The organism is uncultured Polaribacter sp., assembly GCF_947503855.1.
In the GTDB taxonomy this organism is placed as follows: domain Bacteria; phylum Bacteroidota; class Bacteroidia; order Flavobacteriales; family Flavobacteriaceae; genus Polaribacter.
This window is the reverse complement of sequence record NZ_CANNFF010000001.1, coordinates 230,687-288,357: the sequence shown is the minus strand read 5'-3', so window position 1 is coordinate 288,357 and position 57,671 is coordinate 230,687. Positions and strand designations below refer to the sequence as shown.

At 30.6% G+C, this 57,671-nt stretch carries 36 protein-coding genes (1 of these 36 cut by a window edge); 14 read left to right on the top strand and 22 right to left on the bottom strand.

Features of this window, described 5'->3' with window-relative positions; translation table 11 throughout:
• From Q0662_RS01090 to Q0662_RS01070, 5 genes are all read left to right on the top strand, one after another.
• A protein-coding gene (locus Q0662_RS01090) for a T9SS type A sorting domain-containing protein (RefSeq protein ID WP_298946202.1) crosses the window boundary here: on the top strand, positions 1–942 show its 3' portion. 1,581 nt of this gene lie to the left of the window's left edge; the window shows 942 of its 2,523 coding nt (coding positions 1,582–2,523); its start codon lies off the left edge, out of view; its stop codon occupies positions 940–942.
• 61 nt (positions 943–1,003) lie between these two features.
• Positions 1,004–1,177: a hypothetical protein gene (locus tag Q0662_RS01085; protein ID WP_298946199.1), complete on the top strand. Its 174-nt coding sequence runs from the start codon at positions 1,004–1,006 to the stop codon at positions 1,175–1,177.
• An 82-nt stretch (positions 1,178–1,259) separates the two neighbouring features.
• Positions 1,260–1,622: a hypothetical protein gene (locus Q0662_RS01080; RefSeq protein ID WP_298946197.1), complete on the top strand. Its 363-nt coding sequence runs from the start codon at positions 1,260–1,262 to the stop codon at positions 1,620–1,622.
• Positions 1,623–1,814: 192 nt separating this feature from the next.
• Complete coding sequence (locus Q0662_RS01075; protein WP_298946195.1) at positions 1,815–5,714, top strand: T9SS type A sorting domain-containing protein; 3,900 nt, start codon at positions 1,815–1,817, stop codon at positions 5,712–5,714.
• A gap of 16 nt (positions 5,715–5,730) precedes the next feature.
• Complete coding sequence (locus tag Q0662_RS01070) at positions 5,731–5,898, top strand: hypothetical protein (protein WP_298946193.1); 168 nt, start codon at positions 5,731–5,733, stop codon at positions 5,896–5,898.
• 109 nt (positions 5,899–6,007) lie between these two features.
• On the opposite strand, the gene Q0662_RS01065 is transcribed toward Q0662_RS01070, so the two are convergent.
• Positions 6,008–7,456, bottom strand: coding sequence for a T9SS type A sorting domain-containing protein (locus tag Q0662_RS01065; RefSeq protein WP_298946191.1), 1,449 nt, complete (start codon positions 7,454–7,456; stop codon positions 6,008–6,010).
• Positions 7,457–7,794: 338 nt separating this feature from the next.
• On the opposite strand from Q0662_RS01065, the gene Q0662_RS01060 reads away from it, so the two are divergent.
• Together Q0662_RS01060 and Q0662_RS01055 are read left to right on the top strand one after the other, a co-directional pair.
• On the top strand, positions 7,795–8,562 hold the full coding sequence (locus Q0662_RS01060; protein ID WP_298946189.1) for a T9SS type A sorting domain-containing protein: 768 nt from the start codon (positions 7,795–7,797) through the stop codon (positions 8,560–8,562).
• Between the two features lie 180 nt (positions 8,563–8,742).
• Complete coding sequence (locus Q0662_RS01055; protein ID WP_298946187.1) at positions 8,743–10,656, top strand: sulfatase; 1,914 nt, start codon at positions 8,743–8,745, stop codon at positions 10,654–10,656.
• Between the two features lie 305 nt (positions 10,657–10,961).
• Here Q0662_RS01055 and Q0662_RS01050 read toward each other — a convergent pair whose 3' ends face one another.
• The 17 genes from Q0662_RS01050 to Q0662_RS00970 all read right to left on the bottom strand — a co-directional run bounded on the left by Q0662_RS01050 (position 10,962) and on the right by Q0662_RS00970 (position 39,777).
• A complete protein-coding gene (locus Q0662_RS01050) occupies positions 10,962–13,532 on the bottom strand; it encodes a sulfatase-like hydrolase/transferase (protein WP_298946185.1) in 2,571 nt (856 codons plus the stop codon).
• 265 nt (positions 13,533–13,797) lie between these two features.
• Positions 13,798–15,663 (bottom strand): sulfatase, encoded by a 1,866-nt coding sequence (locus tag Q0662_RS01045; RefSeq protein ID WP_298946182.1) that lies wholly within the window; start codon positions 15,661–15,663, stop codon positions 13,798–13,800.
• Between the two features lie 73 nt (positions 15,664–15,736).
• Positions 15,737–17,314 (bottom strand): sulfatase, encoded by a 1,578-nt coding sequence (locus Q0662_RS01040; protein WP_298946180.1) that lies wholly within the window; start codon positions 17,312–17,314, stop codon positions 15,737–15,739.
• Positions 17,315–17,363: 49 nt separating this feature from the next.
• Positions 17,364–18,824, bottom strand: a complete 1,461-nt coding sequence (locus tag Q0662_RS01035) for a T9SS type A sorting domain-containing protein (protein ID WP_298946179.1) — start codon at positions 18,822–18,824, stop codon at positions 17,364–17,366.
• 234 nt (positions 18,825–19,058) lie between these two features.
• Positions 19,059–19,889, bottom strand: a complete 831-nt coding sequence (locus tag Q0662_RS01030; RefSeq protein ID WP_298946177.1) for a histidine phosphatase family protein — start codon at positions 19,887–19,889, stop codon at positions 19,059–19,061.
• 4 nt (positions 19,890–19,893) lie between these two features.
• A complete protein-coding gene (locus Q0662_RS01025) occupies positions 19,894–21,429 on the bottom strand; it encodes a sulfatase-like hydrolase/transferase (protein WP_298946175.1) in 1,536 nt (511 codons plus the stop codon).
• Between the two features lie 7 nt (positions 21,430–21,436).
• A complete protein-coding gene (locus Q0662_RS01020; RefSeq protein WP_298946171.1) occupies positions 21,437–23,815 on the bottom strand; it encodes a glycoside hydrolase family 95-like protein in 2,379 nt (792 codons plus the stop codon).
• Between the two features lie 38 nt (positions 23,816–23,853).
• Positions 23,854–25,398 carry an arylsulfatase gene (locus Q0662_RS01015; RefSeq protein ID WP_298946169.1) on the bottom strand — a complete coding sequence of 515 codons (1,545 nt, stop codon included), beginning with the start codon at positions 25,396–25,398 and terminating at the stop codon, positions 23,854–23,856.
• A gap of 146 nt (positions 25,399–25,544) precedes the next feature.
• The gene (locus Q0662_RS01010) at positions 25,545–26,636 is read right to left on the bottom strand and encodes an alpha/beta hydrolase (RefSeq protein ID WP_298946350.1); all 1,092 of its coding nucleotides are present in this window, start codon (positions 26,634–26,636) and stop codon (positions 25,545–25,547) included.
• Between the two features lie 48 nt (positions 26,637–26,684).
• Positions 26,685–28,118 (bottom strand): sulfatase-like hydrolase/transferase, encoded by a 1,434-nt coding sequence (locus Q0662_RS01005; RefSeq protein WP_298946167.1) that lies wholly within the window; start codon positions 28,116–28,118, stop codon positions 26,685–26,687.
• A 7-nt stretch (positions 28,119–28,125) separates the two neighbouring features.
• Complete coding sequence (locus Q0662_RS01000; protein WP_298946165.1) at positions 28,126–29,733, bottom strand: arylsulfatase; 1,608 nt, start codon at positions 29,731–29,733, stop codon at positions 28,126–28,128.
• Between the two features lie 7 nt (positions 29,734–29,740).
• On the bottom strand, positions 29,741–31,594 hold the full coding sequence (locus Q0662_RS00995) for an alpha-L-fucosidase (protein ID WP_298946164.1): 1,854 nt from the start codon (positions 31,592–31,594) through the stop codon (positions 29,741–29,743).
• 13 nt (positions 31,595–31,607) lie between these two features.
• On the bottom strand, positions 31,608–33,086 hold the full coding sequence (locus Q0662_RS00990) for an arylsulfatase (protein ID WP_298946163.1): 1,479 nt from the start codon (positions 33,084–33,086) through the stop codon (positions 31,608–31,610).
• A 28-nt stretch (positions 33,087–33,114) separates the two neighbouring features.
• Positions 33,115–35,010, bottom strand: coding sequence for a sulfatase (locus Q0662_RS00985; protein ID WP_298946161.1), 1,896 nt, complete (start codon positions 35,008–35,010; stop codon positions 33,115–33,117).
• Positions 35,011–35,052: 42 nt separating this feature from the next.
• Positions 35,053–37,005 carry a sulfatase gene (locus tag Q0662_RS00980; RefSeq protein ID WP_298946158.1) on the bottom strand — a complete coding sequence of 651 codons (1,953 nt, stop codon included), beginning with the start codon at positions 37,003–37,005 and terminating at the stop codon, positions 35,053–35,055.
• Positions 37,006–37,044: 39 nt separating this feature from the next.
• Positions 37,045–38,214 (bottom strand): putative glycoside hydrolase, encoded by a 1,170-nt coding sequence (locus Q0662_RS00975; RefSeq protein ID WP_298946157.1) that lies wholly within the window; start codon positions 38,212–38,214, stop codon positions 37,045–37,047.
• Between the two features lie 36 nt (positions 38,215–38,250).
• Positions 38,251–39,777, bottom strand: coding sequence for an alpha-L-fucosidase (locus Q0662_RS00970; protein ID WP_298946155.1), 1,527 nt, complete (start codon positions 39,775–39,777; stop codon positions 38,251–38,253).
• Between the two features lie 314 nt (positions 39,778–40,091).
• Here Q0662_RS00970 and Q0662_RS00965 point away from each other — a divergent pair, with 314 nt between their 5' ends.
• Entirely contained in the window at positions 40,092–43,250 is a 3,159-nt protein-coding gene (locus tag Q0662_RS00965; protein ID WP_298946153.1) for a TonB-dependent receptor, read from the top strand.
• Positions 43,251–44,029: 779 nt separating this feature from the next.
• On the opposite strand, the gene Q0662_RS00960 is transcribed toward Q0662_RS00965, so the two are convergent.
• Entirely contained in the window at positions 44,030–45,175 is a 1,146-nt protein-coding gene (locus tag Q0662_RS00960) for a hypothetical protein (RefSeq protein WP_298946151.1), read from the bottom strand.
• 237 nt (positions 45,176–45,412) lie between these two features.
• On the opposite strand from Q0662_RS00960, the gene Q0662_RS00955 reads away from it, so the two are divergent.
• The 6 genes from Q0662_RS00955 (at position 45,413) to Q0662_RS00930 (ending at position 54,546) form a co-directional block, all read left to right on the top strand.
• Positions 45,413–47,209 (top strand): alpha-L-fucosidase, encoded by a 1,797-nt coding sequence (locus tag Q0662_RS00955; RefSeq protein WP_298946149.1) that lies wholly within the window; start codon positions 45,413–45,415, stop codon positions 47,207–47,209.
• Between the two features lie 11 nt (positions 47,210–47,220).
• Complete coding sequence (locus Q0662_RS00950; RefSeq protein WP_298946147.1) at positions 47,221–48,369, top strand: putative glycoside hydrolase; 1,149 nt, start codon at positions 47,221–47,223, stop codon at positions 48,367–48,369.
• 10 nt (positions 48,370–48,379) lie between these two features.
• Entirely contained in the window at positions 48,380–49,927 is a 1,548-nt protein-coding gene (locus Q0662_RS00945; RefSeq protein WP_298946145.1) for an arylsulfatase, read from the top strand.
• A 34-nt stretch (positions 49,928–49,961) separates the two neighbouring features.
• Positions 49,962–51,317, top strand: a complete 1,356-nt coding sequence (locus Q0662_RS00940) for a sulfatase-like hydrolase/transferase (protein WP_298946143.1) — start codon at positions 49,962–49,964, stop codon at positions 51,315–51,317.
• Positions 51,318–51,366: 49 nt separating this feature from the next.
• Positions 51,367–53,175: an arylsulfatase gene (locus Q0662_RS00935; RefSeq protein ID WP_298946141.1), complete on the top strand. Its 1,809-nt coding sequence runs from the start codon at positions 51,367–51,369 to the stop codon at positions 53,173–53,175.
• Between the two features lie 1,017 nt (positions 53,176–54,192).
• Positions 54,193–54,546: a hypothetical protein gene (locus Q0662_RS00930; protein ID WP_298946139.1), complete on the top strand. Its 354-nt coding sequence runs from the start codon at positions 54,193–54,195 to the stop codon at positions 54,544–54,546.
• A gap of 494 nt (positions 54,547–55,040) precedes the next feature.
• Here Q0662_RS00930 and Q0662_RS00925 read toward each other — a convergent pair whose 3' ends face one another.
• The 3 genes from Q0662_RS00925 to Q0662_RS00915 form a co-directional block, all read right to left on the bottom strand.
• The gene (locus tag Q0662_RS00925; RefSeq protein WP_298946137.1) at positions 55,041–56,375 is read right to left on the bottom strand and encodes a DUF3987 domain-containing protein; all 1,335 of its coding nucleotides are present in this window, start codon (positions 56,373–56,375) and stop codon (positions 55,041–55,043) included.
• Between the two features lie 265 nt (positions 56,376–56,640).
• The gene (locus tag Q0662_RS00920; protein WP_298946135.1) at positions 56,641–56,934 is read right to left on the bottom strand and encodes a helix-turn-helix domain-containing protein; all 294 of its coding nucleotides are present in this window, start codon (positions 56,932–56,934) and stop codon (positions 56,641–56,643) included.
• Positions 56,935–57,023: 89 nt separating this feature from the next.
• Positions 57,024–57,665, bottom strand: coding sequence for a hypothetical protein (locus Q0662_RS00915; RefSeq protein ID WP_298946133.1), 642 nt, complete (start codon positions 57,663–57,665; stop codon positions 57,024–57,026).
• Between the last annotated feature and the right edge of the window lie 6 nt (positions 57,666–57,671).

Here is a 57,671-nt window from a genome sequence, read left to right as displayed (position 1 = left end):
GGGAATCCTTATCCTTCTTATTTAAATTTTGGTACTTTCTTTACAGCAAACTCTGGTGAGTTTCATCTTGATAATGTTGCTGTTTATGGTTGGAATGGTACAGGTTATACTGTATGGAATGGTGCAAATTCTAGTGATAAATTAGCCCCTGGGCAAGGTTTCTTTGTAAGAACTAAAGATGGAGTTACAGGAAATGTAGACTTTACTACAGCAATGAGAACAACTGGTAATACTAATGATTTTGTAGCAAAATCTGCTAATACTAATAAAGCTTTAGCTAAAATTAATTTAAGTAATATAACAAAAGCATACTCTACAAATATATATTTTATTGAAAACCAAACTAGAGGTTTAGATTTTGGTTATGATGCTGGTGCTTTTTCAGGCACTGCAGATGGTATCTATACTAATTTAGTAGAAAATAACACTGGTTTAGCATTAGCAGTACAATCTTTATCTTATAATGATTTTAACGATGTAGTTGTTCCAGTTGCTATTAATAGTGAAGCTGGTGTAGAATTAACAATTAGTTTAGATGCAGCATCATTAACAATTCCTTCTGATACTTATGTGTATTTGAAAGATAATTTATTAAATACTAAAACATTATTAAACGATGCTGATTATGTATTTACGCCAGATGCTAAATTAAGTGGTGCTGGTCGTTTCTTTATTCAATTCTCAGCTAAAGCATTATCTACAGATAATTTTGCATTAAATGAATTGTTAATTTACGCGAGGCAATCATCAAAAACAATTATTATAAATGGAGTGTTAAAAACAGAAACAGTTGCAAAAATTTTTGATATTCAAGGTAGAATTGTTTTAGAACAAAAATTAGATAATTCAAGTGTATCAAATATCGTAGATGCTAATGCATTAAATACTGGAATTTACATAGTTCAATTAGGTAATAAAACCCAAAAAGTTATCATTAATTAAATAATAATTTAGATAGCAACAAAATTTTTAAACCTAAAGAATAATATTTAAAACAAATAACATGAATAGCAATCAAAATAAAATCAATAATAATCAAGATAATATAACAAGAAAAGAAGCCGTAAAAAAAATGGGTAAGTATGCAGCACTTACTGCATTAGGGACATTTATCATATTAAGTCCACAAAAGGCACAAGCATCTTCACCACCACCTGCAGGTGGGGATAGCTTTTAATCTAAAAAAATAAATATACTATTTCATAAATCTCGGGAGATCTGTAAATATGAAATAGTATATTTAATAAAATACAAACATTATGAAAAAAATAATATTATTTCTAGTTTTTACAATTTCAATTAGTGGAACTTTATTTGCACAAAAAAATATAGATAAGAAAGTAAATGCTTTTGTAAAAACAATTGAAAGTAAAACAACTTTAACATCTAAAGAAAAAACTAAAATTTTAGAATTAAAAAAAGAACATTTAATTTCTATAGCACAAGTAACTAAAGACTTTAAAGGGAAACCAGAGTTTAAAGAAAAAAGAAAAGAAAGTAATAAGAAATTTAGTGCAGCACTTGTCGAGGCTTTTGGTAAGGAAAGAGCTAAAGAGGTAATGAAAGCTGCTAAAAAGAAAAAAGGTAAGAAAAATAAAAAGAAGAAGAAAAAGAAAAATTAACTTCTTAATTCATTTGAAACTCCAACAGATTTGTTGGAGTTTTTTATATCCTAAATTAAAGAAACAAACAAGATTGTTTTTAATAACCTATGTTCTATTTAATTACTACAATTTAGAGCAAAAAAAAGGTGAAAATGAGAAAAATTATCACATTAATTAAACTTTAATTTGCATCCATCTAACAAAAAATAAATGAAATATTATAGGTTGCTATTTATTATTTTAATACTTCTTGTTTCCAAACAATCCTATACACAAACTTCAAATTTGGGAGTTGGGTTAAATCCTAATTCAAATGGCATTAACAAAGTAAATGATAAACTTATTGTTGCTAAGGGTATAAACCAAAATACATCAAAAGCAGCATTTTTATCTGGCTCTTGGGGAGTAAGATTTAATCTAAATGGTGGAATAAGATTAGACAATACTAGTAGTTATAATTGGGTTGCAGGAGCTCAACAAATTGTAGACAACCTACCTAATGTTGGTCATGTAATTACAAATTTCACACATCCTGCACATGGTTATTATTATACTTTAAGAGACAATCCTTATGTAGATGTTGCCAATGACATTCATTCAGCAATGGTACCTTCTTTAGCAAATGAACAGATTATAATAGATGTTATTAATGTTTTTAAAAATGCAAGCAAAAAAGTAATTCTATATGTTAATGCAGGTGGACCATCTCATCTTCAAGGTAATAGTGCTGAAGAATTAGCAATTTTAGCAGCTTGGGAAGCTTATTGTAATACAAACTTTGGTGGTGATCAGGGTTTAGGATGGAGAACTTTAGCAAAAGGATATTTTGAACGATTCAGAGATTTAGGTGTAGATGGCTATTGGATAGACAATTTATCTAATTTACCAGGAGAAGTAAGCGATTTTGTTACAATGATTAGAGACGTAGATCCTGATGCAGCAATTGCTACAAATTTAGACAAGTCTTATTTAGAAGATGAAAATAATGATAAAATAAAGGTAGATTCAGATGGTTTTAACGATGAAGATCCAACAGATTATAACATTTTCTTTTTAGAAGCTAATGATCCTTATATGGATTTTACTGCTGGGCATCCTACACCACTTGGTCAAGGAGCACCACCAAACTCTTGGGCTTATGAAGAGCTTGTTTTTCCTTTAATTACCCAAAGTCCTTGGTCTTCTTATGATGGAAGCAAGCAAACACTAAAACATTATTTTATACCTATTAGAGAAAGATGGAGTGTAGCTAGCGCAGATTTGGTATTCGAAACTGAACAAGCGTATCGTTTTGTAAGAACTTTTACAGATGCATTAGCAACCATGACATGGAGTACAACCATAACAAATGGTTATATTTCTACAGATGAAATGACCATAATGCAAGAAGTAAATAATAGAATGGTACAATCTCCAAAACCAGACTTTGTGCCTTATGCCAGACCAGAAGGCGCTTTTTTAGTTGGAGAAACCTTAGGTGCTGAAAATGAGATTCCTCAGTATTCATTTCCAGCTTCTGTAAATACTTGCAAACCATTAGTAATAGAAACAGATGCAGGTTATGTAGCAACTGTACAAAACCCAAATAAAACAGGTTTTAACCTTCTTACTGCTGCACCAGTTATAGAACAACACACTATAGATAATGTCCATAGTTTATTACCAGCTATAGCTAGTTCTAAATTAGTGTTAAGTCTTCCAGAACCTATTTTTCCAGGGTCAGATTTTTCTTTTAGTATGAAAATATATTCTGATAACCCTGGTCAAAAATTAGCACCTAAAGGTTCAGGAAGAATAATTATTAGGCTTTATAATTCAGAATTAGGAGATGGTTCTGCAGGTAATCGTCTATCATTAGTTATTTCTGATAAAAAAGGAGGTGAATGGCAAACTGTTTCGTTTTCAGAAGCGTCTTTAAGTGATACATCTAATTCAGTAAACCCTTCTAATGCTGGAATCTCTGGCGCTGGAGGATATGATAGAATAGTTATTGCGGCTTCAAGTGGAGCAGATGCTATTGAAGAATTATATTTCGATGATTTTGTTATAAACCCTGTAAAGTCGAGTGCAACTCCAATTTTAGGTACTGGAAATTCTTGGATATATGATAATGCCACTAACAATTTAAATGCTACTATAGATGTAATCGGAGATGGAACTTTGGCAATAGCAGCAGAGGTTTCGCCTAATACTGTAAATAATGTAAGTGCAAATGTTTTAAAATTTACAAGAGGAACTGTTAGTACTTCAGCTGTTAGTTTTCTGGGAACGGATTTTGATTATACACGAGCTACAAATATAAAATTCAGAGTTTTTCCTGTCTGTGATGATGATGGAAATACAATTGAACCTAATGTTTTAGTGCGTTTAAGAAAAACAGGTGAGGTTGCAGCTGATACACAACTTGGTTCTTCTACAATTACCTTAATACCAAATCAATGGAATGAAGTTACAGTAGATATGTCTGATGCAACACCTAGTGTAGCAGCAGCAGCTAATAATCTTTATGATACAATATTGTTATTTTTTAACAGAACAGAACAAGCAGCTACAAGTGGTAACATTTATTATGTAGATGCTTTACAAACTAAAATTTCAACGATTACCAATACTTGGGATGGTTCTACAGATTCAAATTGGGCAGATGGAGATAACTGGAGTACAGGAATTGTACCAGATATTACAAATGATGTTGTTATACCAACTGGTTTAGTAAATTATCCTACAGTAACTACAGCAGTTTCAGTAAACAAGGTTTCTATAGTCGATAATGCTTCTTTAGTATTTAGTGGTGGAGGTGCTTTAACATCTGCTGGAAACATAACATATGAAAGAACTATTAATGGTGGCAAATGGTATTTAATGGCATCTCCAGTTGAAGGAGAAACTTATGATGATTCTTGGGTTTCAGAAAACGGTGTTGCTTCAGGTACAGGTAGTAACAGAGGTATTAGTATGTACAATAATATTTCATCTCATGCTCAAACGGGTCATTGGAGATATTATCAAACAGGAGAAGATGCTACTACTTTTAATGTGGGACAAGGTTATGGTATTATTCGTAGTGCTACAGGGACCGTTTCTTTTACTGGTTCTGGATTTTATACAGCAAACCAAACAACTACTATTGCACAAAATGTAAGCAATTATAATTTAGTAGGTAATCCTTTTACTGCATACTTAAATTTAGGAGATTTCTTTACAAGTAATGCAGCAGCTAACTTATTAAGTCAAAACTCGATTTGGGTTTGGAATGCTGCTAATACTACTTATGATGTTAAAACCTCTGGTGATGATGCTGCTTATGAAATTGCCCATGGGCAAGCATTTTTTGTAGAAGCAGGAACAGTAGGAGGGAGTTTAAATTTTGATATTGCAGATACTTCTCATCAAGGTTCAGATACTTTTCAAAAAACTTCAAATACTTCAATAAATATTTCAATTGCTGATGAAAATAGAAATGTTAGAAGTGCAAAAATCAATTTTAGAGAAGCTTCAACTAATGGTTTTGATAATGGTTATGATGGCGAATTATTTGGGGGTGTTTCACATTCTTTGGCCATTTTTTCTGAGTTAATAGATGACAATGCTAAAAAATATCAAGTACAATCTTTACCAACTTCTAATTTAGAAGCAACAATAGTCCCTATTGGTGTAATAGCAGCTGCAGGTAAAAGAATTACGTTTATTGTAGAAGCTTTAAATTTACCTTCTAGTATGAGTGTGTATTTAGAAGACAGACAAGAAAATACATATACACGTTTAGACAAAGAAAATACAACATATGAAGTTACATTATCAGATAGTTTAAATGGTACAGGTAGGTTTTTTATACACACCGCTGCAAATAATTTATTAAGTGTTGATAACACTATTTTAGAGGGTGTAGATGTTTATAAAACAAATAATTCTATTTTAAAAATTGTTGGTTTATCTAAAGGGAAATCTACTGTTAAATTATTTAATATTCTTGGAAAGCAACTATTATTAACTTCTTTTGAATCTATTGGAGACAAAGAAGTTTCTTTACCAAAATTAGCAAGTGGAATTTATATTATTCAATTAGAAACTGAAAAAGGTAGTTTATTCAAAAAAATAGTTTTAGAATAATTTATAGGTAAATTTCATGAAAATAAAAACACAAAATACGCAAGAGATTTCTCGTAAAGAAGCTATCAAGAAAATAGGAAACTATGGTAAATATCTATCTTTAACGGCTTTAGGTACTTATTTAATCGTAAACCCTCAAAAGGTACAGGCACAAAGCCCAGAAGCTCCAGGGATAGGGTTTTAATAATAGAACTACAATAGAATTTTCATCAAATTGAAAGTCAAAATGATGTGTCCAAATGCAGCATTGATTCCTTTTTCTTTGAATTGATGATGTACTTAGTAATTTTAAATTATTGTTTTATAAATTTAAAAACGTGGCTTTTTCCATTTTTTGCTAAAGTTTTTAAAAGGTAAACACCTTTAGATAGCATAGAAACATCAAAAGAAGTCTGATTGCTTTTAAATTCTGAAACTTTCAGTCCATTAAGGTTGTAAACAATTGCAGAAGAGATTTCTTGAGATAATTTAAAACGTTGCTTTACCGAATTTGGAAATAGTACAAGCTCATTTATTTCCAATATATTAGTGTTAGTATTTAATGTTTCTCCAACTAAAAAAGCTCCTTCTGGCCTTTCATAGGGTAGAAAGTCTGGTTTTGGAGATTGTAACATTCTATTATTTAATTCTTTCATTATTACCATCTCGTCATCAGAAATATAACCATCTGTAATTGTAGTACTCCAAGTCATTGTTGCTTTTGCGTCTGTAAAAGTTCTTATAAAACGATAAGCTTGCTCGTTTTCAAACACTAAGTCTGCACTAGCAACACTCCAACGCTCTCTTATTGGAACAAAATAATGTTTTAATGTTTGTTTACTGCCATCATATGTAGACCATGGGTTTTCTGTAACTAGAGGAAAAGAAAATTCTTCATAAGCCCAAGAATTTGGCGGAGCACCTTGACCTAATGGAGTCGGATGACCTGCAGTGAAGTCCATGTAAGGGTCATTAGCCTCCAGATAAAACACATTATAATCTGTAGGATCATCGTCATTAATTCCATCAGAATCTACTAGTATTCTATTCCCACTTTCATCTTCTAAATAAGATTTAGATATATTAGTAGCAATTGCTACATTAGGATCTACTTCTCTAATCATGGCAACAAAATCGCTAACCTCTCCCGGTAAATTAGATAAGTTATCTATCCAATAGCCATCTGCTAATCCTTTAAAGCGTTCAAAATAACCTTTTGCTAAAGTTCTCCATGCCAAACCTTCATCACCTGCAAATTTTGAATTATAATAATTTTCCCATGCAACTGATATTTCAGCTTCAGTTTCATCAATATTTCCTTGAATTTTTGAAGGTCCAGCGCCATTGATATAAAGAATTACTTTTTTGCCCGAATTTTTAAAAGTATTAATAATATTCAGTATTATTTTTTCATTTTCTAAAGAAGGCACCATTGCAGGATGAATTTCATTGGCAACATCTACATAAGGATTGTTTCTTAACGTATAATAATAACCATGTGCAGGATGTGTAAGATTTGAAATTACATGACCAACAGCAGGTAAATTGTCTACAATTTGTTGCGCACCTTTTAACCAATTATATTCACTTGTATTGTCTAATCTAACACCTCCGTTTAAATTAAATCTAACACCCCAAGAACCAGATAGAAATGCAGCTTTGGCTTCACTTTTATTTGTGTTCTTTGGTAAAACAATTTGTGCATCTATTAGACTAGTATAAAACAGTATAAATAAAATTGATAAATAAATTCTGTTTGTCATAAAATTTTCATTTTTACAAAAATAACGACTTATTTATCATTGTATCTTCTGTAATCAAACAATTCTTTACCGATTTCAACCAAAGTGCCAAAATGAAAAGAGTAACTTTTTTTAATTCATAATTGTAATAAATTTTTTCTTTTTCAAAATACTGACAACAACTTATAATGCAGAAAAATATTTTTGTATGGTTATAGAGACAATAAAATACGAGTAATATAGCTCTTAAAGCCTTTATATAACAGAAGTGAGCAAGGCAATGACTGATTTAAGCAATTTTTAATAGCTAAAATTAATTATTTTTACCTATAATTACTAATCGAATAAATTTAAAAATTATGAAAAAAACATTACTTTCTATTGTAGCTTTATTTTTTGTTTCAATTACCACGTTTGGGCAAGCATCACCTCTTGATCCAACTGCTGAAACTCCAAGAGTAAGAGTTGCAGATTCAGATTATACAGCAAATTTTACAAGTGGGACTTTGAAAGCTGCAGGCTCTGGAGCTAATGTTGCAATTAGTAATGAATCATTGGTTAATGGAACAATTAGTTTTGATGTTGTTTCGTCTTCAACTGACTTTGTTGCATCAATTAAATTTCAGGTAAGAAAATTATATGGTAATTCTGGTAGTATAGATTTTACTATGGATGGTACAACTGATTCATTTGATTTACCAAAAGATGCAGCTGCTGAAAATTTAGACGCTTTTGAAGTAATTAATTTAACATTTTCTAAAGATGTAACTATTTCTTCTACTCCTATTACAATAACTTTAGATGTAAAAAATATTATAAAAGATGCTGCTTCAAGCGTTACATTTAGATACTATAATGTAACATTTACAAATTTAACTTTATCAACAGATGATTTTGATGCAAAAACTGCAGCAATCACTGCATATCCTAATCCTGTAACAAACAGTTTTCAAATTAATTCTAGTGAAAATGTAGAAGATGTAAAACTATATAATATTAGTGGTCGTTTGGTAAAGACATTTAAAGCAAGTGCTAATTATGATGTTAGCGATTTAGCTACTGGAGTTTATATGACAACTATCAAGACTCAATTAGGATCTAAAACGTTAAGACTAGTAAAACAGTAATAATATATAATTCTTAATTTATGGAATTGTATTTCCTATAAAGGATTGAATACTATATAAAATTTTTATAAAAGAAAAGGTAGTAATTTTATATTACTGCCTTTTTTTGTAGAATAGAATTAATTTTTTCACTTTTTTAACAGGTACGATTATTATAAAAAAATAAAATTTATTCAAATAATGAAAACACAGTACAAACATTATCTCACTTTACTTTTAATAAGTGTTTTACTATCTAGTTGTAATACACAAAAAGTACCCAATAACAAGATACAGAAATCTGATAGACCAGAACCTAATGTGGTGCTGTTACTTACAGATGATTTAGGTTGGCAAGACCTAAAAGTTTATGATATAGATAATCCATCTCCTTATGAAACACCAAATATTGATGCTTTTGCAAAACAAGGTATTCAGTTTTGGCAAGCGTATTCTCCAGCTCCTACTTGTGCACCTAGTAGATGTGCTATAATGAGCGGAACACACCCAGCTAGAGCACAAAAGACAAATGTTGTTGGTGGTGGACCACCAACTGTAAATGCAAGCAAAAATACTCAACGTATTATGGATCCTTGGTATAGTGGACGCATGCCAGAAAACGAAATGACTTTAGCTAGAGTTTTGCAACAAAAGGGATATAAAACAGGACATGCAGGTAAATGGCACATGGCTATAAATCACTTTGCTTACCCTCAGCCTGAAGATCAAGGGTTTGATGTAACAACTCATGATCGTGGTGTAACTAGCCCTCAAAAACCTCATAGATTAACCAATTTTGCAACAGAAAAAAAATCAGATCCTTATAGATTAGATGAAAATGGTTTTCCTTTTCATCAAAATAATCAGGATGCCTTAAATTTTTTAGAAGAAAACAAACAAGATCCTTTTTTCTTGTATTATGCAACTTTTTTGGTACATGCACCAATTCATACAAGAAGTAAAGCGCTTTTAGAAAAATATTGTAAAAAACTAGGTGTTGCATTTCCAACAGATCCTAAGCATTGGGATTTAAAAGGTCAAAAGAATCCATATTATGCTGCAATGGTAGAAATGTTAGATTATTATGTTGGTCAAGTTTTTAGTTATTTAGAAACTACAGATGATCCACGATGGCCAGGTCATAAATTAAGCGAAAATACCTATATTATTTTCACTTCAGACAATGGAGGAATGGAAGGTCATCCAGGTGAAGTTTTTACCGATAATTATCCATTAGACAAGGGTAAAATAAACGCAAAAGAAGGTGGTACAAGAGTTCCTTTACTGATATCAGGTCCTGGAATAAAAAAAGGAGTTCAATCTGATGTTGTTGTAAATGGACTAGATTTCTACCCTACAATTTTATCTTTATTAGACATTGATAAACCAAAAAGTAAAAATTTAGATGGTGATGATTTATCAAACTTATTACTAAAAGATCCAACCAATTCTAAATTAGTTTTAGATAAAAACGGAAAGGAAAGAACTACAATGATGTGGCACTTTCCACATTCATCCTTTCAAAGTACTATTCGTGAAGGTGACTATAAATTGATCAGGAATTATGATTATAAAAATAATTCAAGAACTTCTGAATTTGAGCTGTATAGATTATATAACTCCAGTAATGGAGTAACAGAACGTGTTGATATTGAAGAGGCTAATAATTTAGCAACATCAGATCCTAAAAGGACAAAAGTGATGAATGATAAGCTTACACTTATGTTAATCGAAATGAAAGCCAGCTACCCATCTTACAATCCTAATTACAAAAACGAGATGGAACATAAACAAACTGTGCCTACCGTAATTTCTGAAACTAAAAAGAAAAATATTGCAATCTTTACATATAAAGAAAATGGAGCAAAGGTGGTAAAAGCCAATTTAATTTATACTACAAATGGTGGGCATAGATATGAAGAGTGGTTTAAAGCAGATGCCCAAATAAATGAGGATGGTACTTTAACTGCTATATTACCAAAAGGAACAACTCATTATTTGATAAATGTAATTGATGAGCATAATTTTTTAGTAAGTTATCCTGAAATGCCTTCTAAAAAGTCTCTAAAAAAAGCAAAAGAGAAATATTCAAAATTTGCAATCGCGAACAACTAATCATAAAAAAAAAGAATCCAAACCCAAACATTTAACGTAACATCTGTTCTTTATTTATAATTTTATTAAAAAGGTTCCTTCATTGTATTTAACGAAGGAACCTTTTTTGGTTCGATGTGATTTGATTAAGACAATTCGTTTTGAAATTTAAAGAACTATATCATGTTTATTAGTTTCCAAATCAGTCTAAAATTTCCATTGTTTAGAAGTTAGAAAATTCAATAACTTTAATTTCTAATCTTTCTATGCTAATAAAAAATGCCCTTCGATACTAAAGGGCATTTTTGAATTGAAGAGTTATGAACTTATTTCTTTAATAATTTTAAAAACTTTTTGCCTCCATTTTTATAGCTTACTTGTAATAAATATAAACCAGCCTCTAGATTTGATATATCTATATTTTTATATTGATTTTTAAACTCGTGTGTTTTTGCACCATAAGCATTGTATAAAATACCAGATTTTACTTCTTTTGAAAGACTAAAAACATCTTTTACTGGGTTAGGATATAAGTTAATCGCTTTTGTGTTTTCTTTTACATCGTCAACTCCTAAGACTTCTGAGACATGAAACGTAATGTCATACAATCTAAATCTTGGTGTTACACCATCTACAGAATTCGCTAATGCTGTAGTCAAAAATTTAATTTCTTGAGAAGTATTTGTAAAAGATACTGGACCAGAAAATTCAAATACAACATCATCAGCATCTCTAGAACTTGTATAACTAAAGCTTTGAGTTTCCTCGCCAATAGTAACATCAAATTTAGAAGTGTCATTTGCTTTTGAACGAACACCAAAAGTAACTTTATCACATACTATAGTTGTGTTATTTATACTTTTTACGTAAAAATTAGCACCTTGTCCTCCGTTAGTATTTGTAGCTTGTAAATAATTATCTTTTACTGATATGCTACCTACATTTTCATAAAAAACATCAGTAGGATTAAAATTTTGTTCTGTATCTGTATCGTTAAGACTTATAGTGGTAACATTAACTATTTCAACTTCTTGTGACTTTACTAAAAATCCATTTTCATCAACCATATAAAATACAACTTTAGTAGCTGTTTCAGGAACATTAGCCGTTATTACATTACCTGATATAGTTGCTGCCGTATTTGATTCATGCCATTCTTCTTTTTCTCCATCTTCTACATACAGTAAATATGCTTTAGAAATACCAACTTGATTAGACTCAGTAGAAATATTTGCTGTTACTATTTGATTATCTTGATTATATACTGTAGAAGTTACAGAAGGAACAAATACTCTATTTGGTAATCCTGCAGCTTCATCAGGATTCCACATTGGAAATTTAGCATTATTATCTTTTAGATAAGCATCCAATGCAGCAATCATACTTTCTTTTATATCTGTTGGCATTGTTTCTATAACATTATTTGCTTCCTCTATATCAACAAGAGCATCTCCATTATATAGTCTATACGCTTCATAAGAACCGTCTATGTATTTTTTATATAATTTATAATCACCTCTTCTAATTGTTGATTTAGATTTTTCATCATCTGCATTGGCGTAATGGAAAAACATATCTGTTCTTTCAGAACCATCAGCTTTATTTACTGTTGTAGATTGCCCACTCAATAAAGGATTTAAATTAACTCCATCTAAATCATTTAAAATAGAATTAGGCACAGTTGTTCCTGTTACTGATAAAATTGTAGGATAAAAATCCATCCCATTAACTAAATTACTGTATTCTTTATTTGGAGTAACAGTAGGTCCTGTAATAATTAGAGGAACTCGAACTCCACCTTCTTTAGAACTTGTTTTTCCTTTGTCTAAAGGAAAATTATCAGTTACAACTTCTTCTTGTTTAGATACATCTCCTGAAGCATCTTCAAAATCAACATTATTTTGTTCAGAAGCTCCGTTATCTGATGAAAAAATAATATAAGTTGTTTCAAATAATTTTTTTCCAGGATTTCTTGGATCATCTGTTGCTTCTAAATAATCAATTATTTTACCCAAACTCCAATCTACAGTTTCTACCATTGCTCCATAAAATGGATTATGATCTCCTGCTGCCGTTAAAGGTGTTTTAATAGTAGGTATTCCATTTTCAAGATCTTCAGCAGACAATTCTCCACGACCAACTAATCTTGCAGATATTTTTTGTAACAATGCTAAATCTCTAGTTTGAATTGGTGTGTGAACCAACCATGTTGCCATATATAAGAAAAATGGATCTCCATTTGCACCTTCAGCAACACTGTTTTTTAAAAATTTTTCAGCGGCATCTGTAACACCATCAAAAGGAACTCCATCGTCATCTAATGCATAATCACTGTTATTGACTCCAAATTCTGAAAGTGTATACCGATCTTTCATACCTCTGTGCACACCTCTATCTGTAAACTGAGTTTTAAAACCTTGATCTTTAGCTTCCGGAAATCCATTAGCACCAGCAATATGCCATTTACCTACATGACCTGTGTTGTAACCTGCATCTTTTAAAGCTTCTGCAATAGTGTATTCCTCATCTTGCATTCTTAAAGGAGTAAAAGGTCCAATCAGTTTTTTATCAATTTTATTTCTTGATAAACCAGGTACTTCTCCTCCAGAAACTTGAGTTAATTTTGTTTTAAGAGCATTTCTACCACTTAACATAGCTGCTCTAGATGGAGCACAGGTAGGCATTGGAGAATATGCTTGTGAGAACTTGGCCCCAAGTTTAGCTAATTTGTCCATATTTGGTGTTTCCCAAGGAGCAGGTTCACCTAAATTATTCAAATTTGTATCCTGCCAACCTAAATCATCTACATAAAAAATGATAATGTTTGGTCTCGTATCTTGTCCTTTAATAGATATTACTGAAATACATAAAAAGAGGTAGAAAAAAATATGTTTCATTATATGTGTTGTTATAATTTATACAAAAATAAGTAACTCTACGTTTTTTTTTATGCTGTAAACAATCAACCAATTACTCTTTTCTTGTAATTATACATTATTCAACTTATTTTATGGAGAATAAAACATAGGAGTTAATAAATAAGAACCTTTTGAGTTTTAATATCTGAAAAGATAATGCTAGTAAAACGTAAACTTTAAGATCAAAAAAGAAAGCACCCTAAAGTTGAACTCTAAGGTGCTTTTCAATGTTAACTAATCTTAATTATTTCACAGCAATTGCTTTTGTTGCAAATATTTTTGTAGTTTTTTGGTAACCAGCATCTGGATAGCCGACAAGATAATTGTTTTCATCGACTAAATTAAAAACATAATGTGTAGTGCCTTTAGGTAATGTTACGCATACCTCATCTTTTGTAAGTTTCATTGTAATTGGAAACCAAATTTCACCAGGAATACCACCATTCTTGGTATAAATCAACTCAGCTTTTACAACTTTAGCTCCGTTGTTTTTATATTTTAGCCAAACTTTTTTCCCATCTACACCATGATCAACAACAGTAGGAACCTGTGTTTTGTTAGGCAGGTCAGCTCTACTCGTAGGATTTAAAAATGGATATCTTGCATTTAACTTTTCTAATCTTTTTTCTAAAAGGCGATCCATTTCTTTTGCTTTTTTAGGCATTTTAGATGCAAGGTTTTTAGATTCCTCTATATCTACTCGTTTTGAATCTTTGTCATAAAGTTGATACAATGCTAAAGATGTTTTTTCTTTAGTATCCGTATAATTACGTACCAATTTATAACCATCAATTCGTAAAGTAGACTGCATAGAACTGTTTGGATAATGCCACATCATAGTGTTTCTTGGCTTTCCAGTTTCAGGGTCTATAACTAATTTTTTATCAGTTGGGTCTTTATCTAATAATACTGATAAGTCTGAGCCGTCTAAAATTTGTTTTTTTTGTTTTTTTGCTCCCGTCCAACTAAGTATTGTTGGGTAAAAATCAATACCATTTACCACCACATCAGATTGTATGTTTGAAGAAATGTTTGGTCCTGTTATAATAAGAGGTACTCTTACCCCACCTTCTTTTGCATTTATCTTTCCTTTATCTAACGGGTAATTATCTGTAATGATTTCTTTTGTATGTCTTTCCATACCACCATTATCAGAAGTAAAAATAATATATGTATTTTCAATTAACATATGTCCTGGCCATCTAGGGTCTTCTGTTTGTTCAAGATATTTTATCAATAAACCTGTATAATGATCTATTGTTTCTATCATGGCAGCATAATAAGCATTTCTTTGACCTTCTTCGTCCCAAACATCACTTTTTCTAGGATATGCAATTCCTAATTTTTCATAATATTTACGCAATAAAGCTTCACTTCTTGTATGGATAGGTGTGTGTACTAATCTAGAAGCATAGAATAGAAAAAATGGATCTTTTTTATTACTATCCATAAAATCAATACCATCTTGAGTAATATCATCAAACGGAAACCCTTCTTCATCTAAGTAAAATGGGTCAGATTTATCTGAAGTAGAAAATCCTTTTGTACGATCCTTCATTCTTTTATGAGATCCAAAGCCATGTTTAGAAAAGTCAAAACCTTGTGCTTTAGGACGAGGATCATCTGTTACAGCAATACCTACATGCCATTTACCACTATGTCCTGTTTTGTAGCCATTTAATTTAAGAGATTCAGCGATCGTAATTTCAGAAATGTCTAAAGCGCCTCTCATCCATGGACTTATCAATGTAGAACCATGATTAAAAGGCAATGGTGGATGCCCACCTCTAACGTTTGTTCTTTCTATACGAACTGGGTGTTTACCAGATAATATAGCTCCTCTAGAAGGAGAACAAGTTGGTGCTGGAGAATATGCTTGCCAAAAAAGAACACCATCTTTAGCCAATTTATCAATGTTTGGAGTTTCGTAAGGAGAAGGTTGATCTATGTCGTAACATTTTACATCTTGCCAGCCTAAATCATCTGTAACGATTAATAATACATTTGGTTTTTTTGGTCTGTCATTACCTTTTTCTGCGGGTGATTGATAACTATATGCAACATTCGCATTCAGATAAAATAGAAATGAAAAAAGAATTATTTTGTACATTGTGTTTAGATAATTTTAGTAAATATATTTTAAGCTTTAAAAAGGAATAAGAACTTATTTTTAGTAAAACAGATTAGTGTTTTTTGTTCTTTTTCTTATTGTTTCTCTTTTTCTTATTTTTTTTACTAGACTTTCCTTTCTTTTTTGATTCAACATAGCTTCCTATCAAATATGGTTTTTTGTCTTCGGCAGTTGATGTTCTATCAAATAAAACAGCATATTTTTGATAAGAATTATATTCTATTGCTTCCTTCTTTAATTTATCTAGATGAGCATCATATAATGAGCGCATTTTTTTAAGTTGCTTTTTAGCGGAAGGATCAGTAATCTTGTTTGTCATTTCTAAACGATCTTTTCCAATATGATAAAGCTCTTCTGTAGGATTCATAATATCATCTTCATATTGCCAGAAAATATATTTCCAATCTTTAGAAACCACAGACATAGCTTGTATTTCATCATTCCCCCACATATTTGTAAGCGCAATTGTTTCTCGTTTAAATTTCTTTGGCTTCTTTATCAATAAACGTAAATCTTCTCCATCCATATTTGCAGGAGGTTTTATGCCAGCATAGTTTAAAATAGTTGGAGCCATATCAATATTTGCAGTTATTGCATCACGTTGTATTCCTCTTTCTTTAATTGGTGTTCTAGGATCGTAAATAATTAATGGAGATTTGGAAGCTTCTTCATAAGGTAATACTTTACCACCAAAATTATGAGCACCACAACTATAACCATTATCACTTGTAAATATGATGATGGTATTGTCTGCAACTCCTTGTTCTTCTAGAGTTTTTCTAATCATTCCTAAAGCATAATCTACTCCATGGATTAATTGATTGTAATTTTTAATTGTTTCTTGGTAGCTTTCTTCAGAATCTCGCCAAAAATCATAACTTTTATATTGTCTTCCTGTTTTTGCTTGTGGAGCAAGATGTTTTGCATTTTCTGCACCATAATTCTCTGGTTTTTTATACTTTTTTCCTTTGTAGACATAATCAAAATATTTGTCTGGAGAAAAAGGCATATGGGGTGCTTTAAAACTAATAGACATGGAGAAGGGTTTACCTGTTTGTTTAGCTTCTTTAATAAAATCTTCTGCCCAAGCTGCATATGCCCTTGTACTATGAGGGTATTTTTCAGCATATTTAGACATATACTTGTTTTTTGCTGTTTGGTAACTTGTTTGTCCTAAACCTCCTGCCCAATTGTCAAAATCATCTATTGGAAGTGTTTCCCATTTATTATGACTTGTACTATTTCCGTCAGAAACAGCCATTCCAAATTTACCTGCAAAACCTGTATAATATCCTTGCTCTCTTAAAAGAACAGGATAAGATTTAGCAAATTTCTCTTTTCTTAATGGGCCATGCTCAAAATTACATCCTGCTTTGTATTCATACATTCCAGTTAAAAGAATGGCTCTACTTGCCATACAAATAGCAGTAGTATTATAGTGATTTTTGAACAAAACACCTTCTTCAGCAAGTGTATCCATATTAGGTGTTACTACTTGGTCATTACCATAACAACCAGTTGCAATACTTGTTTGATCATCAGATAAAAGGAAGATAATATTTGGTCTTTCTTGTGCAAAACTACTCGCAGTAAGAATACAGATAATTAAGGTTAGAATTATTCTTTTCATGAATTTATTATGTTATTTACGGTATTTAAAATATTTTGTAATGATGCTATTATTGTTTAATAAATTTAAACGATTGATATTCGCCATTTTTTGTTGATGTTTTTAAAAAATAAACTCCATCATTTAATATGGAAACATCATAAGAAATATGATTGCTTTTAAATTCTAAAACTATTTGTCCTTTAAGGTTATAAATAATTGCAGACGAAATTTCTTTTGATAATTTAAAATTTTGCTTTACAATATTTGGAAATAAAACAAGCTTATTAGTCTCCAAATCAAAAGAATTAGTACTTAGTGTTTCTCCTACTAAATATGCGCCTTCAGGTCTCACATAAGGTTCATAATTTGGAATTGGATTAGAAAGAAATCTATCGTTAATTTCTTTCATTATAATCATTTCATCAGGCATCATAAAGCCTTTACCACTCTTATTATCATTAATGGTTGTTGCAAATGTAACTCCAGCCTTTGCATCTTTAATCTTCTTTGCAAATCTATATGCATCTTCTGTGCCAAATACTAAGTTTGCTGAAGAAACATGCCATTTTTCTCTCATTGGAAACCAAGCATGTTTTAATACTTTATTCCCTTCAAATGTAGACCATGGATTTTCAACCATTGCAGGTATCGTGAATTCTTCATATGCCCAAGAGTTTGGAGGAGCTCCTTGTCCCAAAGGTGTAACATGGCCTCTTGTAAAATCTTGATACGTATTTACTGCTTCAAATTTTATTATTTTGTAGTCTCTCTCATCTTGGTCATCTAAACCATCAGAATCTACTAAAATATATTCACCATCTTTTTCGAAATATGCAGCACCAACTCCTGTAACTGAAACAGCACATCCAGGATGTGTATCTTTAATCATTTGAACAAAGTCTTCAAGATGTCCATCTTTGTATAGTTCAGATGTGGTATCTAACCAATAAGCATCAGCATAATCTTTCATTCTTAGTATAAATCCTTGCACTAAATCTTTATATGCTAAGTATTCATCTCCCGAAAACTTGTTAGTGTAATAGTTTACCCATAATGCATGTGTTTCATCATCTAATCTATCAAAATAATTGGTAGAGATATATAAAATATTTTTTTTTCCAGCATTTCGAAACATTTGTAGTACATCAAAAATGACAGCTTCATTCTCTAAGCTTGGAACAAAACTTTCGTCTATTTCTGTAGCGATATCAACATTTTCATTACCTCTTAATGTAAAATAATATGATTTTGCAAAATTGGAAAGATTTGTAATAATATGTCCAGTAGTAGGGAGTGAGTCTATTATTTGTTGTGCACCTGCTCTATAATTATAACCTCCTTTAACTTCAGAATCTAATCTTTCTCCTCCATAAATGGGAAACGTAACTCCCCAAGATCCAGATAACCATTCAGCTATATGAGGTTCTTGTGTCTTTTTAGCTATTTCACTTTTATGCTCTGAAAATTGAGCATTTGAAACTTGAATAAAAGATTGTACTACTATTAAAATTGTTAAATATTTATTCATTTTATAGATTGTTATTGGATTGGTTCATAAACCTAAAAGAGGAATTTCCAATTTATAAGACAATGTAAAAATAATTCTTGTATCTCAAATTTACTTTCTCTAACCTACCAAAATATTGCTGTAAACTGTCATAAACTATCTTGCATAAGTCTAAAATAAAATGCTTAACTTATTTTAATTGATTTTTTGTACACTTTTTATTACTATCAAAGTTAAATCGTAAGTCATTTTTTTTTAATTTGATAAAGGCACATCATTGTAAATTTTTAATTTAAATGTTCCATCATCTTGCTGTTCCACCATCCAAATACCTGTATTTGTAATTTGAGGGAAACCATTTAAAGGATCTTTGATAAGCAATCTTAAAATCCCTTTTCCATTGCTACCATGTCTTGATAAAAGTATTGTTTTAAAAGATTCACTTCGATTATCAATTAATTCTAAAACCTTATCAAAGATTACCTTAGATGCTGCATTTTCTTTTAGGCTTTCAGAATGATCTCTAGGAAAACGTGCTTTTTTAAATTCATTCAAACCATCTTTACGTAAAGTAAAATAAGGTACTTCTTCTGGAAGTAGAGTTATTGCATCTCCTGCTCCAAGATTTTTTTCATTTGAGATATGTTTTGGTAAATCAGGAGAAACAATAAGATGTGTAGCATAGATTTCTGCAAGTTCAGGCCAAATTTCTGCCTTCTTTTCTGAATCTTTTAAATAGGGTAATATTGTGTTTTTACATCGCCACGCAGGACTTACTGCTACATAATCAAATCGGAATCTATTTAATTTTCTAGAGACTCTTGATTGTTGCATAATTCCTTTTGGAGTAAAGGCAGAGTGATTTCCTACATAAGATGGCCATTCATTTTCAGGATAAATGCCCCATTCCTTTTTAACATTGTGTCCACCTTCTGCATGTTTGATGTAATAAATTTTTAGCTTTTGCTTATTACTTTCAATTAATTCGGTATTTACAGAAGTGTCGTAAGTATGATTTTTAGAAATCATACTTATCAATAGGAATGTTCCAATTCCAATTAATAATGAAAACAATAGTTTTTTCATAAAATTAATTTAGTTCTGAGACAAGGGTTTTACACCTTTCTCTGTATTCGTTTAAAACATCTAAATAGTCTTTATTTCCTACTAAGTTGTTTTGTTCTTTTGGGTCTTTTATAATATCAAATAACTCTTCGTAAATAGGTGTTTCGTTTGTTTGTTTAGATTGATTTGGGACATATTTATTTCGATCGTTTTTTTTACTAAAGGAACGAATGTATTTATACTGCTTGCTTCTAACACCTTCTTGTCTTGGATAACCTTGATCTGTAAATAAGTTTTCTAAAAATATTTCTTCTCTCCATTTTGCATTGTTCTTTTCAATTAAAGGAAGCATACTTGCTCCTTGATATGTGCTAGGAACTGCAACTCCACACATTTCTAAAATAGTGGCAGGAATATCTTGACCAACAACCAATTCATCTACAACTTTACCTTTTGTTTTATCCCTAAAAAAAGGAGAATAAACAATCATAGGAACATGCACAGATTCATCATATAAAATAGTTTTGCCACCTAAGCCATGTTCTCCTAAAAACAAGCCATTATCTGAAGTAAACACAATAATTGTGTTTTTGTCTTCGCCAATTTCTTTTAAAAATGCACGTAAATTCCCAACCATTACATCAATTGCATATACAGCACGAATCATTTTTAGTTTTTTATTTAATAATTTACCTCTTTTAGAAGTAATATAATATTTCATTAAATCTTTGGTTGCATATACATCTTCAGGCAAACTGATTTTTTGAGGATAGCCTTGTGGCAATTCAATTTTATGTTTAACATCATCATATCCAGTTTTGTAGTATTCTGGATCTGATTCTCTAGAACCCATACCACCAATACTTGATGCGTGAGGAAGATTTAAGTTAATCCAAGCAGAAAAAGGTTTGTTTGGGTCTCTTTTTTTAAGTTGATTTTTTATAGATACATCTGCATTTTCATAAAAATATTTATAATCATCACCTTGTGCTAAATAAGCTTTAGTAGCCTCTAACAATCCTTCTACTTGTGTTTTGTTTTTTAGATTTGCAAACTGTTGGTGTTTTTTTGCCGGATAAAAACCTAAATGACCATTTCCATAATATGCAAAATCAGTATTGTTATTTAATGGCGTATTTTTTTTATCTCCAATTTTGGTATGGTGTTTCCCAATAAAAGCTGTTGAATATCCAGCTTGTTTTAATTGTGCTAACCAGCTATTTTGATAAGTTTTTTCAGAAATTACATTCTTAGAAATAGAGGTGAAACCAATTTTATTTTTGCGTTCCCACTGACCAGTAAATATGTTGGCTCTACTAGGGCCACAAATAGGGCTTGTCATATAAGCGTTGTTAAAAAACACACCTTCTTTAGCTAATAAATCTATGTTTGGTGTTTCGGTTACAGAGTCTCCTGTCATACTCAAAGAATTGAATCTTTGGTCATCAGAAAAAATAAAAATAATATTAGGCTTCTTTTCTTGCCCTTGTGTAGTTTGTGATGCAGAAGTGCAAGAAAACAAAGAAGAAATTATAAATAGATGAAATAAAAATGTTTTCATAATTTTTTTAATATGAACTATAATATGAATGACCAGGTAATCTTTTTGTTTTGCTACCATATCCAAAAAGGTTTTGTTCTTCTTTAGGTTTTGGTAATTCTTTAATACTTACATCTGTTTTTTTCAAAGATTTAGGAGTAATTATTACAGATTCATTTTTCTTTAAATTTAGATGGTAAGAACCATTAGAATTTTGTTTTACAGTAATACATTTTCCATTGATATAAAATTTCGGGTTTTTAAAATCAACTTGAACGTTACATTCGTTTCCTTTTAAACTTTTTATGGAAACAAATTCAGTTGTTCCATTAGTTTTTTTTGCACTTACCAAAAAGGCTCCTTGTGTTCTTAAGTTATGAAAAGAAACATCTTTCCAGTTTTTTGGACTTGCAGGAAATACATTTATTTTTTCTCCCCAACTTTGAAGCATCATATCATGTAAACTTGTTGCAAAAGACAAAGGACTTTCAATTACAGGGTTTATTTTTCCTTCTGAATACATAGTTGTTGATGAAATGTTTTTATGTTTGATTAAAAAATCAAGGTAATAATATGCTTTCTCTGCGTCTCCTAAATTGGCATACATAGAAGAAGCTCCAGTTGCAGTATATCCTGTAACTGGCATTGCTTTAATTTTTTTACCGCTATTAAAAGTAACATCTAACCAATGGTCTAAAGAAGTACGTAACAATTTTTTATCAGCTTCTTTTTCTGGAGTAATCACCATTAAAGGGTAAAAAGCTAATAAATGCGAATAATGTCTATGTGGATTCGCAAAAGGCCTATCTTTTCCAACCATTAGACCATTTTTATCAATTTGAAAATCAACTAAATTGTCTAATAAATGTTTCCATTCTTTTGCTAAAGGATCCTTTAGTTGATGTTTTTTATCAATATCTAAAAGTGTTTGACAGCTCCAGCGAATTAAAGCCAACGTAAAATTAATATCTTGGCCACGGCCTGGTTTATATTCTGGAGACCAACTGTATTTTATATGAATTTTGCCATCTTCAGCATTAACAGGATTATCTTTAATATAATTTAAATAACTGTTAACTGTCTTTTTTAAGATAGGAAACAGTTTATCTCGCATACGAATATCATCACCAGCAAATTGGCAATGCAACCAATAATCGTTTAATATCCAAGCTAACATGTCTGGCACTTTTGCACCATTAAAAGCAATAAAATCTTGTGGCATTAAAGCAGCAACTGCAGCACTATTTTTCCAATGTTTTGGTACGTTTCCTTCTAGGTTTTTAGTGTATTTATCAATGTTATTGGGTAAAGATTCTCCAATAGACATTCTATTTGCAGTTAAATGTGTCCAATAAATTAATTGCACATTTAAATCTCCCCAAACCATTGGCCAAAACGTTCTGTTATACCAAGGTCCCATTAAATCTAAAATAGGGCCATTCCCTCTAGAAGCAGATCCTAATTTATACATTTGTATCCAGTAGAACGATTCTTTTTCTGCATCATTGATGGTTAAAAAACTCAAAGGATAATACTCATGCCACCATTTTTTATGTGAGGAAATAAAACTATTTTCTTTGATCAATTTTTCTCCTGTTTCTAAATTTTTGGTAACGATTTCTAATGAATTGTGCTCAGGGTAACTATGATGAACACTCGTAATTAATTGTTGTTTTCCAGAAGAATTTCCAGTTATTTTCCAACCTGTTGTAGTTTCTCCTCTGTGATCAAACAAAGGTTGGTAGCAAAAATTGTAACCATTTTTCTCACTTAAAGTTGGTTTTGGAGCCATCTCTAAAGTTACCGCTCTCATTTTATCCCAAGTGCCACCTTTTGGACCTCCACCACTTTTTAAAACTTCATAAACTGGTGGTATTGGAGCTTCTGCATGCCAAGTAATTTTTACGTTTTCGTCTTTTGTATCTGTTTCAAAAAAGATGACATCTTTTGTACTATGTGTATAACCTTTAATTTTATAAGATCCTTTAGATGTAGTTACAGTACCTGTTAATTGTGCGTTCCACAGACTTAAACGCATTTCAATTCCTGTTATTTTTCCTTTCGATTTTATCTTAAAATGACCAAGAGGTAATCTACTTCTTTTAATCCAAAGCATTTCTTCACCCTTAGTTTTTGCTTCTCTATGATCATAATAATCGTGTCTTCCTATATGAAGAGATATCACATTATTTTCTTCTTCTTTTGATTGATAAAATAAAAAACCAATATTTCCATTACCTGTATAAGGTGCAGTTTGCCATTTGTTAGGAACAATATCCCAAAGCATATCGTGTTTCGATAAAAAGGACTCATAATCAACTTTAAAATCAACTTCCTTTTCTTGAGAAAAAAAAGGTTTTGAAATGAGTATAAAAACAAAAAGAAAGAATACTTTTAAATGATGCATTGGTACTTGTTTTTTTATGTTTAAAATCTATAGTTTTATTAATTGTTCTTTTTTGACTTCCTCTTCTTGTTCTTTTTTTTAGATTTTTTATTTTTGGCTTTCTTAATTCTAGTTTTCCATAAAATGATTTTATCAACATCATTTTTAGAAAATTCTCCTTTTGTACTTCTTCCTGTTGTTATATCAAGTTCTAATTGTTCTAAAAGTTTTGCTGCGATTTCAGGACATTCTTCATATAAATTTGTAGTTTCAGCTGGATCTTTTTCAATATTATATAATTGAGCAATAGGCATATCTACAGCTTCTTTTTCTCTTGGTGAAGACCAACCTCCAGAACCTTTGGCTAATAATAATTTCCATTTACCTAATCTGTAACCAAAATGCCCAGAAATAGAATGATGTATAACTCCAGCTCTTGTGCTTTTTATTTTTTTGCCTTTTAATGCTGCTAAAAAACTTACGCTATCTTCTCCACTTTCACTAGGCATATTTGTATTTGTAATTTCTGAAAAAGTAGCAAACATATCTGTTAAACAAATGATCTCTTTACTTGTTGAGTTTGGTTTTATCTTATTTGGCCATTTTGCAATAAATGGAACACGATGTCCACCATCCCATAAATCTGATTTAGAACCACGATATCCTGCACTTACAATATGACCTTTTTCAGCAAGTCCTTCAATGTCAGCAGCTTTAGAAGTACCATTATCACTTGTGAAAATCACCAATGTATTTTCTAACAATCCATTATCTTTAAGTGCTTTAGTTATAGCACCAACTGTTGCATCTGTTTGCATTACAAAATCTGCATAATCTCCAAGACCACTTTTACCTTGCCATTCTTTTGATGGTAAAATTGGTGTATGTGGTGAACCTAAAGGAACATATAAGAAAAATGGTTTTCCATCTTTATTTTTGGCTTGTTGGTTAATATATTCTACAGATTTAGTTGTTAAACGAGGCAACATATTAATTTCATCATCATAAGTTATAACTTTCTCATTTTCAATTACAGCTTTCATATCTTTTGCGTGATGAAAACCATGATAATAATCAAATCCTCTATGAATAGGTCCATCTGGAATGGTAGATCCAATAGGAGGTAAATGTTTTTTTGATTTTTTTGAAATTGCTATTTTTGAAATTGGATCTAAATATTGAAAATTCAAATGCCATTTTCCAATCAGAGCTGTATTGTAACCTTGATTTTTAAGGAAATTTCCAATTGTAGGACGATTTTCAGTAATTAAATTCGGTGCAAAACCTTGTACCACTCCACTTTGCAATTTTGAACGCCAACTATAACGTCCTGTCATAATTCCATAACGTGTTGGAGTACAAACAGAAGATCCAGAGTGTGCATCTGTAAAAACCATTCCTTCTTGAGATAGTTGATCTATATGAGGTGTTTTAATTTTGCTGGTTTCTGGAGCTAAACTTTGTACATCTCCATAGCCTAAATCGTCACAAATAATGAAAACAATATTTGGTTTTTCTGATTTTTTTTGGGCATTTGAAAACCAACTAAAAAAACATAGTGTTATTAAAAATAATTTTAATGTATTTTTTTTTGATTTATTCATAAATAATTTTTTATCTGCTTGTGTGAACATCTGTTTAATCAATAGATATATGTATAATCACAAATTTAAATCTAAACTTAAAACTAGATTATCTCTATTCTTTTTTTTACTTGCTCTTATCAATTATATTATTGAATATGTAGTCCTTATTTTAAATGAGCTACAAAATAATCTATTGTTTTTTGAATAATTACTTCACGTGTTGGTGAGATATATGCTCCAACTTTTCGCCAATTATGGCCTGCGTTTTTAATGATTAATGTTGTTACAGGTGCGTCAACTGCTTTTGCTTTTTCTGCCATATAATAGGCGTGCTTAACTGGTATAATTGTATCTTTATTTCCTTGTATCATTAATAAAGGCGAACTATTTTTAAGTAAATAATTAATAGGACTCATTTCTCTATACAAAGCTAATTTATCTTCTTTTGTTGTGTCAGAATTTATAATTCTTGGACCAAATCTATCTTTAAAATGTGGATCGTCATTATGATTAAATAAGTTAATTTTTTCAAAATCACAAGGTCCATACCAAGATACACCTGCTACCATATTATAACTGTATTTTGCTAATGTTGGATCTCCTTTTAACGTTTCTGGAGCACTTAATAACAACATTTGAGATATTTGACCACCAGCAGAATCTCCAAAAGAAAAGAATCGATTTATATCAAGTCCTAATTCCTTATTGTTTTTAGACAAATAACGCATTGCATCTTTACTATCAATAACACAGTCACGTATAAATGTCGTTCCTTCTTTACTCCAAAGTCTATAACCTACAGATACAACACAAAAACCTTTGTTTAAAAGTGCTTCATGAACAATTTTAAAAGAAGCATTAGCAGCACCATGTTTGCTTCCTGCTGCCCAACCACCACCGTGAGTGTAAATAATTACGGGTAACTTTTGTTCTTTTTTTATGTTTTTAGTATAATAAATATCAAGATATAAATTTTCTTCTTTTGTCTTTTTGTATAAGACATTTAACTTCCTTTCTCCACCTTGATTAATATAAGTGATTCTAATTTTACGAAACTCTTCTTCACTAATTGCATTATCTTTATTATGATCAAATCTTTTTAATCCTTTCCATCTTCTGGTATTTTCATTTTTAGTGAATTTCCTATCCTTATTGGTATCTAACTTTTTCCATTCTTTTTTGATGTAATATTCACGATAAGTTCTATTTGACTGATCATCTGTTTGCGAAAACCCTTTAATAAAAGGGAATGTCACAAACAATATTAATAGTTTAGTTTTTAGCATTAATTTCATCCTATATTATTAATGTTTTACTTTTTTAGAAACAGTATAATCCGCAGCTTTCAAAGAGGTCATTGGATCATTGTTTTTATCCATTTCAGCTTCTAATAAATTTGTCATTTCACTTACTTTGTCACTGTATTTTGGATTGTTTCCTAAATCATTCATTTCATACTCATCTTCTAAAAGGTTAAAAAGTTTTTTCTTTTTAATCTTTGGATATACAATTAACTTCCAATTGTCTTTAATTAGCATTCTTTGTGTACCCATATATGCACCATAAATAGATTTATAATTACTTTTCTTATTATTTTTGAGCAATGGTAAAATACTATTGAACGATACATAAGCTGGTTTTTCAATAGATGCTAATTCTAATGAAGTAGCCATAGCATCTTGCAGATAAATAGGAGTATCTATTTTTTTATCAGCTTTTATATTTGGTCCAGAAATAATAAAAGGAGCACGCATAGAATGTTCATACATATTTTGTTTACCAACCAAACCATGATGTCCAACTGCCAATCCATGATCTGATGTAAAAATAATGTATGTGTTATTTGCTTTTCCTGATTTTTCAAGAGCATCTAAAATTCGACCAATTTGAACATCCATATAAGTGATACTAGCATAATATTCTTGTCTATGCACTTTAATTGCATAAGGTGTTCTAGGGAAAGGAGCTAACTTTTCATCTCTAATTATTGGGATTCCATTCTGACCCATATCTGGATATAAATCTTGATAATTTTGAGGAAGTTTAATGCTATCTATTGGATATTTATCAATATACTCTTTAGGTGCTTGTCTTGGATCATGAGGAGCATTAAAAGCCAAATACATAAAAAATGGATTTTCATCATTTTTAGCTTTTTCAATAAATTCGATACCATCATCTGCTAAGACTTTGCTCCAATGTTTTCCTCCTTGCCAAAAACCACCATTTGCTTTATCCCAAGAATACCAAGCCGTATCTGGGTTTTCTCCTTCAATAGGTCTGTTATATGCTTTTTTTATGCTTTTAGGCATTCCTGCTCTCACATTTTTTGAAGTGTCAAAAACTGATTTTACAGAAATTGGAACGTGCCATTTCCCAGACATGTATGTTGTATAGCCAGCTTCTTTCATCATTTCTGGCCAAGAATGTTTCTTTTTTCTTTTAATTTCTTTTATAGTATTTCTGGCCTGCCATAAACTTGTTCCACTAATTAACATAGATCTGCTTGCTACACAAACTGCACCTGCCCAAGAACCTTGATTATAAGTATGCGTAAACGTTGTGCCGCTTTTTGTTAAGGTATCTAAATTAGGAGTTTCGACAATTGTTTGCCCATTTGCACCAATAGTTTCAAATGATTGGTCGTCTGAAAAAATGAATAAAATATTTGGCTTTTGAGTTTGAGAATTAATACTTAAACATATTAATAGTAAAACAGGATTTAATAGGTTTTTCATTCTAAAATTATTTTTTAAAAGCAAAATCTGCCTGTGGCCATTCTCCTATTATAGCATCGTTTTTTTGAACTTCACCAGATGTACTTCTGCCATCATTTATCTGTTTTAGTAATATTTTTTTTAATTCTTTTACGATCTCTGGAAATTTATTAGCAATATTTTTTTTCTCTTTAATATCTGTTTTTAAATTATATAGAATTTCTTTAGAATAAACATTTTTATGCTTTTTTGTTTTTCCAGATGCCATAATTCCAGAATTAGGGGATACAATTAATTTCCAATCTCCTTTTCTGATAGCAAAAACACCATATTTATCATGATGAATAGTCACGTCTCTTAAATAATTTCCTTCATTGGTTAATAAAGGCAACATGCTAAAACTATCTTCAGCTTCATTATCTTTAAAATTATAATTGATAATATCTGCACAAGTTGCCATAAAATCTGTGGTACATATAATTGCATCCGAAACCGAGTTTGGCTTTATTTTTTCTGGCCATTTTACCAAAAAAGGAACTCTATGACCTCCTTCTAAAAAACTTCCTTTATAACCACTATAAATATAGCTTGGACTGTGTTTTTTCTTTCTTAAAGTTTTTAAATCATTTGTGGTAGCAAAACCATTATCGCTTGTAAAAATGACTAATGTATTTTCATCTATTCCTTTTTCTTTTAATGTTTTAAAAATAGTTCCCATTAAATCATCAATCATAATTACAAAATCTGCATAAGGGCTGCCAATTTCACTTTTACCTTTCCATGGAGCAATTGGTAGAACAGGATTATGAGGAGAAGGCAATGGAATGTACATGAAAAAAGGTTCTTCTTTATTGGCATTTTCTTTAATAAATGAAATAGATTTATTTACAACGTTTGGTAGTACTTCATCGTGTTTAAAATCATCAGCAATTTCACCTCTTATCCAAGTTGCAAATGGCGATTGTTTTTTAGTTTGTGATGAAATTCCTGTTGGAACCATTGTTGCTTTATCATTTTCGATATAAACAAAAGGTGGCATATTTAAAGATGCTGAAATTATATAAGAATAATCAAAACCCATGTTTTTAGGTCCAAATTTTAAAGGTTTACTGTAATCAATATTTTTAAAATTAAGTCTATCTGTTTTTCCTGAAAAATGATCAAACTCTTGGCTATTGTTTTTCATGGTCCAATTTAAACCCAAATGCCATTTACCAATATTTGCAGTTTTATATCCATTATCCTTTAGAAGTTGGGCAACTGTTAATCTGTTTTTCTGAATTAAACTTGGCGAGTTTCCCCAAGTAACAAATTCTTTTAAAGGCGTTCTCCAATTGTATCTTCCTGTTAAAATTCCATATCTTGTTGGTGTGCATACAGAAGATGATGTATGTGCATCTGTAAACATCATACCTTCTTTACCCATTTTATCCAAATTTGGAGTATGTATTTTGCTGTTTTCATTATAGATACTTAAATCACCAATTCCTAAATCATCAGCCAAAATGTAGATAATGTTTGGTCTTTTATTTTTAGTTTTTTTTGATGTTTGGCTACTAGCACAATTTGTATTAATTAATAGAACCGCTAACAGCAGAAATTTTATTTTAAAAACCTGATTTGTTTTAGTTTTCATAATCTTTTTAATTGTTTTTTAAAGTAACTTCTACAACATAACCAAGTGCATTTTTTGGTAGTCCAATTATCGTTGTTTTTAATCCATTTTTATCTTGTTGCCAATTCAAAATTTTGTTGCTTCTTAATAATTTTACTTCCTCAATAGTTTCATCACCTTTTTTTAAAGATTTTATCAGTATTTCACCTTTAGTATTTGTCAAAGAAATAACATATACTTTATTCCCTTTTGCAGTAAACCAAAAATCTTTTGACGTAAAATTTCTTTTAAAACCTTTAGTAGCTCTATGACCTGTGCCACCTAAGAGTGTTTCTTCTTGACCTTCATTTGGGATTTTCCAACGTGAAGTTCCATAAACTGCATCTGAATTTTGATGGATCCATTTTCCCATTTCACGCAAGTTTTTTGCGCTTGTTTCAGGTACTTGCCCTTCTCCATCAGGACCAATATTTAATAAATAATTTCCGCCTTTGGATAAAATGTCCACAAAATAATACAACAATTCTTTCGGATTTTTCCAGTCTTCATCATACGATTTATATCCCCAAGAATTATTTGTAGTTCCACAGGTTTCCCAATATTTATCTAATTTTTCTGATGCAGAAGGAATTTTATTATCACCAGCATCTAAATAATCTCCAAAAGCATAACCAACTCTTCTATTAACTAATACATTGGGATTTATATTATAAACCTGCTTATAAAATTCAAACGCTTGTTTTTCAGTAATAAAACCAGTTCCATCAAACCAAATTAAATTAAGTTTTGGAAACAAAGTCAACAACTCTTTAATTTGAGGATATGCTTTTCTTTCCAAATATTCTTCGTGAGTATTTGGACTTGGATCCCATAGGTTTTTACCTATAGGGTGTGTGTAAATTCCTAAAGAATCATTCTCTTTTTTAATGTTATTATAGTTACCATCGGATCCATCCATCCAATCATTACCATGAGAATAATAAACACCAAAATCTAATCCTTCTTTTAAACAGGCATCATACAATTCTTTAACAACATCTGCTTTGTAAGGAGTTGCATCTACCATATTGTAATCAGAAACTGCAGAATTAAATAAAGAAAAGCCATCATGGTGTTTTGAAGTAAGTACTACGTATTTCATTCCTACATCTTTAGCCAATTTTGCTATATTCTGAGCAAATGATTTATCTGGATTAAAAGTTTTGGCTAACTCACTATATTCTTTTCTAGAAATTCTGAAAGCAAACATTAACCATTCTGCTACTTTGGGACCGCTAAAAGGAGATTTATTGATGCGAGTTTCTTTCCACATTCCTCCAGCTTGTGAGTATAATCCCCAATGAATAAACATTCCTAGTTTTGATTCTTTAAAATGTTGTAATGCTTTTTGTTTCTCAATAGATTGATGCATTTTCAACCATTCTTGGTGAAAATTACCAGTACCAATTGGTTTTTTATAATGAGGAATAATTCTTAAACTAGTAAAGTTTCCTTTTGTAGATATTGAAATCGTCTGATTTCCGATGTTTTTAAATTGAATTTTGTTTTTGATCTCTGAAACTATTTGGTTAGAATTAATAACATAGCTTTTTAATAATGTTTTTTCAAATTCTTGTTCTCCAATTTTTATTTTCACAGTAGTTTTATCCCTAAAGTAAGCCTGATTTGAAACTATTTGCAAAACATATTCTGTAGGTTGTTTTACCTTAAAACTCCAAGAAAATGTATTTCCTTCTTTTTCTGAAACCGTTTTTTCTAATACAATCCAATTATTTGTTTGGTTGAATTTTTCTTTTTTTAAAGAAGAGGTATACACATTTATTTTACAGGATACTAAAATTAGAAAAACTGCAAATACAATAGTATTTATTCTTAATTTCATTTTGGATGATCTTTTAATCAATTTGAGGTTCCCATTCTAGAACTCCTTGCTCCTTTAATTGCTTATAATATTTTATGTGTAATGGTTGATGTTTTATTCTCTTTCTATTTTCATTTATCATAAATGGAATAGAAGAAGACCACCATTCGTTATAAGGTTGTTCAAATTTTGAGATTACTTCTGGATTTTCTGAAGCAACATTTCTACGTTCACCAGGATCGTTCATTACATCATACAATTCTGTATTATTCACAAAACGGCATTGTTTACTTCTAATCGTCATTTTAGTGTATTTTGCATTTTCAACTTGTCCTGATTTCCATCGTCCACAATGTGTAAACAACAAACGATCTTTCCAATTCTCATACTTATTTTCTAAAAAAGGAAGTAAAGATCTACCTTCTAAAGTTTGCATGTTTTTTGGCAGTTTTGAGCCTGCTAATTCTGTGAAGGTTTTGTATAAATCGATATGAGCTGTAAGTTGATTAATATTTTTTCCTTCAGTTAAAACACCCTTCCAATAAAAGAAAAGAGGTACATGATTTCCACCTTCATTTGGTGAATTTTTTCCTCCTTTTAGATTTGCATTAAAATGTTTTACTTTTTTTCCATTTAAAGTTCCTCTTAAATGTGTTGCGCCATTATCCGTAGTAAAAATAATTAGCGTATTATCTAAAGCATTCCATTCATTAAGTTTTTTTGTCAACCGTCCAAAATTGTCATCAATGTTTTCAATCATTCCATATCTACCAGCAGTTCCTTCATTATAACCCAAATCTAAAAAACGTTTTTTATAAGATTCAGGCGCAACTAAAGGTGCATGAGGTGCATTTAATGAAATATAGGTAAAATAAGGTTCTTTATTATCTATTTTTTCTTTGGTCCATGCCAATGCAGCATCAAAAAAAACATCTGTACAAAAGCCTTTGGTTTTTACAATGGTTTTATTGTGAAGTAACACATTATCAAAATATACATTTTCTGCATTTGGTGGAAAATCACCCAATCTAACTTGACCTATACCTCCAGAACCATGCATCAAAACTTCATTAAAACCTCTGTTTTTTGGTAGATATTCATCAGCATCTCCTAAATGCCATTTCCCAAAAAGGCCTGTTTTATAACCTGCTGATTGCAAAGCTTGAGGAAGTGTATAAATATCCAATGCCATTCTTTCACGTTCCAAAATCGTATGCGTTACGCCAGATCTAAATTCGTGAGCTCCACTCATCAATGCAGCTCTTGTTGGAGCACAAGTAGGACTTACATGATATTCTGTAAAACGTGTTGATTTGTCATAAAAAGCATCAATGTTTGGTGTTTTCACAACCTCATTTCCCATACAAGAAAAATCTCCCATACCTTGATCATCTGTCATTACAAAGATGATGTTTGGTTTGCTATTTTTTAAAGTATTAGTATTCTCTTGACCATAATTAATTTTAAAAAAAAACAGGAAGCACAAGCAACTGTAAGTAACTACGTTTTTCATGATTCCAGTTTTTATTTTCAACGTTTAATTATTTAACTTTATGCAATTCTCCTTTTACAATGAATCTATTTTCATCTATGGCAATAAAAATATATTCTCTAGCTTCTTTAGGAAGCGTTACAGTATATTCTAACTTGTTTTTACTAGAATCTATAGGTATTTTTATATAGGTTGTTGAATGTTTCTTTTGTTTTACTTTCTTCCCATTTTTACTGGATTTTACCGGATCTCCTATTTTAATAAGTACATAACCTCGTACTACCTCAGATTTTCCTTTTTCTAATTGAATAGAAACTTTACGAGATTTGGAATCAAAAACATCTACAATAATGTTTGGAAGCGCAGCTATATTTTCGGTTTCATCTTTAAATTTTGAAGGATCTTTATAAGGCAATTCAGCATCGTAATCTTTGATGTATTTCTCTAGTTTTTCAGACAATTCTTTAACCACCTCTGGTTCTTGCTCTGCTATATCATATTTTTCTTCTAAATCGTGTCGTTTTCCATTTTTATACAAACGGTGCAATACATAACTATCTGTTTCAAACTTTTTATATAGTTTATAATCACCAGATCTTATAGCAGACTGATTTTGAGTCTCTACACTATATGGATAATGCCACCATAAATCTTCTCTAGAGGTTCCCTTACTATTTTTAACAGCATTTTCATTAGTAAACAATACGTTAGAAATATTTAATCCATCTAAATCTGAACTATATTTGGTAGGTATTTTACTGTCTGTAAGACTTAAAATGGTTGGGAAAAAATCTAATTGATTTATTAACAACTCTTTAGTTTTTTCTTTTGGAATATTTGGACCTGCTACAAGCATTGGTACTCTAATACCACCTTCTTCTGTATACTTTTTACCTTTGTCTAAAGGTGCATTGTCAGACATTATTTCATCTTTTCTTTTTTCTGCGCCACCATTATCGGAAGAGAAAAAGATATAAGTTGTCTCATATAACTTTTTACCTGGGTTTCTAGGATCGTCTGTTTTTTTTAATAAATCAACTACACGACCTAAACTCCAATCTAAAGTAGTAACCATGGCTCCAAAATAGGGGTTGTTTTGTCCTCCTTTAGTAATTGGAACATCTTCTTTTGGAAACTCCATTCCAAATTTATCACAATAGTATTGTAATAATTCGCGATTTTTAGAGTGAATTGGATAATGAACCATCCAGTGCGCTAAATATAAAAAGAAAGGTTCTTCTTTATTATCTTGGATAAATTGTAGTGCGTCTTCTGTCACCTCATCTGTTGGGTATGAAATTCCATTAGGTGACTCTTTTGTAAAAGGGAAGTATTTTTCTTCACTTAAACGGTATTTATCATTCTTGTTATGTGTTGCAAAAAAATTCGTCCTGTTATTCTTACCTTTTGGACCTTGATGCGCTCCTCTTGATTCATTAGAAAAATCAAAACCTTGATTTGATGGACTCTGTATTTTTAAATGTCCAGCATGCCATTTACCTACATGTCCTGTTTTATAACCATTCATTTTTAAAGCTTCTGCAATCGTAAAATGATCAGGACTTAATCCCTCTGGAAAAAAAGGGCTAATATACTTTGATCTTTTACTAGACTTTGGAATAGTTCCTCCAGCAACTTGTGTTACCGTTGTTTTAGCAGGATGTAACCCAGTTAAAAGAGAGCTTCTAGATGGTGCGCATGTGGGCGCTGCAGAATATGCATTTGTAAAATTGATAGCGTCTTCTGCTAATTTTTTAATGTTTGGTGTATCCCAACTACAGGGCTCGTCTAAATCGTTTAGTTCTACGTCTTGCCAACCTAAATCATCAGCATAAAAAATGATGATATTAGGTTTTATTAAATTATTACTGTTTTGACTATTTATATCATTAGAAATAAATAGTGTCATCAGTAATAAACCTAGAATACTTTTTTTATGATGCATATTAAATATTTTTTATGTTGATGAAATTATTAGGCTTTTTTTTTAATTTTTCTTGGTTCTTTTCTTTTTCCTGTTCTTCTTATTTTTCTTTTTGGTAGTTGATTTATTTTCTGCCAATTGATGAAATTTACTTTTTACCATAAACCTATTTTCATCTATAAAAACAATAGCACATTCTGTAGCGCCTTTAGGGACTGTTAATGTATACTCTAAGTTATTTTTATTTACATCAACAGCTACACTAACATAAGGTGCTTTTATCTTTCTTTTCTTACCATTTTTACTAACACTATTTAAATTTTGAAAACTCACAAGTGCGTACGCCTCAATAACTTTAGATTTTCCTTTCTCTAATTTTACCGTAAATTGTCTATTTTCTTTATTAAAAGAATCAGACATTACTTTAGGAATAGTAGCTACATTTTCTGCTTCACCTTTAGTTTTTGAAGGATCTTTATATGGAAATTTGGCATCGTAATCTTTTAAGTATTTCTCTAATTTTGTAGCTAAATCTTTAACTATTTCTGGTGATTTTTTTGCGATATCGTGCTTTTCTTCTAAATCAGCTCTTTCTCCATTTTTATACAATCGATATAATTCATAATTACCTTTAATGTGGTTTTTATACAATTTATAATCTCCACTTCTAATGGCAGATTGCATTTGGCTATCTTGATTGTGAGGAAAATGCCACCATAATTCTTCTCTTATTTCTCCATTATCATTTTTGATGTCTTTCTCATTATTTTGTAATACTCCTGTAATATTTAATCCGTCAAAATCTGAACTATATTTAGTTGGTACTTTACTACCTGTTAGGTCTAAAATTGTTGGAAAAAAATCTAATTGATTTACTAAACCATCGTATGTTTTTCCTTTAGTAATACTTGGTCCTGAAATTAATAAAGGAACTCTAATACCACCTTCTTGAGCATATTTTTTACCTTGATCTAAAGGAAAGTTATCTGTAACTATATCTCCGTTTGCTTTTTCAACAGCTCCATTATCAGAAGAAAAAATAATATAAGTAGTTTCATATAGTTTTTTACCAGGATTTCTTGGGTCATCTGTTTTCTTTAGTAAATCTACTACACGTCCTAAACTCCAATCTAAAGTAGTTACCATAGATCCGTAAAAAGGATTTGTTTGTCCACCAGTTTTAATAGGAATGTTTTTTGTTGGAAAATCGATACCTAACTTATCACTGTAATATTGTAATAATTCTTTATTTTTAGTATGAATTGGAGCGTGAACTAACCAATGAGCTAAATATAAAAAGAAAGGTTCTTCTTTACTATCCTTGATAAATTTCAAAGCCTTTTCAGTAACCTCATCTTTTGGGTACGAAATTCCTTGAGGAGATTCTTTAGTAAAAGGAGCATACTTTTCATCGCTCAAACGATATTTGTCGTTTTCATTATGAGTTGCAAATGCTGTTAAACGATTATCAGGCTTTTTTGGTCCTTGATGTGCTCCTCTTGATTCAAACGCAAAATCAAATCCTTGATTTATTGACTTCTGTGCTTCAAGGTGACCTACGTGCCATTTTCCAACATGACCTGTTTTATATCCATTCATTTTTAAGGCCTCTGCCATGGTAAAATGTTCAGGTTCTAATCCTTCTGGAAAAAAAGGATGAATATAAGTTGAACGACCAGAAGCTTTAGGTAAAATTCCTCCTGCAACATGTGTTACTCCAGTTTTAGTTGGGTGTAATCCTGTTAACATAGCACATCTAGATGGTGCACAAGTAGGTGCAGGAGAATATCCATTTGTGAAATTCACAGCATCTTTTGCAAGTTTTGCTATGTTAGGTGTTTCCCAAGGACTTGGGTCATCTAAATTATTTATTTCTGTATCCTGCCAACCTAAATCATCAACATAAAAAATAATAACATTAGGCTTTATTAAATCTTTTTTTTCTTGAGCTTTAAAGTTTAAAGAAAAAACGAACAGTAATAAAACGAGTGCAGGTTTGTTTAAAATATATTTCATTGTATTTGTTTTGTAATATTAATTTTTAGACTCAATTTTTTATTTATAGTTTAATTTGGCTGTTTTGTTTTCTATATCTAACCAAACATCTAAATGTTCAAATTGTCTAGTATAGATGTAGCCATTTCGTTTTGCAAATCCTAGAGGTTTTCCTAGTGGTTTTTCATATTGAGGAAAGGTTTTTAACCAAGTAGCAGAAGTGTTGCTTTTGTATCCATCATGAGGATATACATAACTATATTTTTCAGCACAAACTAAAAACAGCGCTAATACATAATCTAGACGTGAATTTAGATTTTCATTTATTTCTACGGATTCTCTTAGGTCATCAATTCCAATATGTTCTCCTTTTAAAGATTTTCCTAGACCTATAGACATCGCAATTACTTTTCCTTCTCTTGCTGATTTTTGAAAAGCTTCTATTCCTTTTGCTAGATAATCTGCATAAGTTGTGCCAAAACCACCTTTATCAAATCCTTCAAGGTATGAACCATCAAAATATTTTAAAAACTCTCTTCCAGAATTTTTAAAATCAGGACGTGCACGAATCATATTTGCAATTAGTAAATTATCGTTTCCTAATTGTGATTTTAAATTTTTCATCATTGAAAAATACCCAGCTTTAATGGCTTTTTGTTTTTCTACACCAACTTTATTTTTAAAAAAACCGGGAACTAATACTTTTATGTTAGCATCCATAAAAACACCATCAATAAAAGGACTTTCTGTTATTTTTTTAACGTGATTTAACCAATATTTACGAACGTATTCTTGTGAAATATCAAAAAAACCAGTTCTACCATTTGACATTAAAGCCTTTTTACTTAATGTATTAAACAAATATGCTTGTGGGTTTTCTTTTAAAAATAAATCATCTTCTTTGTAACCTCTCCAATTAATTACAACATTCTTGTAATACAATACTTTTGTATAAGGGTTTATCTTTTTTATTGCTTTTGATGCAGCTAAAGTTCCATTCTCTGTAGATCCATAAGTTTTGCTACCAGTGGTTTTTTCTAAAGTTATTAATGGAAATTTTGCTAAATATTTAATCTCTTTGTTTGTAAAGGCTGTACTTTTACGAACATGCATATACAAAGGCATTTTATCCCAAGAAAAGGCTGGCAATTTATTTTGTGCTGACACTTCTGAAGAAGTTTCTATATTTTTTGATTTGCACGAACTTAAAGAAAGTGCTAAAACAATCAATAAAAATGAAGATTTAAAATGCATTTTAAACATAAATTATTCTAGTATTATTTTAAAACAAATAGCAGGCTGATTTGGTAAATTCTTAAAATTATTTTGAATAACTAAACCATCTTTATTTTGATGCCAGGTAATTTTTTCATTACTTCCTAGCATTTTTATTTCTTTTATTTTTTTTTGTAAAATACCGCCTTTGTTGAGTGTTTTAATTAAAATATTTTCTATTGGAACTCCTAAAACAAAAGCAAACAGGTTTCCTTTTTTTGTTGTAATTCGAATGTCTTTTACAGAGAATTTTTTTAGATTTTCACCAGCTCTTTTTGTAATTATTTTTAAAGGACCTTCGCCATAAACCTTCCAAGGTCTGGTGTTATAGATTCCTTCTTGATTGATTTTTATAAATTTTCCAAAATCAGATAACATTTTTATTTGATTATCAGGTATCGTTCCATCACCTTTTAAAGCAATGTTAATCATTACTACACCATTTTTACTGATAGCATCAATAGCATTACCAATTAAAACATCTAATGACATTTTTGTGAAAGACTTTTTTCTGTAGAACCAACTTCCAGATAAATCTGTAGCCCAAATCCATGGGTGTGTTTGCTGTTCGCCAAACATTCCTCTTTCTAAATTGTAGGTAAATGCGGCTTTATTTTCCTTCGGATTTTTAAAAGATAAAACAGTGGTTTGTTTTCCTTTATTCTCTTTTAAATCTCTATTTAAGTAATCAGAAAATAATTTAACTCCTAATCCTTTTCCTGTTTTTATAGATGGATAAGGAGAATCATTATTAAACATATCTGGATCGTATTTTTCAATTAAATCCCAAGAACGTTTGTACCAATGTTCGTTCCAACTATCTTGACTGGCAAATTCTTTTGTGTCGTAATCCATATTAAAGAATTCCCATTCTGGAGTTCCTTCTTTTTGAAATTTTCTAGCGGTTCTAAAAAAGCGAGGAGACCAATATAAATGTGTAGATACCCCAAATTTTAAATTATGTTCTTGTGCAGCATCTTTCCATTCTCTAAGAATGTCTTTTTTCGGTCCCATATTAACAGCGTTATAAGGGAAAAATGAATCATACATATCAAAATTGTCATGATGAGTTGCTACAGGCATAATAAAACGAGCACCACATTCTTTTACGAATTTCACAATTTTACTAGCATTAAAATTTTCTGCCTTAAAATTTGATATAAATTTTTCATAACCGAATTCAGATGGTTTTCCATATCTTTCTGTATGCCATCTTGTTAGTTCTACAGTTCTTTTTCTATCAGGTTCGTTTCTTGCATCATAATCTATATCCCCATACATTCTTCTTCCATAATGAGAACCATCATCAGCTCTATTTTCATCAATAGATGATGGAATTCCCCAATGCATCCAAACTCCAATTTTACCATTTTGAAACCATTCTGGAACTTGATAGTTTTCTGCCATTGATTTCCAGTTAGGATTAATCTTTCTAACGGAATTGTTGTGTTGTAGGTTTTGACTAAAAATAAAACAAGAACATAAAGTTAAGAAAAGAGTTGTTGTAAACTTGGTCATTGTAGCTTTGTTTTATTACGTATACAAAGTAACTATTTACGACTTAACAAACAATTCTCTATTCCATCATTTTTTTGCTGTAAGAATTCAAAACAGTGGTTTTAATTAGATTCCAACATTTAAAAGAGATATTAATGCTTTACGATTAGTATTACCTCATTTGACCCAAAACAATGCATTATTAACTGTAATCAATGTAAAATATTTAAGTTTTTACAAAAACGAGCAAAGAAATGACTGAAATAAGCAGACTGCTTATTTAAATAAGTTAGAAATTAGCATCACAAAATTAGACTAAACTAAAATTACTAAATATGAAAAAAATATTGGCTATTATTATTTTTGTTTTAATGTCATCTTTTACGTTTTCGCAAGTAAGAACAATTAAAGGTAAAGTGACAGATGAAAAAGGAGAGTCATTGTTTGGAGTAAGTGTTTTTGTGAAGGGAACTACCCATGGAACAACTTCTAATATGAGTGGAGAGTATACAATAAGATTAAGAAATGAAAAAGCAGTACTTGTGTTTTCTTACTTAGGTTTTAAGACAGAAGAAAAAATTACTACTGGAAAAACTCTTATCAATGTCCAGCTGAAGTTAGATACTGAGTCTTTAACCGAAATTGTGATTACTACCGGAATTCGTGCTTCTCAACTAAGCGCAATAAAAGCAAAAAGAGATGCTGCTATTGTTGTAGAAGCGATTACTCCTGAGGATATTGGTAATTTTTCAGATTCTAACGTTGCTGATGCTTTGCAAAGAGTTGCAGGTGTACAGGTAGAGAGAAATGTGGATGATGTTGCTGGGGACAGGGTTTCTATTAGAGGTATTGGGCCACAGTTTGTTTCGGTTACTATGAATGGTCGTTCTCCAATATCTGCAGGTAACGAAGGAAAATCCGATTATAGAAAGTTTAACTTAAATGTAATTCCAAGTGAAATTATTTCTGGAGCAAGAATTAAAAAAACAACGCAAGCTAAAGAAGTTACTACTAATATTGGTGGTACAGTAGATTTTTTAACAATAAAACCTCTGGAAATGAAGTACAAAGGTGGTAAGAATTATTTGGCCAGTGTAAATGTAAGAAGTCAAATTAATTCAGAATTTAGTGACATTGATCCATTTGATTTTAGTGGTAGGTTTTCAGGTGTTTTTACAACAAAAATTAACGAAAAATTAGGCGTTGCTATTTCAGCTATCTATGCTGATGAAGATAGAATTAAAGATGAAACTAGATTTACTGGTTTAAATAATAGAAATTTTAGCGTAGATACTAATGGTAATGGTACATTTGATGATGGAGAGGATACGCTTTACGAAAATATTTTAACTCCAAATGCTATTAACAATGTTTTATCAAGATCTAATGAAAAAAGATTAACTGGGTCTGCGGCTATTCAATGGAGGCCAACTGAAACAGTAGATTTTGTATTAGATTATACGCGCACAAATGTAGATAGTAGATCTAAAAGACAACAGCTTCAGTTAGGTGGTTTTGCATCAGGAGGAGCTAATAATGGGTTAGTAGGTGGTAATCACCTTTTTGCTCCCGAAGATCTTATTATAGAAGGAGGAAATTTACTTTTTATTTCACCTTCATCAAACGATGTAACCAGAACGAATATTAATAAGAAACTTCAGCTTTATGACAATTATACAACCAATAACATTTTAGGTTTACGAACAACGATAACGCCTTCAGAAAAATTAAGTATTATTGTAGATGGGTCTTATTCTGATTTAGATTTTAAACAAACCTTAACGCAAGTAACTGGTAGGATAGATGGAAAAAGAGGTAATGCAACTACTGGATATGACCAAACAGAGCTAAGTATTGATACAAGAGGTGGAATACCTAGTTTTGAATTACCACGAGATTTTTTAGATTCTCAATCTTATAGTTTAAATCAAGTTGCAAATAGACTTATAAACACTAAAGGATATAATTATGCTACAACTATTGATATAGCATATGATTTAAGTGAAGTAGCAACAATAACTTTTGGTGGTAGGCATGCAAAAACTGATTTTGAAGCCAGACAAACAGAATCTGATAGGACTTCCGATCCACAATTTACCTATGGAGCTATTACAGATGCTCAAAACACTGCATTTCAAAATCTTTTAATTAATACAGCTGGAGCTGGTTTTAATGGAGGTAATGTTGGTGGTTTAGAAAATGGATGGCTTTACGTACCTGGAGAAGAAGTGTTAGATTTCTTTCCTGGCTTTGCTAGTTTAGATGGTGGTAGTGTTTTTGATTTTGATGTAGCTTTAGAAGATGTTGTGTCCGATGATGGTAATTTACTGTTTGACCCTTCAAGATCTTATGGGGCAGAAGAAACAAGTACAGATTTCTATACACAATTAGACTGGAAAACAGCAATATTCCAGATTCCTGTAGATTTAAATTTTGGTATTAGAGCTATTAGAACTGAAAACAAATCAGAGGGATTTAGTGCTTTAAGGGTTGATGATGCTGATGTTGATACAAATGATCCAGATACCGATTCAAGCTTTTTACAAGCTGCTATTTATCATGAAGTAGCATCTTCTAGATGGGATGTATTGCCAAGTTTTAATTCTAATTTCACATTACGAAAAAATCTTAAATTAAGATTAAACGTTTCTAGAGGTGTTTCTCGACCAAAGTATAGAGATTTAATTCCAAACAATACTATTAGGTACACGGTTGATCTTCCTGCTGGTACAGATTTAGCATCTCCTGAAGCACGTGGAAGAATAGTATCAGGAAACCCAGATTTAAAACCTTATACAGCATGGATGTATGATGCTACTGTTGAAGGATACACCAAAGGTGGAGGTGCTTTTGTATTTAGTGCTTTTTACAAGGATATAAGTAACTATATAGCAAGATCGGTTTTAGTAGCTCAAGAATTTCCAGGAGAAGAAATATTAGGTATTGCATTGCCATCTGGAAGCGAAAATTTGTTATTTGACATTACTAAACCCGTAAATTTAGCAGATGCACAACTTTATGGTATTGAAGTAGGTATTACACAACCCTTTACATTTTTGCCAGGTTTTGCAAAAGGATTTGGAATAAAAGCAAATTATTCTTTTGTTGAGAGTAATTTTGATGGTGATGGTATTATTGGAGATGCAATTAATGGTTTTCCAGGTACATCTAAACACAGTGCAAATGGAACATTCTATTATGAGCAAAAGGCTTTTTCTTTGAGATTTACAGCAGCTTACAGAGGAGATTACTTAAGTAATTTAGGAGGTCTTGGAGGTACACGTGCAGATCAAGGACATTATACAGAAGGGACAACTGTATTAGGTTTTACTGGTAGATATAATATGTTAAAGAAAAAATTACAAATAAGTGCAGGTGTAAGTAATTTTACAGGAGAAGATGTACGTAGATATCAAGGAGATGATAAGCAAAGTTTTTCAGCTTATTATAATAGACTTCCTATTTGGAAATTCGGTCTAAGATATAAGTTTTAATATATCAGAAATAAAAAAATATTATACAATAAAGAGCAACCCAAAAGTTGCTCTTTATTGTATTGGTAAACTTTATAACTAAATAAAAACTCATCATGTTTCTAATGAAAAATGAATATGCTATTTCTTAACGTAAGATATCTATGAATTTAGAAATGATTTTAAGATGATTGAAGTATCTCTTAATTCCATTTGTTTTCTTTAAAATACAGTTGTTATTAAATGACTGAACGTATCTTATAGTCCTTTAATAATTAGATGACACAACTTTCTTAACAGTCTGAGCTTATACCAGTTTATCTTGATAGACAACAACACAAAACCTATTAAAATAAATTCCATCTAATCGCAAGTTAACAACTGTGCGTTTGATGATTTTAATATTTGGAGATTACTCCAAAAAATGTTCAAAAGTTCTCTGTAATGTACTTACAGATAATTTACTGTCTCTACTTAAAGTTTCAAATATTTGATGTTCCAAAACCTATTTTTAAGACCAAATAAATCGGTTACTAAAAACTTGTTTAAGACGATTATTTAAAAATAGAATATCACAAGTTTTACACTTGAATTGTTGTTTCCCAAACTGATGCCTCCAGTTTATTATATTCAAACTAAAACAAAACCAACCTCACTTTCTTTTTACCATTTTTAAGGCAAAAAAAAGTTATATGAAACACGTTTCATATAACTTTTTAAATTATCAGTAAAATAGAAATTTATAAGATTTTTTACCAACTATAAAATACTATTTTTATAGCATTACTTTTTAATGACTCTTAATCTATATTAGTAGTTATCGTATCAATATAAAAATCAAGACCATTATCTATATTTGTAAATTTATTACCTATTAATCTAAATTCTCCACTCACTACATCTCCTGTTAGAGTTGGTGTTAAAGTTGAAAAATCAAATACTACAGTATGCCACCCATCTTCGTTCGATTCAATAAAATTAACTTGTTTTTGTTGTGAGCTAGTCCCATCACTTAAATAAAGTCTAAAACGTTTATTACTATCATAATTAGTTATATCAGTGAAACTAGGCCAGTACATGCGAACTGTTACTATTAAATTAGCATAATCAGCAAGTGAAACTTCTTCTCCACTTTTAAAAGTAAAATTAAGACTTTTATTTCCTTTACCAGAAGTAGAGGCTATAGTCCATTGTGTTACATTCGTAGCTTCTGTATCTGCAGTATCAGGATTTGTTACTGTTGTTATAGAACAGTCAGGACAAGTAGTTGAAGATGTTAAATCTGCAAATGTAATATCTGTAATTGAATTATCTACATCAAGCCAAGTATCTACCAAAGGTAAAACCTCCTCAACAGCTCCAATGATAATTTGTGCTACAAGTCCTTCCTTATTATCTATACTGTCAGAAATATAGATAAATCTTCCTATACCTTCATAATCGTAATAATAAACACCATTTACTTCACCACCAGTTGCTTCTTGTATAGTTCCGTTTACAGGGATGATAGTATTGTCAACATTATCGACAATCTGTATTACTTTCATTGTACCCAATTGTATACCTGCTAAGTCTTCTTGAATTTGGTGGGTATAATTGTTAGAGTAATCTTGATATAATGTAGAATATAAATAGACTTTTTCAATAATATCTGTTGTTGCATTTACTTCAAACCCTATTCCATCAGATAAATATTGCCATGTTATTAAACCATCTACTTCATCAGTTATATTTTCAGGATTCCCATGCATTAATCTCAAATCTTTGGTGGTATCTACTTCAAGCTCTATTCCTTCTACTGTTTTGTAATCATTTATTGTAGCATATGTGTTTACACCAAATTTAGGTTCAATAGTAGGTATTTTTACAAGGTCAAACTCATTTTCAGATGTACAAGAAATAATTAATAATAACAGAATGGCTGAAATATACTTGCTAGTTTTCATTTAACTTAAGTTTAAGATTTATTCAAAATTATAACATTTATCTAAAAAGTCAATTCTTTATTCGGTCAAAAGCTTGCTCTTTTTTTGCATATGCAAGATTAAGAAGAATTGATTCAATTAATAAAAGATCCTAAAGATAATTTGAGCAACAAAATGAACGAATAGAGAAAGTACTCTTATACTGCTATTAGATACATTTGTAATAGAAAAATATTTGATAAAATAAAATCCAACCTAATGAATTTAAAAAAAATAAATAAGTACACCCTAATAGCTACAATGCTCATATGTTTTTCTAACACAGTTTTTTCACAAGAACCCAAAGTAAAAGGAATGGAAGAGATGTGGGGAGAAACAAACGTTTCTGGAGATGCTTTAAAAAGTGGAAAAGCAAAGTTGTTTGATGAAGGAAATTACGGGATGTTTATACATTGGGGTTTATTTTCGAATCTTGGTGGAGTTTGGGAAGATAAAACGTATTACGGTATTGGCGAATGGTTAATGAGTAAGCGTGTTGCAAATATTTCTCCAAAAGACTATATGAAAACTGCCAAGACGTTTAACCCTGTTGAATTCGATGCAAAAAAGATTGCACAGTTGGCAAAGGATGCTGGGATGAAGTATATCATTATCACCAGTAAGCATCACGAGGGTTTTGCAATGTTTGATTCTAAAGTTAGCGATTTTAATATTGTTAAAGCAACACCATTTGGTAGAGATCCAATGCACGAACTATCTGCTGCTTGTAAAGAGCTAGGTCTTGGATTCGGATTCTATTATTCTCATAATCAAGACTGGACAGCTCCAGGAGGAGCTAGAGGTCCAAAAGTAGATGATAAAGGAAATAAAGTAGATTTTAAAGATTATTTCTATAATAAATGTAAACCACAAGTTAGAGAAATATGTACTAATTATGGACAAATAGACTTTGTTTGGTTTGATACTCCTGGAGATATGCCAGAAGAATATGTGGTAGAATTAGCAAATATGGTAAGAGAGTTACAACCTAAAGCTATGATGTGTAGTAGAGTTGGTTATGGTATGGGAGATTATGCCAGTATTGGAGATATGGAAGTACCTACAAGAAATGTAGAGGGACTTTGGGAAACTTGTGATACAAATAATGATTCTTGGTCTTATGCTTGGTATGATAATAATTTTAAAAGCCCTAAAAAAATTCTTGGCAGAGTAATTGAAACTGTTGCAAGAGGTGGGTCTTATTTATTTAATGTTGGTCCAAATAGTAATGGAGCTATTCCAAATATAGGAATTGAATTCTTGCAAGAGTCTGGAAGTTGGATTAAAAAATATCCACAAGTAATTTATGCTGCTGGTAGTTCTCCTTGGGGTTATGCATTACCTTGGGGTGATGTAACAACAAAGGACAAATCACTCTTTTTGTCTGTAGGGAAATGGCCAACTAATGGTAAATTATACTTACCAGGATTAAAATCAAAAGTGAAAAAAATATCACTTTTAGATGGGGCAAAAAGCTGTAAATTAAAATTCTACAAAGAAAACGATTGGTTGGTTATAGAGGTTCCATATAATGCTCCTGAAGATCTTATTTCTGTTATTCAAGTAGAACTTAAAGAGGATAAAGCAACTGTAGAAACGAATTTAGGAATATACCCAAATATTGAAACTAGACTTTTAACAGAGTTCGGAAAAGCGACAGGAGCTGAACAAAAAAATGTTCGCTGGATGGAAAAATTTGGTGAATGGAAACATGCAAACCAAGCAAGTAATTGGGAAAAAGATGGTTATGTTTCTTGGGAAGTAAATGTGCAAAAACCAGGATATTACTATTTAGATTTAGAATATAAAGGTGATGGTAGATTGGTTTGGAAAACTACTACAGATGAAGATATTAAAGTTCAAAATCAACAAGCTGCAACAAAAAAATACGCATATCGAAGAATGGGTATTTTAGAATTTAAAACGGCTGGTAACCATATTATTAAAACAACTTTAGTAGAAGGTGATGTAAAAACATCTAGCTTAAAATCTATTATGATTTCACCAATAAAGTAATTGTAAAAGTGATGAAATTCTATTTTTTGCCTAAAATTTTATGTATCCTAGGTTTGTTTCTAATACAAACTACCTTTTCTCAGAACGATAAACATTTTCCTGAATTTAGTTGGGATAAAGTTCCTGTAGCATTTCACTTTGGAAAAAAAGGAAATCTTTTAACTAAAAAAGAAGCAAGATTTGTAGCTGATCATTCCAATTTTGTAGTGCTAGAAAAAGCACATGGTTTTCCAAAATACAGGTCTTCTGAAGAATCTATTGCTTTAGATGCAAAGGTATTAAAAGACTTAAATCCAGATATGAAAGTGGTGTTCTACTGGAATGCTTTTTTAGATTATTCTATGTACGAAGCTCATAAAGAATATCAAAAAAAATCAGATTGGTGGCTAAAAACAAAAACTGGGGAGTTAGATTTAAAAGACAATAAAATTAAACGTTATGATTTATCTAATAAAAAAGTAAGGAAATGGTGGTCTAATGTTGCAAAAGAAAATTTAAATAATAAAAACATAGATGGTGTTTTCTTCGATGCTTTAAATCAAGTGACTAATCCAGGAAATAAGAAGCTTTGGGGTATAGATAAATATAATGCAATTCAAAAAGGGCTAAAAGATCTTATTAAAGAAACTCGATGTAAAATTGGTGATGATAAATTAATCGTTTATAACGGAATTCGCTCTACACCAAATAGAAACACTGGAAACGACTTTCCTGAAAATACTGATGCTGTAATGATTGAGCATTTTGGGTATTTTAATAGCAAAACAAAAGAGAGTATGCTAAAAGATATTCAAGAAATGGAAAAAGCAGGTAAAACTGGTAAAATTGTAGTTTTTAAAGCTTGGCCAGAGAATGCTTGGCTAAACAAAGCTTTTATGAAAAAATCGGAAAAAGCAAAAGAAAAGATTTCTAAAAAACATATCAATTTTGCATTGGCCTCTTTTTTGGCAGGTGCACAAAAACATTCTTATTTTATTTATAATTGGGGTTACAGATTAAGTATGGGTTCACTTTTATGGTATCCAGAATTAGATAAGCCATTGGGTAAACCTTTAAATGAAATGCAAACAAATGGTTGGGTTATAACTAGAAACTACGAATATGCAAGTGTTTGGGTAGATTTAGAAAATAAAAAAGCAACAATCGACTGGAAAAAATAGAATTACAGAAATGAGATTAAGTACCTACTTTTATTTTTTGATGCTGATGTTTTTAACATCTTGTCAACAGCAAACAAAATTATTAGATCAGGTAGATAAACCTAATATCATCATTTTTTATGCGGATGATATGGGATATGGAGATTTGGCAATTCAAAATCCACAATCTAAAATCCCAACTCCTAATTTAGATCAATTAGCAAAAGAAGGAATGTTAATGATAGATGCTCACAGTTCTTCTGGTATTTGCACACCTAGTAGGTATGCTCTTTTAACAGGTAGATATCATTGGAGAGATTTCAATGATATTGTACATTCGATGGGTGAATCTGTTTTTAAAGAAAATCAGGTTACTTTACCTAGAATACTTCAAGAAAATGGTTATCATACAGCAGCAATTGGCAAATGGCATTTAGGCTGGAATTGGGAAGCCATTAGAAAAAAAGATTTTACAAAGAAGGAAAAAGTAATACGAAGAAAAAAGGAAACTGAAATTTGGCCAGCACAAGCTTATGACTGGAATAAAAAAATTCCTAATGGACCTTTGTCTTTTGGTTTCGATTACTATTTTGGAGATGGAACTATCAATTTCCCTCCTTATACTTGGATAGAAAACGATAAAGTCACAGAAGTACCAACTATTACGTTACAACATCCAATAAAGGAATTGGCTTTAGAAGGAAATTGGGAATTAAGACCTGGTCCAGCAGTTAAAAATTGGAATTTTTATAAGGTTTTACCAACTGTAACAAAAACAGCAGTAACATTTATCAAAAATCAAAAAAAAGCGAAGAAACCTTTCTTTTTATATCTTCCTTTTCCATCACCTCATGCACCCATAATTCCAAATAAAGAGTTTAGAGGTAAAAGTAAAGCAGGTGCTTATGGAGATTTTGTATATCAAACAGATGATGCAATTGGGCAAGTTTTAAAAGCATTAAAAGATATAAATACTGATGAAAACACAATTGTTATTTTCACTTCTGATAATGGGGCTGAAAGATATGCTTATGATCGAATTAAAAAATATAAGCACGATAGTTCAAAACCATTTAGAGGCGTCAAAAGAGATATTTATGAAGGTGGACATCACATTCCATTTATAGTAAAATGGCCTAATAAAATTAAACCAGGTACTGTAAATCCTCAACTTTTTAGTCAAATAGATCTTTTAAGTACTTTGGCTTCTGTTACAAAAAGTAATGTGCCAAAAGATTTTAAGCACGATAGTTATAATTTTTCTGATGTTTGGCTTACACACAAAAAAAAACCTGTTAGAGAAACGTTGATTCATAATACATGGGAATCTAAATTTGCCATTAGAAAAGGCGATTGGTTATACATCAATAATAAAGATGGCTATCATACAAGAAGACAAAAATGGGTTATAGAAAAGTTTGGCTTTAAAAATACGAAGGATACTGTTCAACTTTTCAATCTTAAAAAAGATGTTGGACAGAAAATTAATGTAGCAAGTAAGTTTCCAGATAAAGTAAAGGAATTAGAACTAGCATTAATCAATCAACAAAAAACAGAAACGTTTCAAAATTATAACTAATATGAGGATAAGCCAGCTAAAATTTATCATACCCTTGTTAGTTATAATTTTAATACTTTCATTTAGTAAAACTAAAAAAGATGCTAAAATAGTAGTAGAAGCTACAAAACCTAATATCATTTTTATTTTTGCTGATGACTGGGGTTATGGAGATTTAGGTGTTTATGGAAATAAGGAAGTAGTTACTCCTAATTTAGATAAAATGGCTGCAGATGGCACAAGATATACCCAGTTTCACGTTACAAGTGGAGTCTGTTCTCCAAGTAGATCAACCGTTTTAACAGGCCATTTTCCTGCAAAACATAGAGTTCATGGTCATTTTGCTCAACATGATTTTAACGTGAAGAGAAATATGCCAGATTATTTAGACGATTCTTTACCTGTATATTTACCAAGAACAATGCAAGAAGCAGGTTATAAAACGGCTCATTTTGGTAAATGGCATTTAGGTGGTGGTGGTTTGCCAAATGGCGATCCAAATGCACCAGAACCAAAGGTTTATGGATATGACGAAACTAGAGTTTGGAATGGTAATGGCCCAACTTGGAAAGGAGATAAAAAGTGGCCAACAACAAGATATATGGATAGCGATTCGCTTTGGGTACAAAGCTCTAGTAGAATTGCTGTGGATGAAACCATTGATTTTATCAAAAGAAATAAAGGAAAACAGCCAATGTTTGTTAATTTGTGGTTGAAAGATCCACATACACCACTTTGGCCATCAGAAGAACAACGTAAATTTTTTAAAGATCTATCACCAAGCAAGGAAACTTATTATGCTGTTTTAAAAGACGCAGATTTTCATATTGGTAGATTATTAACGTCAATATCAGAAATGGGATTAGATGAAAATACAATCATTATTTTTTCTAGTGATAATGGCCCAGCGGCTTATGGTCCATCAAAAGAAGCAGGTTCTACAGCTGGTTTAAAAGGCAGAAAAGTAGATATTTTGCAAGGAGGTGTTGTTGTACCTTTTATCGTAAAATGGAAAAATCACGTAAAAGCAAATAAAGTTGATTCCATAAGTGTACTTTCTACAGTAGATTTATTACCAACATTTGCCAATTTAGCGCAAATTGAATTGCCAAAAGATTATAAAGTTGATGGAGAAAATATTACATCAATTTTAGAAAATAAAAGTTTTAAAAGAACAAAACCATTATTTTGGGAATGGCGTTTTCCAAAAGCGAATTCTAATCATTGGGCAGAAGCAGCAGTAAGAAATGATGATTGGAAACTCTTGTTTAATGAGAAAGTTAATAGAGAAGAATTGTATAACATTGTTAACGATCCGTTTGAAAAAAACAATCTAGCAAAAAATAATAAAAAGCTTGTAAGTGAACTTAAAAGTTTATGGAAAGATTGGAAAAAAGAGTTGCCTAAATAATTTTAAAATGCACTATTTCCTTCTAAAATCAATATAAAAAAAGAATAAAATGAAAAAAACAAAAATATTATTAATCGCTCTATTTGGACTTACAATTTCATGTATATCTCAATCGATAAATGAAACTTCTAGTAAAGCAACAAAAAAGCCAAATGTTATAATTGTAATAACTGATGATCAAGGTTATGGAGATATAGCTGCGCATGGTAATCCATTGGTTAAAACGCCTGCTTTAGATAAATTTCATGATCAATCAGTTCGATTAACAGATTTTCACGTGGGTCCAACTTGTGCGCCTTCAAGATCTGGATTAATGACAGGTAGATATGCAAACAGAGTTGGTGTTTGGCATACCATAGGTGGAGTTTCTATTTTAAGAAAAGAAGAAGTAACTATGGCTGATATTTTTAAAGAAAATGGTTATGAAACTGCAATGTTTGGTAAATGGCATTTAGGTGATACTTACCCTTCTAGACCTCAAGATAAAGGTTTTAAACACACAGTTGCTCATGGTGGAGGTGGTGTTGGACAAACTCCAGATTATTGGGGAAATGATTATTTTGATGATACATACATGAAAAATGGAGTGCCTACAAAATACAAAGGATATTGTTCAGATATTTGGTTTGATGAAGCAATAAAATATATTGAAGAAAAGAAAGACCAACCGTTTTTTGCTTATATCTCTACAAATGCGCCACACTTACCATATAATGTTCCTGAAGAGTATTATAATAAATACAAAGATTTAGATATTCCAGAATTTCAAAAGATTTTTTATGGAATGATAACGAACGTTGATGATAACTTTGCTAAACTTCAGCAAAAATTAAAAGATTTAAAAATTGATGATAATACCATTGTTATTTTTATGACTGATAATGGAACTGCTTCTGGTTATAAAAAAGTTGGCGGAAAATTACACGGATTTAATGCAGGTATGAAAGGAACAAAAAACAGTGAATATGAGGGAGGTCATAGAGTGCCGTTTTTTATTTCTTATCCTAAAATGGATATAAAAGGAGGTAAAGATATTGACGAATTAACTGCACACATAGATGTTTTACCAACATTAGCATCACTTTGTGATATTAAATTACCAAATATAAAAATTGATGGATCAGACATGTCTTCTGTAATTTTAGGAAATCAGAAAACCATTAATAGAGAATATTTAGTAACAGATTCACAACGAGTACAAGCTCCAGTTAAATGGAGAAAAAGTGCGGTTATGAGCGATAAAATGAGATTAGTTAATGGTAAGGAACTGTATGATATAGCTAAAGATCCAGGTCAAGAGAATAATATCGCGAATCAAAACCCCGCAATTGTTGAAAAAATGAAAGGTCATTATGATGAATGGTGGAGTTCTGTTTCATCAAAGTTCAATCAGTTTCCTGTAATTATTTTAGGTTCAGATCATCAAAATCCAATTGAATTAACTTGTCATGATACACATGTACATGATTCTAAAATCCCTTGGAATCAGGATTTTATAAGAGAAGCAAAAAAGAATCCTATGGGTGGGAATTTTACTGTAGAGTTTGAACAATCAGGAAAATATCAAATAGAAATTAGTAGATGGCCATTTGAGTCTGATTTGGCAATCAATGATGCTGTAAAAGGAAGACCAGCTACAATTGCAACAGAAGCAATTAGCGAAGGAAGAACTATGAACTTTATAAAAGGAGGAGTTCAAATAGGTGCTTGGAAGCAAGAAAAAAATATTGATAAAAATGGCAAATCAATTGTTTTTGAAGGTAATTTCACAGAAGGAAAAACTGATATGAGTGCTTGGTTTACAAATAATGAAAAAGAAGATTGGGGAGCATTTTATATAAAAGTGACTAGGTTATAATTTCTTTGAATATTAAAAAAGATCATATGGCATTTTCATGATAAAATAAAAATATTTAATATGTTTATATTAGATACAATGTTTTTTTTTTTTTTATTCTTTAAGTGTCTGTTAACAAGTATCTTGTGTTTCTAAGAAATGTGCATTTTAACAAAAATAAATTGTGAAATTATAAAAGAATTAAATGACATTAATCCAATAATTTATCATCCAAAATGAAAGCATGTCCAAAATGTAAATCAATGTCCAGTTACAGAATGATTAGAAGAAATTTTATGAGATTAATACCAGGTACTAAATCCTATGCATGTGATAAATGCAATACACTGTATACTTGGTTTTCACTTGTGAATCTCTCTTTTAGGGTTTTTTAATCAAAGAAGTTTATTACAGAGTTTTATAGAAGATCAATATTTTATATCATCGAAGATAACTTTTGAATTTTAAAATGCCTTAAATAAAAAATGCCAGTGAATTCACCGAATTATATTTTTGATGGGTAAATAAAAAAAAACTAAAATCTAAAATTATTAATTAACGAAATGAATAAGGCCTTTTAACTATTTATTAGCTAATAAATTGGAAAAAGTATCAGTGTAAATTTAAAGGGATATTTCTTGCTTCTTTAATTTATTGAAACTGTATTAATGATATAATTTACCGTTTTTATTAGTAAAATAAAATCTGGAAAAATGTATGATTTCGTTTCACTTTTTTTTTAATATCATTTTTAATTAATATTTTTTATTAAAAAAAGAATAAAAAAACACTTTCTGACCTTTGATAAGTGTTGGTTGCAAGGGGAAATGGGGCGAAATTTCAATATAGTATGTACCCTTCTAACACCTATATAAGATGAAGTTTACAGTTTAGTTGCCTTAGTTATATACTCCTTAAGTTAGTGCTTTTTGAAAGGGTTTTTCAATAATTTTAAATTTCTATTATTTTTGAAGTTCTCTCAGATTTTTTTTTAGAGCTAAAAAAACTCCTAGAGACCTTAGATATAAACCTAAAATTATGTCTAAATTAAGCAAGAAAACATTTTTAGAAAAGCACAGCTCAAATCCAGAATTTCACAAAAAAATCCTAAAAAAAGGTACCGTTGAATGGCAACAACTTATTAAATGCCCTCAAGATTATTATGCAGCAAATACAGGGTCAGTCCCAGGAATGATTTATTACAAGGATACTGTAGCTTTTGCAAAAAAGTATCATTTGAGCATACTACAAATCCTAGAAGAATTTGAATCTGATTGTGGAAAACTAGAAAATAAACCAAGTCCACAAGATGAAATTCAGTACTTTAACTGGCTAGCTTGGTTTTCATGGGAGTCTTGTATGAGTGAAGTTATTTCATTTTTAGAGAGTTAAAAAAGAAAATAGAAAGAAGTAATTCTTTCTATTTTTTATCCTTTAATCTATAGGGGTGGTAAACCTGGTAATCGTGGTGCACCTCAACAGTGGTAGGGGTTAGGAGGGGTTTAAAAGTGGTAAGCGAGTGGTAAGCGTGGTAAGGAGCAATAAAAAACCACCTATACAGAATCATTAACTAAATAGATAGTTTTGTTTAAAATTTAGAGACCCACCCCTCACAAAGTACTTTCTTCCAATTTACCACATCCTTATGCCTAGTGATAGTAGAGTGTACAGAGTGGGTGATTTTGTAAAATGGGTTTAAGTACTATTTTTAGTGTTCATCTGGCTGAGGTTATAAGGGGTGGTAAACCTGGTAATCGTGGGACACCTCAACATTGATATGGGTTTTAAGAGGTTTTAAAGTGGTAATCCACTGGTAAAGGTTGGTAAGGAGCAATAAAAAACCACCTACTTTTAAATAGGTGGCTTAGTCTTAAAAGTAAACTTTCTTATTTAAACTTCTTCTTGTAATTACCAATACTATCAACTCTCATAAAAAGATCTTTTTTATTCAGAAACCTGGCTAAGGATCCTCCTGTAACTTTGTGCTTTTTAAACAATTCCGATTGCTCTCCTTTTTTGAACTCTATAGGTAATTCTTTGAAAAGTTCTAGCTTGTTTTTAGTTAAGTTATCCAAAGGGTTTGTAGAAGACAACTTGTTATAAACTCGAAGTGCATTTTCTCTAAAATACTCTACCAATATTATAGCGTTATTCAAGCTCTTATCAGATAGATTATCACTAAAAGTATTTGTTGTGGTTTGATCTATCATCTCTAAAATTAAAGCTAGCCTCCAAACATAAGTTTCTAATTTTGAATGTATTAATGTTTCTAGATCATCATGATGACACTCTTTAACTTTTTCTTTCTGCCAATTCTTATAAATCTCTATTTGGCTTTCTGATGTTTTTAAAGTTTTATTAGTTGTGCCAAATAAATCTTTGATCAGCTTATTGTAGCTTTGATATTGGCTTTCATCTATTTGTTTTCCAGTAAATATATTTGGTTTTAGATCTTCAGGATATACAAATAGGAACCGAGCCAAAAAACCATCATTCTCTCTATTGTTGGATGCCATGTCTTTTAGAACTTTAGGCTGCATTCCACCAAGAATATTTACATTAGGGTTTTCAACACGAATAGGCCCCTTAGATACCCTGTCAACAGAAATGGCATCACCATTAAAGAACTCTAAATACATTTGCTGATCACCACCTTTTTTATATTTGTCAAAACTCTTGATCCATCCTAAGAGTTCATCTCTAAAAATTAAAACACCTTTTTTATTATGTTGAAGGGTTTCTGATAGTTTTTCCGGAGTGAAGTCACTAAGAATAGTTTTATTATAGATGGGTTTCTCACCATTTTTCTCCTCAGAATTAGAATATTTCTGCATCTCAGAAATGTATTTATTAAAGCTCGTTTTATCCATTTCTGTTATGGGTTGTTTAGCAAATTTTAGAGGATGTGTCTTACCGTCTCCAGATCTTCCAATAATATTTAACCATAAAATAGGAGGGTTGTGATAGGATCCGTTAAACAATCTTACAGAACTACCAATGGCAGTTGCACAAGTAGATAAGATTCCAGCACTTAAATATTCTGGATTATACCCAACTGTTTGTTCTGCGTTTTCAATCAAATCTTGGATGGTTTTAGGGAAAACTTCTACTGGGAAGTTTTTTTGATTTGATTTTTCGTTCCTGCTTTCAAGAGAATTGTTTAAATCATTTTTATTTGCGTTTCTATGTGCTCTTTTAGCCTTTGATATTGCATGTATCATTTATTTATGTAATTTAATTTGTTTTAGGCGGTTCATACGTCGATTATTAGAATTATTTCTAGCCTTTATAATCTTAATTATATCTTTTGCTTACTTTTCTTCAGCCTCATACAATTATAGCAACAAGTAATTGACCATTCAATTAACTATTAAAGCGGTAGTATTTCTCTAGTTTTTAATTTGGTTTTTGGGTGTCATTTTATACATATAAAATAGACTAGGTTTACCTTTTAGAACTAAGACAATTTTAAAAGCTTTGATTTTTCTAAATTTCTTCTTTGCCAAATAATGTGTTAAAGAGATCTGTCTTTAGAAAAAAAATTCTTTGACCCACTTTTTTGGGTTTTAAGATGCCTTTTTTACACCAATCATTAATGCAATTAAGACTGACTCCAAAGAACTCTGAAGTTTCTTTTCTGGTAAGGTGTGGTTTTTCAAAGGATTTTAACTCTGCGATTTTGGGTTTTGTTAAAATGTCTTTAATGGCATTTTTAACTTCGCTTTTAAGTAAGGTTACAAGTTCTTTTTTTGATAATTGAATAAAGATAAGATTCGACATAAATTATTGTTTTAAATTTATAGCGAAATTACATTGTAGTTATATTAAGTATTTGTTTTATAGAATTTTAATCTTAAAAAAATCTAGATTTAAATTAGATTTTTATTTTCTAAAGTTTTGAAAGATGATATAAATTCTTTATTCGACACGATGATTTGATTATCTGAAAAATATTGGTTTAATTTTTTTAGAATTTTAATATTCTTTTTATCAGGTTTATCGTCACTATCAAAAGTTTTTAAGAAGTATTTTTCTCCTCCTTTGGATCTATAATCAGTTAAGTATTGAGTGAAAGCTTGGTTATTTATACCATATTCATTGTTAATTATCTTGCTCAGTTCTCCTCCATTCATATATTTAATACCTTTATAAAGAAATTTCTCCTCTTGAATTTCAATTTTATTTGTAGCAAGAAGTTTTGCGATAATGTAGTATTCGTACTTAGGTTTTTTGGATAAATCTTTAATTTTTTCTGTTTGCTTTCCCTTGTCTTTAATTATTTTTTTTATCTCATCAATTTTTTCATCAAGATCATTCATCTTATAGCCTGAATCTCTATAAAAAGACTTTGTTTTATCGAACCTTTTCCGATCAGTCTTTATTCTTCTACAAACATTTTTCAATTGTGCTTTCAAATCAGAGAGCTCATCAATCGATTTAATTTTGAGATCCTTTGAATTCATTTCAATAATAGGTTCTACTTCTTGATAAAGGTCAATATGTGCATTCATTTCTTT

What these genes read in the sequence shown, in the direction of transcription:
- Q0662_RS00990 (WP_298946163.1), bottom strand. Translation starts at nt 33,086, where the DNA reads ATGAAAAACGTAGTTACTTACAGTTGCTTGTGCTTCCTGTTTTTTTTT.
- Q0662_RS01015 (WP_298946169.1), bottom strand. Translation starts at nt 25,398, where the DNA reads ATGAATAAATCAAAAAAAAATACATTAAAATTATTTTTAATAACACTA.
- Q0662_RS01025 (WP_298946175.1), bottom strand. Translation starts at nt 21,429, where the DNA reads ATGAAAACATTTTTATTTCATCTATTTATAATTTCTTCTTTGTTTTCT.
- Q0662_RS00995 (WP_298946164.1), bottom strand. Translation starts at nt 31,594, where the DNA reads ATGAAATTAAGAATAAATACTATTGTATTTGCAGTTTTTCTAATTTTA.
- Q0662_RS00920 (WP_298946135.1), bottom strand. Translation starts at nt 56,934, where the DNA reads ATGTCGAATCTTATCTTTATTCAATTATCAAAAAAAGAACTTGTAACC.
- Q0662_RS01000 (WP_298946165.1), bottom strand. Translation starts at nt 29,733, where the DNA reads ATGAAAACTAAAACAAATCAGGTTTTTAAAATAAAATTTCTGCTGTTA.
- Q0662_RS01055 (WP_298946187.1), top strand. Translation starts at nt 8,743, where the DNA reads ATGAAAACACAGTACAAACATTATCTCACTTTACTTTTAATAAGTGTT.
- Q0662_RS01045 (WP_298946182.1), bottom strand. Translation starts at nt 15,663, where the DNA reads ATGTACAAAATAATTCTTTTTTCATTTCTATTTTATCTGAATGCGAAT.
- Q0662_RS01035 (WP_298946179.1), bottom strand. Translation starts at nt 18,824, where the DNA reads ATGAATAAATATTTAACAATTTTAATAGTAGTACAATCTTTTATTCAA.
- Q0662_RS00955 (WP_298946149.1), top strand. Translation starts at nt 45,413, where the DNA reads ATGAATTTAAAAAAAATAAATAAGTACACCCTAATAGCTACAATGCTC.
- Q0662_RS01080 (WP_298946197.1), top strand. Translation starts at nt 1,260, where the DNA reads ATGAAAAAAATAATATTATTTCTAGTTTTTACAATTTCAATTAGTGGA.
- Q0662_RS00960 (WP_298946151.1), bottom strand. Translation starts at nt 45,175, where the DNA reads ATGAAAACTAGCAAGTATATTTCAGCCATTCTGTTATTATTAATTATT.
- Q0662_RS00980 (WP_298946158.1), bottom strand. Translation starts at nt 37,005, where the DNA reads ATGAAATATATTTTAAACAAACCTGCACTCGTTTTATTACTGTTCGTT.
- Q0662_RS00930 (WP_298946139.1), top strand. Translation starts at nt 54,193, where the DNA reads ATGTCTAAATTAAGCAAGAAAACATTTTTAGAAAAGCACAGCTCAAAT.
- Q0662_RS00970 (WP_298946155.1), bottom strand. Translation starts at nt 39,777, where the DNA reads ATGACCAAGTTTACAACAACTCTTTTCTTAACTTTATGTTCTTGTTTT.
- Q0662_RS01085 (WP_298946199.1), top strand. Translation starts at nt 1,004, where the DNA reads ATGAATAGCAATCAAAATAAAATCAATAATAATCAAGATAATATAACA.
- Q0662_RS01070 (WP_298946193.1), top strand. Translation starts at nt 5,731, where the DNA reads ATGAAAATAAAAACACAAAATACGCAAGAGATTTCTCGTAAAGAAGCT.
- Q0662_RS01075 (WP_298946195.1), top strand. Translation starts at nt 1,815, where the DNA reads ATGAAATATTATAGGTTGCTATTTATTATTTTAATACTTCTTGTTTCC.
- Q0662_RS01020 (WP_298946171.1), bottom strand. Translation starts at nt 23,815, where the DNA reads ATGCATCATTTAAAAGTATTCTTTCTTTTTGTTTTTATACTCATTTCA.
- Q0662_RS00915 (WP_298946133.1), bottom strand. Translation starts at nt 57,665, where the DNA reads ATGAATGCACATATTGACCTTTATCAAGAAGTAGAACCTATTATTGAA.
- Q0662_RS00985 (WP_298946161.1), bottom strand. Translation starts at nt 35,010, where the DNA reads ATGCATCATAAAAAAAGTATTCTAGGTTTATTACTGATGACACTATTT.
- Q0662_RS00935 (WP_298946141.1), top strand. Translation starts at nt 51,367, where the DNA reads ATGAAAAAAACAAAAATATTATTAATCGCTCTATTTGGACTTACAATT.
- Q0662_RS01060 (WP_298946189.1), top strand. Translation starts at nt 7,795, where the DNA reads ATGAAAAAAACATTACTTTCTATTGTAGCTTTATTTTTTGTTTCAATT.
- Q0662_RS01050 (WP_298946185.1), bottom strand. Translation starts at nt 13,532, where the DNA reads ATGAAACATATTTTTTTCTACCTCTTTTTATGTATTTCAGTAATATCT.
- Q0662_RS01005 (WP_298946167.1), bottom strand. Translation starts at nt 28,118, where the DNA reads ATGAAAAACCTATTAAATCCTGTTTTACTATTAATATGTTTAAGTATT.
- Q0662_RS00950 (WP_298946147.1), top strand. Translation starts at nt 47,221, where the DNA reads ATGAAATTCTATTTTTTGCCTAAAATTTTATGTATCCTAGGTTTGTTT.
- Q0662_RS00965 (WP_298946153.1), top strand. Translation starts at nt 40,092, where the DNA reads ATGAAAAAAATATTGGCTATTATTATTTTTGTTTTAATGTCATCTTTT.
- Q0662_RS01040 (WP_298946180.1), bottom strand. Translation starts at nt 17,314, where the DNA reads ATGAAAAGAATAATTCTAACCTTAATTATCTGTATTCTTACTGCGAGT.
- Q0662_RS01030 (WP_298946177.1), bottom strand. Translation starts at nt 19,889, where the DNA reads ATGAAAAAACTATTGTTTTCATTATTAATTGGAATTGGAACATTCCTA.
- Q0662_RS01065 (WP_298946191.1), bottom strand. Translation starts at nt 7,456, where the DNA reads ATGACAAACAGAATTTATTTATCAATTTTATTTATACTGTTTTATACT.
- Q0662_RS00925 (WP_298946137.1), bottom strand. Translation starts at nt 56,375, where the DNA reads ATGATACATGCAATATCAAAGGCTAAAAGAGCACATAGAAACGCAAAT.
- Q0662_RS00945 (WP_298946145.1), top strand. Translation starts at nt 48,380, where the DNA reads ATGAGATTAAGTACCTACTTTTATTTTTTGATGCTGATGTTTTTAACA.